This window comes from Streptomyces sp. NPDC088197 (assembly GCF_044741185.1).
Classification (GTDB): domain Bacteria; phylum Actinomycetota; class Actinomycetes; order Streptomycetales; family Streptomycetaceae; genus Actinacidiphila.
In genome coordinates, this window is record NZ_JBIUSD010000001.1 from 547413 (window position 1) to 605083 (window position 57671).

Consider the following 57671-nt stretch of genomic DNA (forward strand, 5'->3'; position numbering starts at 1 on the left):
GAGGGGACCGGCGGCCGGTCGCGTCAGTCCCCCGCCGCGACCAGTTCCTGCACGAGGTCGTGCCGTATCCGGTGCGACGGCATCCCGATCCGCACCAGCGTGTCCACACTGCTGCGGATCATCCCCGGCGGCCCCGACAGATACGCGTCGTACGCCTCCCACGGCCCGTGCGCGCGTACGGCGTCCGGCAGCGGCCCGGACAGCGCGTCGCTGGGGGTGTCGGCGACGACGGTGCGGACCGACAGCCAGGAGTGCTCGCGCTGCATGCGCAGCATCGTGTCGAGGTCGTAGAGGTCGCTGGTGCGGCGGGCGCCGTAGAACACCTCGACCGGGCGCCGCCGCCCGTGCCGGGCGACGTCCTCCACCAGCGCCTTGATCGGCGCTATGCCGGTGCCGCCGCCCAGGCAGAGCATGCCGTCGTCCGAGGCGTGGTCGGCCACCATCGAACCGGAGGGCGGCCCGAGCCGCACGACGTCACCGGGGCGGGCCCTGCCGACCAGCGCGTTGCTGACCCAGCCCGCCGGGACCGCGCGGATGTGGAAGGTCAGCAGGCCGTCGTCGCGGGGCGCGGCGGCGAAGGAGTAGTTCCGCCAGATCCGCGGCCACCACGGGGTCTCCACCATCGTGTACTGCCCGGCGAGGAAGGCGTACGGCTGGTCGGGCCGTACGGTGACCACCGCGACGTCGGGGGTCCGCAGCTCGTGGCTGACGATCTCGGCCTGCCACCAGGGCGGCGCGTGCCGTTCGTCCTCGGCCGCCGCGTCGATCATCGTCTGCGAGATCGCGGCGTACGCGCGGACCCACGCCGCCTCGGTCTCCGGGCCCCACACCGCCGACGCGTACCGGGCGAGCGCGCCGAGCAGCGCCTCGCCGACCGCCGGGTAGTGCTCGGCGCGGGTGCCGTACTTGCGGTGCCCACGGCCCAGGTGCGACAGGTAGTCGCCGAGCGCCGCCGGGTCGTCGATGTGCTCGGCCGCCGTCAGCAGCGCCTTGACCAGCCGGTCGCGCTGCGCGTCCATTGCGGCGGGGAACAGGTCGCGCAGCTCGGGGTGGTGGATGAAGAGCAGCGCGTAGAAGTACGAGACCGTCCGGTCCGCGACCGGCCCGATCTCCTCCATGGTGCGGCGGATGAGGAGCGCGTCGGGCGACGGGGACCCGGCCGGGGAGGCCGCCGGGGAGGCCGCCGGGGAGGCCGCCGGGGAGGCGGGCGTCTCGGGTCCGGGCATCCGCGGTACGGGAGGCGGTACGAACGCGGGTGCCGGTGCGGGTGTTGGTGCCGGTGCCGGTGCCGGTGCCGGTGCCGGTGCCGGTGCGGGTGCGGCCGTGAACGCCGACGCCGGTATCGACGCCGGCGTGTACGCGGACGGCTCGGTCGGCGCCGAAGCCCGCGGCTCCGGCTCGGGTTCCGGCGCTGGTCCCGGCTCCTGCCGCTGCGCGGCGGCGGGCCGCGTCATGGGTGCGGCGGGCTCCTGCCGGGGCTGCGCGATCTTGCGGCGCCGCCCCCTGGGCTGCGGAGACGCCGGTGAGGCCGGGTCGGTGGTCTTGGCATCCATGATCACGTGGCCCCGAACTCCCGGTGGTCGATCCTTCGCTCAGCTCGCCTGCGGTGCCGTGTGAGCGTGCCACGCTGCGTGAGGGCACCGGACGAATAGCGCGAAGCGTCACCACTGGAGAAACGGTTTCGCGTACTATCCGCCGCGCCGTCCCCGGAGTCCGCGTCTCCAGGTCTCCAGGTCTCCACGGGGTCCCGTCCCGCCGTCCCCGATAGGTCTGCTACGGGATCGTCCCGTAGCGGACCTATTTTGCTAGTCTCGACGCATGACCGCAGAGACAGCAGCGACCGCAGAGGCCGTGACCACCGCAGGACACGTCCCCCTGTCGGCGCGGACCGCCGACATGTCGTACCTGCTCCAGCACACCGCCCACGTACTGGCCACCCAGATGTCGGCGGCGCTCGCGGAGATCGGCATGTCGCCGCGCGCCCACTGCGTGCTGGCGCACGCGCTGGAGGCCGAGCGGACCCAGGCGCAACTCGCCGAGCTGTCCGACCTGGACAAGACCACGATGGTCGTCACCGTCGACCAGTTGGAGCGGGCGGGGCTGGCCGAGCGGGTGCCGTCGGCGACCGACCGGCGCGCGCGGATCATCAAGGTGACCCCGGCGGGCGAGAAGGTCGTGGCCGAGGGCCAGGAGATCGTCGACCACGTGCACGAGGACGTGCTCGGCGCGCTGCCGGAGAGCGAGCGCACCGCCTTTGTCTCCGCGCTGAACCGGCTGGTCAACGGCCATCTCGCGACCCCCGCGGGCGCACCGGACGGCGGCCAGGGAGTGCGCCGCCCGCGCCAGTCCCGCAAGTAGCCCGCTCCGCCGCGGTCCGCCCCCGACCCCGCACCGCAGCGCACCGCACCGCACCGCGCCGGTCCGCTCCACCGCCGGGCACGCACCCGCAAGGTAAGCCCGTAAGAGATAGTCTCCAACAAAACCATCTGCTACGGTCACTCCTGGTATCCCTTTCGCCAGGAGGCGACCTCATGCCACTCCGTCCCCATGCCGCCGGATCGTCGCGCGGCGCGGCTCTCGCGGTGCTCAGCGCGGGCACCCTGATGATCATCCTCGACGGCACGATCGTGAATGTGGCGCTGCCGTCCATCCGCCGTGACCTGGGCTTTTCGCAGTCGAGCCTCGCCTGGGTGGTCAACGCCTACCTCATCGCCTTCGCCGGGCTGCTGCTGCTCGCCGGCCGCCTCGGCGACCTGTTCGGCCGCCGCAGAATCCTGGTCACCGGCCTGGCGGCGTTCACCGTCGCCTCGCTGCTGTGCGGGTTCGCGGACTCCGCGGGGCTGCTGATCGCGGCCCGCTTCGTCCAGGGCGCGGCCGGTGCGATGGTCTCGGCCGTCAGCCTCGGCATGGTCATCGCGCTCTACCCCGACGCCCGCGGCCGGGCTCGCGCCATGGGCGTCTACAGCTTCGTGCAGTCCGCGGGCGGCGTCCTCGGCCTGCTCGTGGGCGGCATCCTCACCCAGGCCATCAACTGGCACTGGATCTTCTTCGTCAACCTCCCCATCGGCTCGGCCGCCGCCCTGCTCAGCCTGCGCCTGCTGCCCGACGACCGCCCGGCCGCCGTACGCGAGCCCCGCGAGTCCCGTGGTGAGCCCCGTGAGCCCCGCGCCGGGAGCGCGCGTCCCGGGGTCGACGCGCCGGGTGCCGTCCTGGTCACCGCCGCCCTGATGCTGGGCGTCTACACCATCGTCGGGACCACCGGCCGGGGCTGGACGTCCCCCGCCACCGCAGGACTCGCGGCGCTGTCCGCCCTGTTGCTGGCCGGGTTCCTGATCCGTCAGACCAAGGCGGCCGAGCCGTTGATGCCGTTGCGGATCTTCCGCTCCCGGATCGTCTCGGGCGCGAACGTCGTGCTGGCACTGATGGTCGCGGGCGGCTTCGGCTTCCAGTTCATGACCAGCCTCTATCTCCAGCAGGTGCTCGGCTACGGCCCGGTGCGGATCGGGCTCGCGCTGGCGCCGACCGGCGCGATGATCGGCGTGATGTCCCTGCTGCTGTCCGCCCGGCTCGGCGCCCGCTTCGGCCAGCGCGCCGTCCTGCTGCCCAGCCTGCTGCTCTTCGCGGGCGGCTTCCTCATCCTGGCGAGGGCCCCCTCCGCGCACGCCTCGTACCCCGCCGACATCCTCCCGGCGATCCTGGTCTTCGGCGTCGGCTTCGGCCTGGCCATGCCCTCCCTGATGACGCTGGGCATGTCGGAGGCGACCCCCGCAGACTCCGGGCTGCTGTCCGGCGTCTTCAACACCGCCCAGCAGATCGGCGGCGCGCTCGGCCTCTCCGTACTCGCCGCCCTGGCCGCCGCCCGCACCGACCGGAAGCTCGCCGCGGGCCACTCCGTACCGGCCGCCCTGACCAGCGGCTACCACCTGGCCTTCGTGGTCGCCGCCGGACTGCTGGCCCTCGGCGCCGCGGTCGCCGCCGTCCTGCTCAGGCCCCCGTCCTCGGACGGCTCGAAGGACAGCACGCAGGACAGCACGCGGAACGGCACTCAGGACAGCGCTCAGGACAGCGCCGACCGCGCTCCCGAGGCCAACGGCCTCAGCGCACCGGCCAGTTCCCCTGCCCGGAACCGGAGCCAGGACCGGGACCAGGACCAGGGCCAGGTCCGCCCGGCAGCGGCGCCGAAGGGTCGTACGGCACGCGTGTGAACACGAAGGACCCCAGGTCGAGATGGCCGACCGAGCCGTCGGCGCGCCGCACCGGCCGCAGCGTCTCGCCCGCGTAGTACCCCTCCAGGCCGGTCCAGGTGCCGTCGGATTCCGCGCGGAAGCGCGCGCCGCGGCCCTGGCCGGTCAGCGGCGCGAGCGCGAGGTCGCCGGAGGCGTGGACGCGCAGGCTGTAGCCGGACGTGCCCCAGTACCAGGGGCCCGCCAGGTCGAGCAGCGCCGGGTCGAGCGCGTCGGCGGGCCGCCAGGGCGCGGGCAGGCCGGGCTCGGCGTCGGCGGTGATCGCCAGCAGGTCGGCGGCGATGGTGCCGATCGCGGGCCCCGAGGTGGAGTTGGCCATCGCGAGCGCGCCCACGCCGTCCGCGACGCTCACCCACACGGTGGCCAGGAAGCCCGGCATCGAGCCCGTATGGCCGGCGAGCGGGCGGTCGCCGTGCCGGGTGAGCTGGAGCCCGAGGCCGTAACCCGAGTCGGGGTCGGCCGCGGCCGGCGGCGCGGCGGGCGCGCGCATCTCGGCCAGTGTCGCCGCGGCCAGCACGTCCGGGTGCCCGGCCGCGAGGAAGCCCGCCCAACGCGCCAGGTCCTGGGCCGTCGACCACAGTTGGCCCGCGGGCGCCATCAGTCCGGTGTCCTGTACGACCTCGGGCCGCATCACGTCCGCCCACGGGTGGACGGCGAAGCCCCCGGCGGCCGGGGCCTGCGGCAGCGCCGTCGTACGCGGCATGCCCAGCGGGTCGAGCACTTCGGCCTTCAGGGCCTCGGCCCACGGCACGCCGCGTTTGGCCTCCACCAGGGCGCCGAGCAGCGCGAATCCGGGGTTGGAGTAGTGGTAGCGCCGTCCGGCCGGGTGTTTGACGGGGGCCGGGCCGAGGATGTCGGCCAGTTCCGGCCGCAGGTCGCCGGGGGTCCGCTCCCACCAGGGGCCCGGCGTCTCGGAGGCCAGGCCGGAGGTGTGGGTGACGAGTTGGCCGATCGTCAGACCGGCCACGTCCTCCGCGTCGTCCGGCAGGTCCGGCAGGTGCCGCGCCAGCGGATCGGTCAGCTCCAGCAGCCCCTCGTCACGCAGCCGCATCACCAGCACCGCCGTGAACGTCTTCGTGATCGAGCCGATCCGGTACTGCGTGTCGGCGTCCGGCGCGTGCCCCTCGATCATGCTGCGCGCGCCGAACCAGACCATCCGCCCGTCCCGTACGACCGCGCCGACGATCGACGGCGTACGGCCCTCGGCCTGGCCGACCGCGATCCGGCGCAGCAGGGCGCGGCGGGTGGCGGGCAGCAGTTCGCCGTCCGGCGCGGCGGGCGCGGGGCCGGGCATCGGCAGCGCGTACGGGGCGGGGGCCGCGGGCCGGGGCCGGTCGAGGGACTGCGGTGGGTGCTGGGAATCGGTCGTCACTCGGCGCGCGCCTCTTGTCTCGGTACGGGGGTCCGGGGCGGCCCTGGTGGCCGGATCCGTGCCCCGGCCGACCTGGACTCCCCCCTACGGACGGTCGCCGTTACGGTAATCGGCGGTGCCGAAGCGGAGCGACACAATTGACATCCGCATCCCGCGCAGCAGCGGGATCAGATGCGAGACGGGCGCGATGGCGTACGGGCCGCGACCGCGCGGCAGGCGCAGGCTGCGGACCTCGGCGATGCGCGGCGAGGCGGTCGCGACCTTGCGGTACTCCTTGCCGTCCATGCCCCACAGCCAGCGCGGCGCGCGATAGCCGGGGCGCGCCGCGCTCCCGGCCGCCTCCGTCCCCACGTCCGTCCCCGCCTCCGGCCCCGTCCCGCCCGCGTCCGCGTCCCTGCGCGCCTCGGCCCGCGCCTGGGCGTCCGCCCGGGCCCGGTCGTCGGCCTGGGCCTGGCTGCGGGCGACCATCCCCCGGGGGAGGGCGTCGAAGAGCATCCAGCCGCCGGGGAAACGTTCCGCGCAGGCGGCGATCAGGCGTTTCACGTCGGACGGCGGCAGATACATCAACAGGCCCTGGGCGGTGACCAGTACGCCCTCGGAGTCGTCGACCTCGTCCATCCAGCCCAGGTCCAGCGCCGAGCGGGCCAGCGAACGGCGCCGTGGCGGATCGTCCGGAAGCAGAGCGTCTCGGACCTCGACCGTCTCCGGCAGATCCACCGTCAGCCAGCGCACCCGGCCGTTGTCCACCCGCCAGAACTGCGTTTCGAGGCCCTCGCCGAGCGCCACCACCGTGCCGTCGGGGTGTTCGGCGACGAACCGCCGTACCTCGTCGTCCAGGCACCGCACCCGCAGCGCGTGCCACTGCGCCATGCCCGAGCCGCCGAACCGCTCGAAGGGGTAGTCGATACGGTCGACCAGCTCCACCGCGAGCGGGTCGTCCAGCAGCCGCGCCCCCGGCCGCCGGGCCTCGGCGGCCCGGTGGTACAGATTCCACAGCAGCGTTTCCGGTACGCCCTCCAGCTCGACCTTGAACCGGCCGACGCCGCCGGTCCCGCCCTCGTCGCCGCCGGCCGCCCCGCCCTCGTCGCCGCCGGCCGCCCCGCCCTCGTCGCCGCCGGCCGCCCCGCTCCCGTCGCCGTCCCGGCCGTCTCCGCTCACGCCACCACCGACGTCGTCGTTGTCGTCCATCCCCTTACGATCCCACTCGCCGCCGCGCCCGGCCGTGCCCGCCACGGCGGTACTTCGCAACCCCCTTGCCCCCGGCCCGCGTTGGGCCCGCTTGAAGAAAGCGGCGCCGTCCGGTCACGGCTGCGCGGAACCTTGACAGCGGTTTTCGCCAGGCGTAGACATCACGTCGGCCAGAGAGCGCTCTCACAGCCGTCCGGCGAGGCGGCGGGACAGCGCCCTCAGGCCGCCGCACAGCCGCACCGCCGCACGCGCACGACCGCACCGCCGTACGACCGCACCTCCGTACCAACCGCACGCGCACGACCGCACCTCCGCACAGCCGCACCGCGCACGAACGCCGATCGTGGCCGCGAGACCGGGGTCGGTGCCGCACACCGCAGCAGGGCACCACCGACGTCCACCCCCCAACCGGAGGCTCGCGCGTACGCGGCGCACCTCGCCGCACGCCGGCCGCGTGCTTGTCACGTGCTTGTCACGTGCGTGGCCGCGCGCTCGCCGCGCGCGGATCTCCGCAAGGACGGCGCTACGTGCCCTCGTTGTCGGTTTCTCACCCTCTCGCGCCCGTGCTCGCGGGCTTCCGCGAGCCGTCATCCGACACGTAGACACGTAGGAGCACACATGAGGGTCACCCCACGAGGGCTCTCCGCGCACCGTAAACGTTTCCGGTTCCCTCTCGCACGGTCACCGCAGGGCGTCCTGCTGATGGCGCTGGTGCTGATCGCCTCGGCGTATCTGTCCCTGGCGCCCACCTCCTCGCACGCGGCGACGCCGACCCTGCTCTCCCAGGGCAAGCCGGCGACCGCGTCATCCGTCCAGGACGCGTTCGCCGCGAGCGCCGCCGTGGACGGTGACACCGGTACCCGCTGGTCCAGCGCCGCGTCCGATCCGCAGTGGCTCCAGGTCGACCTGGGCTCGTCGCAGCCGATCACGCAGGTCGTCCTCAACTGGGAGACGGCGTACGGCAAAGCCTTCAAGATCCAGGTCTCGGACAACGCGACCGCCTGGACCGACGTCTACTCCACCACCACCGGCACCGGCGGCATCCAGACGCTCAGCGTCACCGGCACCGGCCGCTACGTGCGGATGTACGGCACCCAGCGCGCCACCCAATGGGGTTACTCGCTCTGGGAGTTCCAGGTCTACGGCGGTTCCGGCGGCGGTACGCCCCCGGCGACCTGCGGCACCACGACCGCCGCGCTCGGCAGGCCCGCCACCGCGTCCTCGACCGAGAACGCCGGGACCCCCGCCTCCGCCGCCTTCGACGGCAACGCGGGCACCCGCTGGTCCAGCGCGGCCTCCGACCCGCAGTGGGTCCAGGTCGACCTCGGCTCGTCGCAGACGCTGTGCGGCGCGCAGTTGACGTGGGAGACGGCGTACGCGAAGGCGTATCAGATCCAGGTCTCGACCGATGGTTCCACGTGGAACAACGCGTATTCCACGACGACCGGGGCCGGTGGCACCGAGAATCTGTCGTTCAACGCGACCGGCCGCTATGTGCGGATGTACGGCACGCAGCGGGCGACGCAGTACGGCTACTCGCTGTGGGAGTTCACGATCCTGACGCCCGGTGGCAGTACGACCTCCCCGCCGCCGAGCGGGGGCAACGGCAACTGCCCGTGGGTCGGTTCCACGGCTCCGGTGGCCACCCGCGTCCAGCAGGTCATGGCGCAGATGACCACCGCGCAGAAGGTCTCGATCCTGCACGGCAACAACAACGCGACGCCGTACATCGGCAACATCACCGGCGTACCGTCGCTGTGCATCCCGAACATCGGCCTCCAGGACGGGCCGCACGGTGTCGGTGACGGCCTCGGCGGCGTCACGCAGATGCCGTCGGCGAACGCGTCCGCGGCGACGTGGGACGACGCGCTGGAGCAGCAGTACGGCGCGGCGATCGGCGCGGAGTTCGCGGGCAAGGGTGTGCAGGTGGCGCTCGGCCCGACGCTGAACATCGTGCGCGACCCGCGCTGGGGCCGGGCCTTCGAGACGTTCAGCGAGGACCCGTACCTCAACGGGCGGCTGGCGGCGGCCGACATCCGGGGCATCCAGAGCCAGGGTGTGATGGCCGAGATGAAGCACGTGGCCGTCTACAACATCGAGAATCCGGCGGGGACGGTCGTCGTCGACAACCGGACCATGCAGGAGCTGTATCTGCCCGCGTTCCAGGCGGCGGTGCAGCAGGGCTCGCCGGCGGCGGCGATGTGCGCGTACAGCGTCGTCAACTCCGTACCGGCCTGCCAGAATCCGGCGCTGATGAACGTCGGGCTCTACCAGCAGGCGGGCTTCGGCGGCTTCATCACCAGCGACTGGGGCGGCGCGCACTCCACCGTCGAGTCCGCCAACGCCGGTCTGACGGTGGAGATGCCGAACGGCTACTTCTACGCGGACTTCCTCGCGCAGGCGGTCGCCAACGGGACGGTCAGCCAGGCCACGCTGGACACGATGGTGAGCAGGCTGCTGACGCAGTTCTTCGCCTTCGGTCTCTTCGACAAGGCGCCCAGCGGTTCGCGGGACGCCGTCGTCACCACCCCGGCGCATGTGGCGACCGCGCTCCAGGGCGCGGAAGAGGGCACCGTACTGCTCAAGAACAACGGCATCCTGCCGCTGTCCACCGCCACCACCCACTCGATCGCGGTGATCGGCTGGGACGGCGGCGCGGGCGTGCAGTCCATCGGCGGCGGCAGCGCGACGGTGACCAGTTCCGGCACGGTCTGGCCGATCACCGGCATCCAGAACCGGGTCGCGGGCACCGGCACCACCGTGCAGTACAACGACGCGTCGAATCTCGCGTCGGCCGTCACGCTGGCCCGCTCCTCCGATGTCGCGATCGTCTTCGCCAGCGACAACTACGGCAACGAGGAGCACGACACCACCACGCTCGACCTGCCGCCGGTCGGCAACGCCCAGACCAACCAGAACGACATGATCGCCCAGGTGGCGGCGGCCAATCCGCACACCATCGTGGTGCTCAACAACAGCTCGGCGATCAACATGCCGTGGCTGAACCAGGTCGCGGGCGTCTTCGAGGGCTTCTATCCGGGCCAGCAGATCGGCACGGCGATGGCGGCGCTGATCTTCGGTGACGTCAACCCGTCGGGCAAGCTGCCCGTCACCTTCCCGAAGTCGCTCGCGGACGTGCCCGCGCACACCCCGGCGCAGTGGCCGGGGACCAACGGCACGGTGCAGTACAGCGAGGGGCTGAAGGTCGGCTACAAGTGGTACGACGCGCAGAACATCGAGCCGCTGTATCCGTTCGGCTTCGGCCTGTCGTACACCACCTTCTCCTTCTCCGGGCTCCAGGTCGGCGCGCTGTCCGGCGGGAACGCCACCGTGCGCGCGACGGTGACCAACACCGGGACGCGGGCGGGTACCGAGGTCGCGCAGCTCTACGTGGGCGACCCGGCCTCCACCGGCGAGCCGGTCCACCAGCTCCGCGGCTATCAGCGGGTCACGCTCAATCCGGGCCAGTCGCAGACGCTGACCTTCACGGTGTCCACGCACGACCTGGCGTACTGGAACACCGGCACCAACGGGTGGACGACGGCGGCGGGCAGCTACCAGATCCTGGTGGGGGACTCGTCGCGGAATCTCCCGCTGAGCGGCACGCTCAGCGTGCCGACGCAGGTGAACGCGGCCGCGGCGCGGGTGGGGGGCGGCGACGCCTCGTACGCCGTGCCCAATCCGCACGGCATGAGCAGCCCGCTGCACACGGCGGTGGACTGGGCGCTGGACCGGAAGGCCCCGAGCGGCACGGCCTTCTCGGCGACCGGTCTCCCGCCGGGGATCTCGCTCAGCTCGGCGGGGCGGTTCACGGGCGCGGCCACTGAGCGGGGTACGTACACGGTGACGGTCACCGCCCGTACGTCCTCGGCTGCGGCGTCCGCACCGGTGACGTTCGTCTGGACGACCACCTAGCCGGTTCCGTTCCGGCTCCGGTGCCCTCCCGCGGGGCGCCGGGGCCGGGACCTCCCCGGTGAGCAGCGCGGTCGAGGGCGACCACGCCTGCGTCCGCAGCTTCGAGACCGCGCTCAAGACGCGGCGCCCGCGCCGGCCCTACCGCGAGATGTGGGCCTCGATGCCGTCGAGGAGGAAGTCGAGGCCGAGGCGGAAGGTGTGGTCGGCGTCGAGGTGGGCGGCGTCGTGGATCACGGTGGACAGGGCGGGGAAGCGGCCGGTGGCGAAGGTGCGTTCCAGGTAGGGGCCCAGTGCGGCCTGCCAGCGCTTCTCGTCCAGGCCGGTGGTCCGCTCCGCGCGGCGGGCGGCGATCTCGCGGCGGACGGCGCCGGTCACGTAGGCGTCGACCGCGGTGACCACGGGCATGACGGCGTCCACGTGGACCCCGTCCAGCGCGGCGACGACGGCCTCGCCCCTGGCCAGCGCATGCGGGCCGAGCTGCGGCCGGCCGCCGAGCAGGTCGGCGAGCCATTCGTGGTCGTGGGCGGCCTGCCGGGTGGTCTCGGCGAGCGAACGCAGGACCTCCCGCCAGGTGTCCCCGACCGGCCGGATCTCGGCGTGGATCGCGTCGACCATCAGGTCGAGCAGTTCGTCCTTGCTCTCGATGTAGCCGTACAGCCGCATCGGTCCGACGCCCAGCGCGGTGGCGACCTTGCGCAGCGACACCGCGTCCAGGCCGTCCGCGTCGGCCAGCTCGATCGCGGCGCGGACGATCCGCTCCCGGTCCAGGGGGGCCGGTACGGGTCGATTCGGCGGCTCCGGCCGCTCCCACACCAACATGCCGCATACGGTACATCGCATTGTCGCGATACAGTGTATCGACTCGTACGGTGTATCGAACCGAAGGGGACACCCATGCCAACGACCACCACCCCGAGCCCGACCCCGACTGCGACCCCGGCCGCGGCCGTCGCCATCGTGGGGGCCGGCCTCGGCGGCCTGGCCCTCGCCCGCGTGCTGCACGTCAACGGCATCGACGCCGTCGTGTACGAACGCGAGGCGTCACGCGCCGCGCGCGGTCAGGGCGGCATGCTCGACATCCACTCCGGGCAGCGGGCGCTGCGCGAGGCCGGGCTCATCGACCGATTCCACGCGATAGCCCGCGGCGAAGGCCAGGACATGCGCCTGCTCGAACCGGACGGCACCCTGCTACTCCAGGAGGACACCCCCGAGGACGCCCCGCTCGACCGCCCCGAGGTCGACCGCGCCGACCTGCGCGACCTGCTGCTGGACTCCCTCCCCGAGGACACGGTGCGCTGGGGGCACGCGTTCACCTCCGCCGCCGACGGCCTGCTGCGCTTCGCCGACGGCGGCAGTTCGACGTACGACCTGCTGGTCGGCGCGGACGGCGCGCAGTCCCGGGTCCGCCCCCTGCTCACCGACGCCCGCCCGGCGCACATCGGCCAGAACATCGTCGAGCTCGGCATCCCCGACATCGACCGCACGCACCCCGACCTCGCGGCCATGGTCGGGCGCGGAAACTACTGGGTGCTCGGCGGCGGACTGTCGCTGGCCGCACAGCGCAACGGCGACGGCCGCGTCCGTATCGGCCTGAGCTTCTACAACACCGACGAGGACTGGTTCGCCACCAGCAAGATCCCCTTCGACGACCCCGCCGCCGCCCGGGCGCGCCTGATCGACCTGCTCCCCGGCTGGCACCCACGGTTCACCGCCCTGATCGCGGCCTGCGACGACACCGTCGTGCCACGGGCGATCACCACCCTCCCGGTTGGCCTGACCTGGCCGTCGACACCGGACGTCACGCTCATCGGCGACGCCGCCCACCTGATGCCACCGGTCGGCGAGGGCGCCAACATGGCCCTCCTGGACGGCGCCCTCCTCGGCCTCGCCCTGGCCGCGCACCCGGAGGACATCCCCCGCGCCGTCGCGGAGTACGAACGCGAGATGTTCGCCCGTACCGGCGCCGCCGCCCGCGAGTCGGCCCGCGTCCACGACATCCTGACGTCGCCCGACGCCGGCCGGAGAATGCTCGCGTTCTTCCAACCGGCCTGACCGCCCGGCAGGGCTCAGCCCGCCAGTCGCGCGAGGGCCAGCGCGTGCGCGCGGTCCAGGGCGTCGGCGGCGGCGCAGGAGACGTCCGGCCGCACACCGGTGCCTTCCCAATTCGTGCCGGAGACGGGGTTGACCGCGCGGCCCACGGGGATGGTGGCCTCCAGGTGCGGGTGTACGGTCCAGCCGTTGCACGGGTGCGCGCCGCCGCGGGTGCGCTCGCCGACGACGACGGCGCGGCCGAGCTGTTGCAGGTCGTAGGCCAGCTCCTCGGCGGCGGAGAAGGTGCTCTCGCTGGACAGCACGTACACCGGCCCGCTGCCGCCGAAGCGGGCGCCGGGGACGTGGGGCAGGCTCCAGGACTGCTCGCCGCGCTCGCCGTTGCGCTCGCCGCCCCGCTCATCGCCGCGCCAGTACATGGTGTTGAGGTGGGTGCGCTCGTCCAGCAGGTAGCTGCACACGAAGGCGACCGTGTCCGGGTCGCCGCCCCGGTTGGCGCGAAGGTCCACGATCAGCGCCTGGGCGCGGGAGGCCAGGGTGAGCGCGGCGCCCAGCGGCTCCGCGGCCCACTCCAGCGGGAACAGCATCGGCCCAAGGGCCAGTACGGCGACGCCGCCGTCGAGCAGCTCCAGCCAGGGCACACCGCCCAGCGAGGTGTCGAAGTCCCGGCGCATGGCGGCCAGGCCGGCCGCCCCCTGCTCCGGGGAGACCGGGGCGGCGTGGTGCTTCAGCCTCAAGTGCCGGTCGCCGTTGACGGACTGGAGGTCCGCGGTGACCAGCCGGGCCAGCTCCTCGGCGTCGTCGACGCCGTACGCGCCCTCGGCGAGACGCCGTCGCAGCAGGGCGGCGAGCTGCTCGGCCGTCTCGGGGAAGACGTAGTGCTCGGTGAGCAGCCGGACCGTCTCGTCGATGACAGGGGCCGGGTGAAGGTTCGTCGGAATCGTCATGGCTGGGAGTAGAGCACCGTCCTTGCGAAAGCGTCAAAGACTTTAGACACTTTCGGTATGTCCGATCAGCCGACCTACCCGCCGCCTCCCGAGGACGTCCTGGAGATCAGCGCGCCCGAGCAGTTCGCGGCGCTCTCCCACCCCTTGCGCCAGCGGCTGCTCTTCGCCCTGGGCCAGCGGCCCGCCACCGTCAGCGGGCTCGCGGCCCAACTCGACGCGAAGAAGGGCAACGTGGCCCACCACCTCAAAGTGCTCCGCGAGGCCGGGCTCGTCCACATCGCCGAGACCCGCCAGGTCCGCGGCGGCACCGAGCACTCCTACCAGCGCACGGCCCGCCGCATGCTCGTCGCCGAACCCCAAGCGGCAGGCACCGCCGCGATGTTCGCCGCCGTCGCCCACGAACTGGACCGCTCACCCGTCGCCCCCCACCTGACCCTCCGCCACCTCCGCCTCAGCCCCGCCCAGGCGAAACACCTCGGCGACACCCTCACCCAACTCGTCGACGAGACCCCCGAAAACACCGAATCCCAGCCCGTCCACGGCGTCCTGGTAGCCCTCTACCACCACACCCCGCCCACCCCATAATCAACCCCGCCCCCGCCACCCGCCGGCGGTGCGTCTGCCCCAGGGCAGTGGGTCCGTTGGCAGGTGAACCATCGGTTCAGTAACGCCGCCGGAATACGGGACTGGTCGTACTGGCCCGGCACGTTCAACATCGCCTATGGGCCGGTCGATCCGAAGGTGTTCCTGTCGGAGCCGACCGTCCCCGATCAGGTCTGGGCCATGTCCACGAAGCGGGAGTAGTGGCCCTGGAAGGCGACCGTGATGGTGGCGGTGGGGCCGTTGCGGTGCTTGGCGACGATCAGGTCGGCCTCGCCCGCGCGGGGGGACTCCTTTTCGTAGGCGTCTTCGCGGTGGAGGAGGATCACCATGTCGGCGTCCTGCTCGATGGAGCCGGATTCGCGCAGGTCGGAGACCATGGGCTTCTTGTCGGTGCGCTGTTCGGGGCCACGGTTGAGCTGGGAGAGCGCGATGACCGGGACTTCGAGCTCCTTGGCGAGGAGCTTGAGGTTACGGGACATGTCCGAGACCTCCTGCTGACGGCTCTCGGGGCGGCGCGAGCCGCCCGACTGCATGAGCTGGAGGTAGTCGATGACGACTAGGCGCAGGTCGTTGCGCTGCTTGAGGCGACGGCACTTGGCGCGGATCTCCATCATCGACAGGTTCGGCGAGTCGTCGATGTAGAGCGGCGCCTCGGTGACGTCCGACATCCGCCGGGCCACCTTCGTCCAGTCGTCGTCCGTCATGGTCCCCGACCGCATGTGATGCAGCGCCACCCGCGCCTCGGCGGACAGCAGCCGCATCGCGATCTCGTTGCGCCCCATTTCGAGCGAGAAGATGACGCTGGGCATCTTGTTGGCGATGGAACACGTCCGCGCGAAGTCCAGCGCGAGCGTGCTGTTGTGGGTGGGCACCATGGAGCGGGTGGCCAGGTACAGGTGGTCCGGGTTGTCCACCTGCACGCAGCGGACCGGGACGCTCGTGACCGGGGTGACGGAAGTGATGTACCGCGTGACCTGCTCGCGTTTCCACTGCCCTCGAGCGGAACTCGCCTTACGCGGAATCCGGGCAAGAGGAAGATTCGTCGGAACGATGACGTCCCAGGAGTCCGCGCCGATCACGCCGGCCCTGGTACGCCCGGTGCGGTGGTGAACCCGCGGGACGCAACCGAGGGAGACGACAAGCTCACAGAATCCGTCGACCAGTTCGCGATGGGTGTTCGTGAACCGATAGGCCCCGTCGCCATCGACGGTCCCGTCCGCATCCACCATGCCCTGCGCCAGCGCCAGACGCTGGTCGAAGGACGCGCGCAGGTACCCGGCCGGGATGTGCTTGCCAGCGGACACACCGAGCTGGCTCCACGCGTCCCTCAGCCCACGCACACCGAAGTGGCCGGTGCTGCTGTGCCGACGAGCGTCATACCCGGCCGCGTCGAACTCCTTGATCAGCCAGTCGCGGTCCTGTGGATCGCAGGCGACACGCCCGCTTCCGGCGGTATCGCCGTCCCCGAGGAGGTAGCCGAGCACGTACGGATCGACGGGCAGATCGACTTCAGGGCCGACGAGAGCCCTCGTGGCCGGGATCGCGTGATTGTTCTCGTGCCGCGCACGGACCGTGGCGGCGATCTCCCTGGTGCTGCGCGGCCTGACTGCCTTGCTCTCGGGTTCTGGACGATTCCACTGCTGCTGGACGGCTCCCGCGGTCCTGCCGGGTTCGGTGCCGGCGGATGACCGTGAGGGAGACCAGGACGGCCAGTTGTCCGGGTAGGAGGGGGCCTCTGGCCTCGCGTGGTCGAATGCCTCGCGAGTGTTCCGGTCCCAGGTGAGCCACTGATGGTCCGCGTCAGCCAGGACCTTCGTACCGTCGGAGAACGTGACCTCGTAGCAAGGACGCCCGACCATGACGTCGGTGGCGGCGACCACTCGGGTCGGTGTGCCGTCGGCGGCGAGGAGGTGGTCGCCGACCTGGACCGCGCCCATCGTCGTCCAGCCGGTCGGGGTGGGCAGGGGGGTGTCGAGCGCCAGGGCCTTGCCCATCGCCGGGCGGGCGGCGATGACGATCATCTGGCCGGGGTGGAGGCCGTTGGTGAGGGAGTCGAGGTCGGTGAAGCCGGTGGGGACGCCGGACATCTGGCCGCTGCGGGAGCCGATGGCCTCGATCTCGTCGAGGGCGCCCTCCATGATGTCGCCGAGGGGGAGGTAGTCCTCGGAGGTGCGCTGTTCGGTGACGGCGTAGATCTCGGCCTGGGCGTTGTTGACGATCTCGTCGACGTCGCCGTCGGCGGCGTATCCCATCTGGGTGATGCGGGTGCCGGCTTCGACGAGGCGGCGCAGGACGGCGCGTTCGTGGACGATCTCGGCGTAGTACTCGGCGTTGGCCGCGGTGGGGACGGCGTTGACGAGGGTGTGGAGGTAGGGGGCGCCGCCGACGCGGGCGATCTCGCCGCGCTTGGTGAGTTCGGCTGCGGTGGTGATGGGGTCGGCGGGCTCGCCGCGGGCGTAGAGGTCGAGGATCGCCGCGTAGATCGTCTCGTGGGCGGGGCGGTAGAAGTCGGCGCCCTTGAGGACTTCGACGACGTCGGCGATGGCGTCCTTGGAGAGCAGCATGCCGCCGAGGACGGACTGTTCGGCGTCGAGGTCCTGCGGGGGGACGCGCTCGAAGCCGCCGCCGCCCTCGGACCAGCGGTTGCTGTCGCTGTCGTCGTTGCCGTTCTTCTTGCGGAAGCGGGTGACGGGGGGCCGGTCGCTCGGACCTGCTTCCGGGGGTGCTTCCCCCCAGTGCTCGTCCGCGGGTTCGGGCTGGCTCATCCGCGCCACCTCCTCCCGTCCCTGCGGACCGTTCGACCGCGTTCGACCGCACCCCGTTACGTGCCACGCGTTCGTGGAGCACGGCTCTTTCTTACGGCACGGCGCCGACATTTGAGTCACCCGGGGCCGCTCGCGGCGCGTCGGGGGACGGTCCACGGTAGGGCTCTCGGCGGCCCTGACCAACCCGGTTATCCACAGGGGGTGTGGACGGCGGCGGCATACCTGTGGAGAAGTGGCCCCAACCTGTGTACAGCCCTTGGGACGACGCTGTGGACAAGCTGACAATCTACTCAAGGGAACGGCTCTGACCTGGCCTTTCTCCATCCATAGCCTGTGCAGGAGAAAAAAATTCACGGTCGGCCCAAGATCGCCACAAACAACGCGGAGGAGATCACTCTACGCAGTCACCCGTAATAGTCGAGGGCGGCCTTTACCTCTTACTTGTGGACGATTACCCTGTGCATGTGAATCCGCTCGCCAAGCCCGCAGTGGAGAAGGATCCGGCCTCGTCCCCCCGCACGCCCGCCCGGGGCCGCCACGACCGGGAGATCCTCGCCCTCGCGGTCCCCGCCTTCGGCGCGCTGGTCGCCGAACCCCTCTTCGTCATGGCCGACAGCGCGGTTGTCGGCCATCTCGGCACCGCCCAGCTCGCGGGCCTCGGCGTCGCCGCCGCGCTCCTCACCACCGCCGTCAACATCTTCGTCTTCCTGGCGTACGCGACCACCGCCGCCGTCGCCCGCCGGGTCGGCGCGGGCGACCTGCCCGCCGCGATCCGCCAGGGCGTGGACGGCATCTGGCTCGCGCTGCTGCTGGGCGCGCTGGTGATCGCCGTCGTCCTCCCGTCCGCCCCGGCCGTGGTCGACCTGTTCGGCGCGTCGCCGACCGCCGCACCGTACGCGACCACGTATCTGCGGATCAGCTCGCTCGGCATCCCCGCGATGCTGATGGTGCTGGCGGCGACCGGCGTCCTGCGCGGCCTCCAGGACACCCGCACCCCGCTGTACGTGGCGGTCGGCGGATTCGCCGCCAACGCGGGGCTCAACGCGGGCCTGGTGTACGGCGCGGGACTCGGCATCGCGGGCTCCGCGTGGGGCACGGTCATCGCCCAGAACGGCATGGCGGCCGTCTATGTGTGGGTGGTGATCCGCGGCGCCAAGCGGCACCTCGCCAAGCCGCACCTCCCGACGCGGGACGACCCCGCGCCACACGACCCCGCGACGGACGCCCGTACGGGTGCACGCTCCGCCCTGTGGACCCTGTTGCGCCCCGACCCCGCCGGCATACGCGCCTGCGCCCGAGCCGGCGTCCCCCTCCTCGTCCGCACCCTCAGCCTGCGGGCCGTCCTGCTCATCGCCACCGCCGTCGCCGCGGGGCTCGGCGATGCCGCGATCGCCGCCCACCAGATCACCCTCACCGTCTGGTCCCTGCTCGCCTTCGCCCTGGACGCCATCGCCATCGCGGGACAGGCGATCATCGGCCGCTACCTGGGCGCGGACGACCCCGAGGGCGCCCGCGCCGCCTGCCGCCGCATGATCGAGTGGGGAGTGGCCTGCGGGGTCGTCCTGGGGCTGCTGGTGACGCTGGCCCGGCCGCTGATCGGGCCGATGTTCACCTCGGACCCGGCCGTACGGGACGCGCTGGCGTCCGCGCTGCTGGTGGTCGCGGTGGCGCAGCCGGTCTGCGGCATCGTCTTCGTCCTGGACGGCGTGCTGATGGGCGCGGGCGACGGGCCGTATCTCGCCTGGTCGATGCTGGGGACGCTGGCCGTCTTCGCGCCCGCCGCGCTGGCCGTGCCCGCCCTGGGCTGGGGGCTGACCGCGCTCTGGTGGGCGATGACCCTGATGATGCTGACCCGGCTCGCCGCCCTGTGGCTCCGGGCCCGCTCCGGCCGCTGGATCGTCACGGGCGCCGCCCGCTGAGAGCCCGAGCCGCCCGCCGAGGAGCCCGACGCACTCGCCGAGAGCCCGAGCCGCCCGCCGAGGAGCCCAAGGCACTCGCCGAGAGCCCGAGCCGCCCGCCGACACACCTCACCGCGAGCGGCCAGACCTCACAGCGCCCGCCGCCCCCGGAACCCCGGAACGACGAAGGGCCGGGCACCCCCGTAATCGGGGTGCCCGGCCCTCCCTGTTCCACGTGGAACACAGCGGTCGCGATTACGCGGCCACGACCTCCAGGTCGAGGACGGCCTCGACCTCGGGGTGCAGCCGCACCGTCACCTTGTGCGCGCCCAGCGTCTTGATCGGCGAACCGACCTCGAGACGACGCTTGTCGACGGCCGGACCACCGGCGGTCTTGATCGCCGCGGCGATGTCGGCCGGGGTGATCGAGCCGAACAGCCGGCCGGTGTCACCGGCGCGGGTGCTGAGCTGGACCTTGACGCCCTGGAGCTGCGCCTTGACCGCGTTCGCGTCGTCCAGCGAGTGGATCTCGCGGATGCGGCGGGCGCGGCGGATCTGCTCGACGTCCTTCTCGCCACCCTTGGTCCACGCGATGGCGAAGCCACGCGGGATCAGGTAGTTGCGGGCGTAGCCCGGCTTGACATCGACGATGTCGCCCGCGGCACCCAGGCCGCTGACCTCGTTGGTAAGGATGATCTTCGACATGCTTCAGGTCACCCTTTCCTTATCGAGCGGTCGACGTGTAGGGCAGCAGCGCCATCTCACGGCTGTTCTTCACGGCCGTGGCGACGTCACGCTGGTGCTGCGTGCAGTTGCCGGTGACGCGGCGGGCACGGATCTTGCCGCGGTCGGAAATGAACTTCCGCAGCATGTTCGTGTCCTTGTAGTCCACGTACACGGTCTTGTCCTTGCAGAACGCGCAGACCTTCTTCTTCGGCTTGCGCGGGGGCGGCTTCGCCATGGTGATTCTCCTAATGCGATCTTGCGATCAAGAAGTGAGGATGCCCGCCCTAGAAGGGCGGCTCGTCCGAGTAGCCGCCGCCGGAAGAAGCGGCACCGGAGCCGCCGCCCCAGTTACCGCCACCGCCGCCCTGGCCGCCGCCGGCCGGCGCGCTGGTCGCCCACGGGTCGTCGGCGGGAGCACCGCCGCCGCCCTGGGGCTGGCCGCCACCGGAGCTTCCGCCCCAGTTGCCGCCGCCGCCCTGGCCGCCGCCTCCGCCGAACCCGCCGCCCTGCTGACCGCCACGACCGCCACCGCTGGTCTTGGTGACCTTGGCCGTCGCGCTCTTCAGGCTGGCGCCGACTTCTTCGACGTCCAGTTCGTAGACCGTCCGCTTGACGCCCTCACGGTCCTCGTACGACCGCTGCTTCAGCCGGCCCTGCACGATGACGCGCATGCCTCGCTGGAGCGACTCGGCGACGTTCTCGGCCGCCTGCCGCCAGACCGAGCAGGTGAGGAACAGGCTCTCGCCGTCCTTCCACTCGTTGGTCTGCCGGTCGAAGGTGCGCGGAGTGGACGCGACTCGGAACTTCGCGACCGCCGCACCCGACGGGGTGAAGCGCAGCTCGGGGTCGTCGACAAGATTGCCGACAACCGTGATGACGGTCTCGCCTGCCATGGGATGACCTCTCGGCGGTGTGCTGACTGCTTCTGGCTGCTGCTACTGACTACTGCTGGCTACTACTCGGTTACTGCCCCGGTGCGCTGAGCGGAGAGCTCAGTGCAGTTCGGGGCGGAGGACCTTGGTCCGCAGAACCGACTCGTTCAGGTTGAGCTGACGGTCGAGCTCCTTGACGACCTCAGGCGTGGCCTTGAGGTCGACGACCGAGTAGATGCCCTCGGGCTTCTTGTTGATCTCGTAGGAGAGGCGACGACGGCCCCAGGTGTCGACCTTCTCCACGCTGCCGCCACCATTGCGGACGACGGCGAGGAAGGACTCGATCAGCGGGGAGACAGCGCGCTCCTCAAGATCGGGGTCGAGAATGAGCATGAGCTCGTAGTGACGCATAGGGGAACCCACCTCCTTTGGACTCAGGCGGCCACGGCGTTTCCGTGGCAGGAGGGTTTGTATCTGCGTCGCAACGGTAGCGCGGGGCACTGACAGTCGAGTGACAGACAGTCGAGCGGCGGATCGGTCCGAGGACCGTTCCGCCGAGTCGGGCGAGGCCCGGCCCACGCACAGACACCGGTGCAGACCGTACAGACTACCCGCACAGGTCCCCCGGGTTGAAATCCGCCCCCTTTTGCCCCCAATCTGGACACATCTACTCCGTCACGGAGGTGCCCCATGGCACAGCACGCGGAACGGACCCACCACCTCACCTTCAACACCGACGGCCGGCCGCACCCGCTGGAGAACACGCTGGTCGCGGTGACCGTCGTCCTCGGCGCGATCGCGATCATCTCCTCGGCCTTTAACAGCCTGCATCTGCTCAGTTCCTGGACCGGTCTGGTCGGCATCCTCACCGGCGGCTACGGCCAGTTCATCTCGGCGACCACGGCGGAGCGGTTCGCTCTCGTCATCGGCCTCGGCATGGCGGCGGTCGGCTTCTACATCGGTGTCGCGCACGGCGGGCTGTTCGGCGGGCTCTGGTAGCGGCGGCCGGCAGTCGCCGACAGCACCGGCGAGCAGTAGCGAGGGCGCTTCCCCCGCGCAGTAGGCTTCGGGCCAGAAAACAGCACCGGAAACCCACCACAAGCAAGTAGTGAGCATTCCAGCCCGCAGTCGTGAGTTCGTCGTGAGTTTGGGGAGCGCCCCGCATGAGCCTGACCCTGAGGACCATCAGCCGCGAGCAGCATCTGGCGTACATCCAGAGCCTGCCCTCGGCAAGCCACTGCCAGGTCCCGGCATGGGCTGATGTGAAGTCGGAGTGGCGGTCGGAGAATCTCGGCTGGATCGACGACAGGACCGGCCAGATCGTCGGCGCCGGTCTGGTGCTCTACCGGCAGATCCCGAAGGTCAAGCGGTACCTGGCGTATCTGCCCGAGGGCCCGGTCATCAACTGGTACGCGCCCAACCTGGACGAGTGGCTGAAGCCGATGCTCGCCCACCTCAAGCAGCAGGGCGCCTTCACCGTGAAGATGGGCCCGCCGGTGATCATCCGCCGGTGGGAGGCGAACACCATCAAGACCGGCATCGCCGACCAGGACGTCAAGCGGCTGCGCGACGTGGAGGCCGACTTCATCGAACCGCGCGCCTTCGAGGTCGCGGACAAGCTGCGCCGGATGGGCTGGCAGCAGGGCGAGGACGGCGGCGCGGGCTTCGGCGACGTACAGCCGCGGTACGTGTACCAGGTCCCGCTGGAGAACCGTTCGCTGGACGACATCCTCAAGGGCTTCAACCAGCTCTGGCGGCGCAACATCAAGAAGGCCGAGAAGGCCGGTGTCGAGGTGGTCCAGGCCGGCTACGACGACCTGCCGACCTGGCAGAAGCTCTACGAGGTGACGGCCGAGCGCGACCACTTCAGGCCGCGCCCGCTGTCGTACTTCCAGCGGATGTGGACCTCGCTGAACGCAGAGGACCCCAACCGCATGCGGCTCTACCTGGCGGTGCACGAGGGCGAGGCGGTCGCCGCGGCGACGATGCTGACCGTCGGCCGGCACGTCTGGTACTCCTACGGCGCCTCGGCGAACCACAAGCGTGAGGTGCGGCCGTCCAACGCGATGCAGTGGCGGATGCTGCGGGACGCGTACGCGATGGGCGCCAGCGTCTACGATCTGCGCGGAATCAGCGATTCCCTGGACGAGAACGACCATTTGTTCGGTCTGATTCAGTTCAAGGTGGGCACGGGCGGGCAGGCTGCCGAATACTTGGGCGAGTGGGATTTCCCGCTCAACAAGCTGCTCCACAAGGCGCTCGACATCTACATGTCGCGTCGCTGACCCCGGGCCCGCGCATGGGCCACGACAAGGCCCGCGCGCGGCCCGCCGAAGGCTCGCTCAAGGAAAGGTCCCGACCAGGCCATGGCCCTCACCCTGTACGTCGACACCGCACGCTGGCGTGCACACCACCAGTCCGTGGTGGACCAGTTCCCCGGCATCGTGCCGGTATGCAAGGGGAACGGGTACGGCTTCGGCCATGAGCGCCTCGCCGACGAGGCGACCCGGCTGCGCGCCGACATGCTCGCCGTCGGCACGACGTACGAGGCCGCCCGGATCAAGGACTACTTCAGCGGCGACCTGCTGGTGCTGACCCCGTACCGGCTGGGCGAGGAGCCGGTGCCGCTGCCGGACCGGGCGATCCGCTCGGTGTCCTCGGTGGAGGGTGTGCGCGGTCTGGTCGGCGCGCGGGTGGTCATCGAGGTGATGAGCAGCATGCGCCGGCACGGCGTGGCCGAGGACGACCTGGTCAAGCTGCACACGGCGATAGACGACGTACGCCTGGAGGGTTTCGCGATCCACCTGCCGCTGGACCGCACCGACGGTACGGACGCGGTCGAGGAGGTCTTCGCCTGGATGGAGCGGCTGCGGGCGGCCCGGCTGCCGCTGCACACGATGTTCGTCAGCCACCTCAAGGCGGCCGAACTGGCGCAGCTCAGGCAGCAGTTCCCGCAGACCAGGTTCCGGGCGCGGATCGGCACCCTGATGTGGCTCGGCGACCACGACGCGACGGAGTACCGCGGCGCGGTGCTCGACGTCACGCGGATCGTCAAGGGCGACCGGTACGGCTACCGGCAGGAGAAGTCGGCCGCCGACGGCCATCTGGTGGTCGTGGCGGGCGGCACCTCGCACGGTGTGGGCCTGGAGGCGCCGAAGGCGCTGCACGGTCTGATGCCGCGGGCCAAGGGGGTCGCGCGGGCGGGCCTGGCGACCGTCAACCGCAATCTGTCGCCGTTCGTGTGGGCGGGCAAGCAGCGCTGGTTCGCGGAGCCGCCGCACATGCAGGTGTCGATCCTGTTCCTGCCGGGTGACGTGGCGCCGCCCGCGGTGGGCGACGAGCTGGTGGCGCACCTGCGGCACACCACGACCCAGTTCGACCGGGTCGTGGACCGCCACCCGTCGTAGGACGCCTGTCGCTCCCTCCTCGGCTTCTTCTCCAGCCGTCTAGTCCTTCTCGTCCACCGCGGGCGAAGTCGTCGCGGGCGAAGGCGTCGTGGGCGCGGAGTCCGTCGGCATCGTGGTGCCCCACTCGACCCGCTGTCCGGCGAAGGGCGCCGCGTGCCGCGGCTCGTGGTGGACGGCGCCGAGCACGAACACGTCCTCCGCGCCGTCCAGGATTCCGCCCGAGGGGTCGTCGTCGCCGTCCTGCCGCAGTACGTCGTGCTGCGGCAGGAGGATGTCGCGGATGACCATGCCGCACAGGTAGAGCGTGCCGAGCAGGTGCACGGCGATGGCGAGGTGGTAGCCGTCGGCGGACAGACCGTGGTGCTTGGTGCCGCCGGTGACGTACGCGAGCTGCATCCAGATGCCGATGAAGTACAGCACCTCGGCGCCCTGCCAGATCAGCAGGTCGCGCCAGCGCGGGCGGGCGAGCACGGCGAGCGGGAGCAGCCACAGCACGTACTGCGGCGAGTAGACCTTGTTGCTGATCACCAGCGCGGCCACCAGCAGGAAGGCGAGCTGTGCGAAGCGCGGGCGGCGCGGGGCGTACAGCGCGAGGGCGGCGATCCCGGCGCACAGCAGCAGCATCAGGGCGGCCACGTACGCGCTCACGCCGGTCAGCGGGTTGCCGGTGCGCTGCATGACGATCAGCCACAGCGAGCCGTAGTCGACGCCGCGGGTGCGGCTGAAGCTGTAGAACTCCGACCAGCCGTGCCGGGCGAGCAGGATCACCGGGCCGTTGACCACCAGCCAGGACAGGACGGCGCCGCCGAGCGCCGTGCCGAAGGCCCGTAGCCGCCCGGCGCGCAGGCACAGCAGGAACAGCGCGAGCAGCAGCAGGACGGGGTAGAGCTTGGCCGCGGTGGCCAGGCCGATCAGGATGCCCGCGGCCAGCGGTCGGCTGCGGGCCCACAGCAGCATGCCGACGGCGGTCAGGGCGACGGCGAACAGGTCCCAGTTGATGGTCGCGGTGAGCGCGAGCGCGGGGGACAGGGCGATGAGCAGGCCGTCCCAGGGGCGCCGCCGCTGGGTGCGCGCCACGCACGTGACGAGGACGACCGCGCAGATCATCAGCATCGCGGAGTTCACGATCCAGTAGATCTGCGCGCGGTGCTGGAGGTCGCCGCCGTGCGGGGTCAGCCAGGAGGCGACCTCCATGAACAGGCCGGTGAGCACCGGGTACTCGAGGTAGTGGAAGCCGCTGCCGGAGACCGAGTCCGGGATGCGGTCGAAGTACGGGACCAGGTCGGTGGCGAAGCCGCGCTGCGAGTACAGGTGCGGGATGTCGGAGTAGCAGGCGTGGATGTACTGCGGGGAGCCGCCCTGGAACCAGCCGCCGGAGTAGCAGGACGCTTTCTGCGCCATGCCGAGGGCGAACATCCCGATGACGACGAGCACCATCACGCGGACCGGGTTCCACCAGCGGTAACCGCCGGAGCGGGCCCACCGCCCGGTGGGCCCGCCCAGGAACTCACTGCCGGCCGCGGCGACCGGGTCCTCGTCGGAGGGTCGCACGGGGAGCTCTCGCCGGTCGGCCTCTTCGCGGTCGCGCACGCTCGTCATGGCGAACATCCTGCCGTACCGGTCTGTGTGAGCGAGAGTCCCCGGGGACACCAACCGTCGCTGTCTGCTGTCAGCGACGGTTGGTGTCCCCCGTCAGCCGCCGTCCGTCATCCTCCGTCGCCGGGTTTGCGGGTGGATGTTCCGCCGCTGTTGCCTCCGCCGCCGCCCGGTCCTCCGGTGCTGCCCGACGTGGTCGGGGTGTCGCTCGGCGTCGGCGTGTTGCAGGTCTGGTCCCACGGCAGGCACGGGCCGCTCGGCGTGGTCGGCGGCGTGGTGGGCGGCGTCGTCGGCGGGGTGGTCGGCGGCGTCGTCGTGGTGGGCGGCGGGGTGGTCGCGGTGTCGGTCGGGCTCGGCGGCGGCGTCGTCATGGACGGCGTCGGCGACGGGGCGCCGGGCTCGTTCTGCGGTTCGCCGATCTTGCTGGCGTCCGGGAAGCCGGGGTCCTCGGAGTTGCCGAGGGCGGCCTTCATGTAGTCGGTCCAGATGGTGGCCGGGAGGTCACCACCGTGGATGGAGGAGTTGCCGCCGGTGCCGGACATCGGCAGCAGCTTCTTGGCCTTGGTGTCCTGGCGGAACATCACCACGGACGTGGAGAGCTGCTGGGTGTAGCCGACGAACCACGCGGACCGGGTGCCGCCGGGGCTGTCGGTGGTACCGGTCTTGCCCGCCGCGGTACGGCCCAGGGCCTTGGCCTTGGTGCCGGTGCCGTTCTCGACCACGTTCTGCAGGACCTTGGTGACGTTGTTGGCGATGTTGTCCGGCAGCGCCTGCTTGGGCTTGGGCCGCGAGAAGCCGTTGATCTGGTCACCGTTGTGGATCACCTTGGTGACCGAGTACGGGTCCACCTGCACGCCGGATTTGGCGAAGGTGGCGTACGCGTCGGCCATCCGGATCGCGCTGGGCGTGGACGTACCGATCGAGAACGACGGCACCATGGTGGCCATGCTCTCGTCGAGCAGGCCCACGCTCTCCGCCGTCGCCTTGACCTTGGGCAGGCCGACGTCCTCGCCGAGCTGGACGAACGGGGTGTTGATCGAGTTCTGCATGGCCTTGGTCAGCGTGACGTAGCCGTGCTTGATCGAGTCCTCGTTCTTCTGCCGGAACGGCTTGTTCTCCTTGTCGAGGACCACATTGCCGTCGTGGTCCTTGATCACCAGCAGGTCGTTGGCGTTGTACTTGCTGTCCGGCGTGATGGGCTTGCCGTCGCTGTGGTTGGTGCCGTACATCATGGCCGCCGAGAGCACGAACGGCTTGAAGGTCGAGCCGACCGGCACACCGGCGGTGTTGGCGTTGTTGTTGAACTCGTTGTGCTCGTAGCCCTCGCCGCCATAGATGGCCACGATCTTGCCGTCGCCCGGCACCACGGAGGCGGCGCCGAACTGCACGTTGCTGTCCGCGTCCGTGCCCTTGTAGTCGGGGTCGTCGCCCAGGTACTTGTGCGAGCCGCCGGGCTTGATGTTCGCCTTGCGGACCGCCTCGACGGACTTCTTCAGGGCGTTGACCTTGGCCTTGTCGAAGGTCGTGTAGATCTGGTATCCGCCCAGGTCAAGGTCCTTCTGGGTGATCTTCGGCGAGGAGTGCGTGGTGACGTAGTTGTTCACCGTGTCGACCAGGTAGCTGATCTGACCGCTCATGCCCGCCTGCACCTTCAGCCCCTGGGGCATCGGGTACTTGGTGTACTTGGCGCGCTCGGTCGCCGTCATGTGGCCGTACTTGACCTCCTGGTCGAGGATCCAGGCCCAGCGCTGCGTGGAGCGCTTGGTGTTGGCCTCGGCGGTGGCCGACGTGTCGATGTTGGTGGCGCCTATCGGGTCGTAGTACGTCGGGCCCTTGAGCAACGCCGCCAGGAAGGCGCACTGGCTGGGGTCGAGCTTGACCGCGTCCACGCCGTAGTACGTCTGCGCGGCGGCCTGGAGACCGTAGGCGCCGCGGCCGAAGTACGAGGTGTTCAGGTAGCCGGTGATGATGTCGTTCTTGCCGACCTTCGCGCCGACCTTTATGGAGATGAACAGCTCTTTGAACTTCCGGCTGACCGTCTGCGACTGGTCGAGCATCGAGTTCTTCACGTACTGCTGGGTGATGGTCGAGCCGCCCTGCGTCTCGCCGCCCTTGGCCATGTTGAACAGCGCGCGGGTGATGCCCATCGGGTCGACACCGGAGTCGGTCTCGAAGGTCTTGTTCTCGGCCGAGATCACCGCGTAGCGCATGGCCTTGGGGATCTGGTCGTACGTGATGTTCTGCCGGTTGAAGTCACCGCCGGTGGCGACCATGCGGGTGCCGTCGGCCCAGTAGTAGACATTGTTCTGGGCGACGGCCGCCTTGTTCTCGTCGGGGATGTCGACCATGGCGTACGCGATGCCCGCGATGCCGACCAGGGTGCCGACGAAGCCGATGCACAGCGCGGTGACCTGGCGCCAGGAGGGCACCCAGTGCCGCCAGCCCTGCTTGCCGAAGCGCGGGTAGTCGATGAAGCGCTTCTTGGCGGGCCTGCGGCCTCCCCGGCCCGCGGGGCCGCCGGGTTCACCGGGGCCGCCGGTGCCTCTGCGGCGACCGCCGCCGTTGCCGTTGCCGCCACCGCCGCGTCCCTGGGCGGCGCGGCGGGCCGCGGCGCGTCCTTCATAGGGGACACCGGGGCCGCCGGTGCCGGAAGGGGAACCGCTGGGCACGCCGCCGGGAGGGCCGGGGGGACGGCCGGGTACGGCGCCCGGGGTACCGCCGGGCGGCGTACCGCCACTGGGCATACCGCTAGGGGACCCGGCGGGGGGGCCGCCGGCCGCGCGTCGGCCGCCTGACGCAGGGGGCGTCGGCTGCTGTCCCCCGCGCCTGGCGGCAGCACGGCCGCCGGAGGGCGACTGCGGCGGCTTGCGACGGTGCTCGCTCATGAACAGCTACTCCTCGACAGGCGGGATCGCCTGCAGGCATCGATGACATTCCGGTCTGTCCCCCTGAGTGCGGCTGTGTCAGGCCGCACTGCACCCAGGACCAAGACGCACGCCGACGTCCCAGGGTTCCCGGTGCTCTGCATGGCGAACAGAGTACGCACGGTCAAAAGACGCACGATGCGAGCGTTCATCACATAACGGACGGTTGACGCCTCACAGGTTTCATGTTGTGACACCCGCTGTGACGGCGGTCACCGCGGACCGCCTTGCATGATGTGTCGAACCGTTCTATCGTCCCGATGTATCGACTCGATACATCGCACCGACACATCGCTCCGATGCATCGTGCGGAGGCATCGGGTCGGCACACAGTACGGGACAGCGGCGACCGGCCGGAACGAGGGGACGAGGGATTGAGCAAGCGCTCCGGAATCCTCGAATTCGCGGTTCTCGGTCTGCTGCGCGAGTCCCCTATGCACGGCTACGAGCTGCGCAAGCGGCTCAACACCTCGCTCGGGGTGTTCCGCGCCTTCAGCTACGGCAGTCTTTATCCCTGCCTGAAGACGCTGGTCACTCAGGGGTGGCTGATCGAGGAGTCGGTGGTGGACAGCGATCCGCCCGCGACACCCCTCGCCGGCCGCCGGGCGAAGATCGTCTACCGGCTGACGGCCGCGGGCAAGGAGCACTTCGAGGAGCTGCTCGCCCACTCCGGCCCGGACGCCTGGGAGGACGAGCACTTCGCCGCTCGCTTCGCCTTCTTCGGGCAGACGTCGAAGGACGTCAGGATGCGGGTCCTCGAGGGGCGGCGCAGCCGCCTCGAGGAACGGCTGGAGAAGATGCGCGCCTCACTCGTGCGCACCCGCGAACGGCTCGACGACTACACGCTCGAGCTGCAGCGGCACGGCATGGAATCGGTGGAGCGCGAGGTCCGCTGGCTCAATGAGCTGATCGAGACCGAGCGGGCCGGACGCAGCACCACGCGCCCGGACTCCGAGCAGGACACACACGACAACAACCAAGAGAACGGCGGCCGACCCGAAAACCGGGGAACCGCGTGACGATTACACAGGGAGCAACCGGTATGGGTTCGGTTCGCGTAGCCATCGTTGGCGTAGGCAACTGCGCCGCGTCGCTGGTGCAGGGTGTCGAGTACTACAAGGACGCCGACCCGGACAGCAAGGTGCCTGGTCTCATGCACGTGCAGTTCGGCGACTACCACGTACGTGACGTCGAGTTCGTGGCCGCCTTCGATGTCGACGCGAAGAAGGTCGGCCTCGACCTCGCGGACGCCATCGGGGCCAGCGAGAACAACACGATCAAGATCTGCGACGTCCCGCAGAGCGGTGTGACCGTCCAGCGCGGCCACACCAACGACGGTCTCGGCAAGTACTACCGGGAGACGATCGAGGAGTCCACCGAGGCCCCGGTCGACATCGTCCAGATCCTCAAGGACCGCCAGGTCGACGTCCTCGTCTGCTACCTGCCCGTCGGCTCCGAGGTCGCGGCCAAGTACTACGCGCAGTGCGCCATCGACGCGAAGGTCGCCTTCGTCAACGCCCTCCCGGTCTTCATCGCCGGCACCAAGGAGTGGGCGGACAAGTTCACCGAGGCCGGTGTGCCGATCGTCGGTGACGACATCAAGTCCCAGGTGGGCGCCACCATCACGCACCGCGTGATGGCGAAGCTCTTCGAGGACCGCGGTGTCCTGCTGGAGCGCACCATGCAGCTCAACGTGGGCGGCAACATGGACTTCAAGAACATGCTCGAGCGCGAGCGCCTGGAGTCCAAGAAGATCTCCAAGACGCAGGCCGTCACCTCGCAGATCGTGGACCGTGAGCTGGGCGCCAAGAACGTCCACATCGGCCCGTCGGACTACGTGCAGTGGCTGGACGACCGCAAGTGGGCGTACGTCCGCCTCGAGGGCCGCGCCTTCGGCGACGTCCCGCTGAACCTGGAGTACAAGCTGGAGGTCTGGGACTCCCCGAACTCCGCCGGTGTCATCATCGACGCGCTGCGCGCGGCGAAGATCGCCAAGGACCGCGGTATCGGCGGCCCGATCCTCTCGGCGTCCTCGTACTTCATGAAGTCCCCGCCGGTGCAGTACTTCGACGACGAGGCCCGCGACAACGTGGAGAAGTTCATCCGCGGCGAGGTCGAGCGCTGACCGGCTGAGCCGGACAACGCCGCGTCCGGCGGCACGGCGCCACAGCGTCACCGCGGGACCGCACCGCCGCAGGACGGCACCACCGCAGTACCAAGGAAAGGCCCCGGGTCGCGTGCCCGGGGCCTTCCGCGTCATGTGAGGCTGTGACCATGGCTGTTGTGCGCGATCTTCGCGTGCTGCTGCGGCTGTCGGGCTTCCGGCGGCTGCTCGCGGTGCGCCTGCTGTCCCAATTCTCCGACGGCGTCTTCCAGGTCGCGCTGGCCGCCTATGTCGTCTTCTCGCCCGAGAAACAGACCTCGCCCGGCGCCATCGCCTCCGCCATGGCCGTACTGCTGCTGCCGTACTCGCTGCTCGGCCCGTTCACCGGCGTGCTGCTCGACCGCTGGCGGCGCAGGCAGGTGCTGCTCTCCTGCAATCTGCTGCGGGCGGTGCTGTCCTGCGGGACGGCCGCGCTGATCCTGCTGCACGTGCCGGACTGGCTGTTCTATCTCTCCGCCCTGTCGGTCACCGCCGTCAACCGCTTCGTGCTCGCGGGGCTGTCCGCCGCGCTGCCGCGGGTCGTGGACGCCGAGCGGCTGGTGATCGCCAACTCCCTGTCCCCGACGGCCGGGACGCTCGCGGCGACCGCGGGCGGCGGCGTCGCCTTCGTCGTGCACCTTTTCCTGCCCGAGGGCGCCGGGGCCAACGCGGCGACCGTGCTGCTCGGCGCGGGCGTCTATCTGGTGGCGGGGCTGTCCGCGCTGACGCTGGGCCGCGACCGGCTCGGGCCCGATCCCTCCGAGGTGCGGCAGCGGCTGCGCACGGCGCTCGCGGGCACCGCGCAGGGCCTGGCCGCCGGGTGGCGGCATCTGCGCCAACGGCCCGCGGCGCGACGGGCGATGGGCGCGGTGACGGCGATGCGCTTCTGCTACGGCGCCCTGACCGTCACCTTGCTGATGCTCAGCCGCTACACCTGGTCCGACCCCTCGGACACCGACGCCGGTCTCGCCCTGCTCGGCCTGGCGGTCGGCCTGTCCGCGGCCGGATTCTTCACCGCGGCGGTCTTCACCCCGTGGGCCACCGGCCGCTTCGGCACCAGCGGCTGGATCACCGTGTGCGCCGCCGCGTCCGCCGTGCTGCTGCTCCCGCTGGCGCTCCCGTTCGCCGTCGGGCCGATGATGGTCGCGGCCTTCGTGCTGGGCTTCACCATGCAGGGCGCGAAGATCGCCACCGACACCGTGGTGCAGACCGACGTCCAGGACTCCTACCGCGGGCGCGTCTTCTCCCTCTACGATGTCGCCTTCAACGTCGCCTTCGTAGGCGCCGCGGCGGTCTCCGCCCTGATGCTGCCGCCCGACGGCCGTTCCCCAGCGCTGATCACCGTCCTCGCCCTGCTCTACGCCGGGGTGGCCGCCACGATGACCCGACTCCGCTCCTGACCCCGGCGTCGCGCCGGGACGCACACCACACATGGGGGAAACCGTGGCTACTCCGCCACCTCCTGGCCGCAATCCCTACGGCCAGCCGTACGCACAGCAGACAGCACCGCCTCCGCCCGCGCCTCCGCAGCAGGGACAGAACCCGTACGGCCAGAACACCTACGGCCAGAATCCGTACGGGCAGAATCCGTACGGGCAGGGCCAGCCGGGCCAGAACCCGTACGGGCCGCCGCAGGGCCAGGGGCAGCAGCCGTTCGGCTACCCGCAGACCGGGCCGCAGACGGCGCCGGACGGCGGCCCGGCGTGCACCTTCTGCGGGGGCTTCCCGGCCGTGCAGGCCACCGTCCGCGGCCACCAGGGCTTCCTGATCATCATGCGCTTCCTGAAGCGACGGGCGAACTACTGCCGCACCTGCGGGATAGCCACGCACCGGGAGATGACCACCAAGACGCTGTGGCAGGGCTGGTGGAGCATCGCCTCGTTCGTCATCACGCCGATCACGGTGCTCATCAACCTCGGGCCGCGCGGCAAGTTCAACAAGCTGCCCGCGCCCAGCGGCGGCTTCGGACCGCCCATGAACCCGGGCAAGCCGATCTTCCTGCGCGGCGGCGCGTACGTCATGCTGGCGCCGCTGCTGGTGCTCGCCCTCATCGTCGCGGGAGTCGCGATGGGCGGCAACGACGCGAATTCGGCGTCCGCCGGTGACTGCGTCAGCAAGAGCGGCTCCGACTCCGACCCGACCCTGAAGGTCGTCGACTGCACGTCGGGCTCGGCCGCGTACCGCGTCGTGGAGCGGCACGGCGGCAAGCACTACAGAGACGCCTGCTCCAACGGCGACGCCGAGTACGACCACTCGGGGCGCGGCGGCGACTACGCGCTCTGCCTGACGCGCGTGGGCTGACGTCCTTGAGCTGACGTCCTTGAGCTGATGGCGCCATGCCGATGCCTTTGAGCTGACGCCGATGTTCCACGTGGAACATCGCGTTCGGCGAGACGGCGGAGGGGCGATGTTCCACGTGGAACATCGCCCCTCCGCCGTTTCACGCCGCCGTTCTCACTGCTGCTCGGACCACCACGTCTTGAGCGCGGCGATCGCCTCGTCCTCGGTCATCGGGCCGTTCTCCAGCCTGAGCTCCAGCATGTGCTGGTACGCCTTGCCGACCAGGGGGCCGGGGGGGACGCCCAGGATCGACATGATCTGGTTGCCGTCGAGGTCGGGCCGGATCGCGTCCAGCTCCTCGCGCTCCTGGAGTTCGGCGATGCGCGCTTCCAGGGCGTCGTAGGTGCGGGACAGGGCGGCTGCCTTGCGCTTGTTGCGGGTCGTGCAGTCCGAACGGGTCAGCTTGTGCAGCCGGGAGAGCTGCGGGCCCGCGTCGCGGACGTAGCGGCGTACGGCCGAGTCGGTCCACTCGCCGCTGCCGTATCCGTGGAAGCGCAGGTGCAGCTCGACCAGCCGGGAGACGTCCTTCACCAGATCGTTGGGGTACTTGAGCTGGGTCAGCCGGGCCTTGGTCAGCTTCGCGCCCACCATCTCGTGGTGGTGGAAGGAGACCCGGCCGTCGGTCTCGAAGCGGCGCGTCTTCGGCTTGCCGATGTCGTGGAGCAGCGCGGCCAGCCGCAGGACGAGGTCCGGCCCGTCGGTCTCCAGGTCGATCGCCTGCTCCAGCACGGTCAGCGAGTGCTCGTAGACATCCTTGTGCCGGAAGTGCTCGTCGCGCTCCAGACGCAGCGCGGACAGCTCGGGCAGCACGAGATCGGCCAGCCCGGTGTCGACCAGCAGCCGCAGCCCCTTGCGCGGGTGGTCGGACAGGATCAGCTTGTTCAGCTCGTCCCTGATCCGCTCGGCGGAGACGATGCCGATCCGGTCGGCCATCGCCGACATCGCGGCGACCACCTCGGGCGCGACCTCGAAGTCGAGCTGCGCGGCGAAGCGGGCGGCCCGCAGCATCCGCAGCGGGTCGTCGGAGAACGACGACTCCGGGGTGCCGGGCGTACGCAGCCGCCGCGCCGCCAGATCGTCCAGGCCGCCGTACGGATCGACGAAGTCGCCCTCGGGGAGCGCGACCGCCATCGCGTTCACCGTGAAGTCCCGGCGGACCAGGTCGTCCTCGATGGTGTCGCCGTAGGACACCTCAGGCTTGCGCGAGGTCCGGTCGTACGCCTCGGAGCGGTACGTCGTCACCTCGATCTGGAAGCTGTCCTTCATCGCGCCGACCGTGCCGAAGGCGATGCCGACCTCCCACACCGAGTCCGCCCACGACCGCAGGATCTTCAGCACCTGCTCGGGGCGGGCGTCGGTGGTGAAGTCGAGGTCGTTGCCGAGCCTGCCCAGCAGGGTGTCCCGGACGGAGCCGCCGACGAGGGCGAGCCGGAATCCGGCGTCGCGGAATCGGTGGCCGAGTTCCTCGGCGACGGGCGCGACCTGGTGGCGGGCCCGCGGGGTCTGAGCGGCATTGTTGGCATTCGGCACAACGTAAAAGGGTACGGGTCCGCGGAGCCCACGGCTGCCGGGTTTCCCCGCGGGACCGCGTCGCGGGCGCATATGGCGCGCGTCCCGAGGGCATACCGCCCGGTTCCGGACCTCGGCGGACCCCGGCGGGGCATCGGCCGGACCCCGGCCAGATCTCGACTGGGCCGCATCGGGCCTCTTCCCCGGACTCCGCAGCACTTTGGCACAGCGCCGATCGTTAACATGCCAGCACGCACATCAGATGGGCGCGGACCGACGACCACCGTCGCCCGCCCGTCGACATCCGACACGAGGGACGGGCGAACGCGTGGGCGAGGCGGCACAGGCACCCGGAAGACCCCCGTCGGCGCGCTCGCCGCGTCTGCTGCGGGCGGTCGCCCTGATCGCCGCGGGCACGCTGCTCACCGGGCTGCTCCAGGTCGTCCAGACGCTCCAGGCGCCGGGCGCGCAGGCCGCCGTCGGCAGCGGCTCGCGCACCGCCGCGGTGGCGCTGAACAAGGTCGACCCCCGCGTCCCCGCCAAGGACGGCTCCGTCACCGTGTCCGGCACGGTGACCAACAACGGCAAGACGACGATCACCGGCGCCCGGATGGGCGTCAGGGTCGCCCCGGACGGCCCCCTGACGTCCCTCAGCGCGATGAAGAGCGCCCAGGACCGTACCGGTTACACCAGCTACCTGGACGGCTCGGAGATCGACGGCCACACGGTCGACCTCCCGAAGATCCCGGCCGGGCAGAGCCAGCCCTTCTCCCTCAAGGTCCCGGTGAAGTCCCTGGGCTTCGACGCCTCGGGCGTCTACCAGCTCGGCGTGGCGCTGGACGGCGAGACGTCCGCGGAGCCCGGCGAGCACGTCCTGGGCATCAAGCGCACCTTCCTGCCCTGGTACGACACCAACACCACCACCGCGAAGGCCACGCAGATCACCTACCTGTGGCCGCTCACCGACCGGCCGCACGTGGCCGCCCGCGGCGACACCGACTCCCAGCAGAGCCCGATCTTCCTCGACGACGACCTCGCCAAGGAGCTGTCCCCCGGCGGGCGGCTCCAGGTGATGGTCGACCTGGCCAAGTCGCTGCCGGTGACCTGGATCATCGACCCCGACCTGCTCGCCTCGATCGACTTCATGACCAAGCCGTACCGGGTCGCCGGCCCCGGCGGCGACGTCACCCACACCACCGAGGGCACCGGCGGCGCGGTCGCCAAGGCGTGGCTGAACTCGCTCAAGAGCTCTGTCGCGGGCGACCAGGTGATCGCGCTGCCGTTCGCCGACACCGACCTGGCCTCCGTCGCGCACAACGGCCTGCGCGTGCCCGGCACCCTCAACCACCTCAAGACCGCGTCCGAACTGGGCGTGAGCACCCTCGACACCGTCCTCGGCGTCCAGGCCACCTCCGACGTAGCCTGGCCGGTGGACGGGGCCGTCGACCCCGCCATCGTCTCGGTGGCCCGTACCGGCGGCGCGAAGCGGATCGTGGCCCGCAGCGACAGCGTCGGCGAGAGCGATGCGCTCAGCTACACGCCCAACGCGGCCCGACCGATCGGCCACGGGGTGACCGCGGTGGTCGCCGACGCCTCGCTGTCCACCGCGTTCGCGGGCGACATGCTGCGCGCGGAGCCCGCCGATCTCGCCGTGCAGGACTTCGTCGCGCAGACCCTGATGATCACCATGCAGGCGCCGGAGAGGCAGCGCACCATCCTGGTCGCCCCGCAGCGCATGCCCACGGTCTCGCAGGCACAGGCGATGGCCGAGGCGATCGGCACGGTCGGCACGAGCCCGTGGGCCGCCACGGTCGGCTTCGACACCGCCGCCAAGGCCAAGGCCGACCCGGACGCGAACCGCAAGGTGCCGTCGGCGAAGAAGTACCCCAAGGCGCTGCGCGGGCACGAGCTGTCCGTGGGCGCCTTCCAGCAGCTCAGCGAGACGCAGACCCATCTCAACGACTTCGTCACCATCCTCACCCGCAAGGACAAGGTGACGGTGCCCTTCGGCAACTCGGTGCTGCGCGCCATGTCGGCCGGCTGGCGCGGCGACCCCGCCGACGCGACCGAGTTCCGCAGTTCGATCGGCGGCTACCTCCAGGACCTGATCAACGCGGTCCGCATCCTGCCCAAGACCACCCTCACCCTCTCCGGCCGCAGCGGGACCATTCCGGTGACGGTGAAGAACGAGCTGAACCAGCCGATCACCAACCTTGTGCTGCGTCTCACGTCGAACACCGACATCCGGCTGGAGATCAAGGACCCGCAGCAGCCGATCGCGATCGACGGCGGCCACACCCGTACCCTGAAGTTCCAGACGTCGGCGAGCGCGAACGGCAAGGTCAGGGTCACCGCGGCGCTCTTCACCGCGCAGGGCGTGCTCTACCGCAACAGCAACGCCGTCGAGTTCGACGTCAAGATCACCAAGGTCACCGATCTGGTGATGCTGATCATCGCCGCCGGTCTGCTCCTTCTGGTGCTCGCGGGCGTTCGCATCTACCGTCAGCGGAAGCGGCAGGCAGCCGCGGACAGCGGCGGAGACGGCGGGGACGGTGAGGACGGGGACAACGGCGGCGGGCAGGAGGACGGTGATCCGGGGCAGCCGGGTGACCCTGGCACTGACACCGAGGACACCGGTCGGGAAAGCGTTGAGCTGTCCCCGACGGGTGAGAAGGTGGAGGGATAGCCGGCGGACAATAAGGTGGGGCACTGATGAACGCGCCGTATGACGGTGATCGCGACTCTGCGGGCCAGATGCCTCCATCGCCCGAGCAGCGTCCCTCACCCCCTGACCCGTATCTGCAGAACACCTACGCCTACGACCCGTACCAGCAGCAGGACCCCACCGCGCAGGACCCGGTGGGCGAGGCGCTGTACGACCGCGCCGCGCACCCGCCGCCGCCGTACGGGCAGGAGTATCCGCAGCAGCAGCCTTCGGCGTACCCCCAGATGCCGTACGGCGACAACTCCGCGACCCAGTACGTCGGCGTGGACGACCTGGTCGGCGGGTCGCCCCAGGGGCAGCAGGGCGATCAGGGCCAGCAGGACCCGGGGTACGACGCGTTCGATCACCTCTTCCGCGACCAGCGCGGCGGCGGCGCGCCTCCGCAACAGCCACAGGCCCCGCAGGCACCCCAGGCCCAGCACCCCCAGCAGCAGGCCCCGCAGCCGCAGCAGGGGTACGCGCCGCCGCAGGACCCCAGGCAACAGCAGCAGCCGTACCAGCAGCCGGGTCCCGCCCCGTACCAGCAGCCGCAGCACCCCCAGCAGGGGTACGCGTACCCGCAGCAGCCGCCGCAGCAGGGCTACGGCTATCCGCCGCAGCACCAGCAGCAGCCGCCCGGCTACCCGGCGGCGTACGGGCAGGCGCCCGCGCCCGCGGACAACGCCGAGACGGGGTACGCCGAGCCCGCGTACGAGAATCCGGCGTACGGGCAGGCCGCCTACCAGGACCAGCGGTACGCCGACCCGCGGTACGGCTACGCGAATCTGCCGTACCCGAACCAGCAACAGCAGCCCGTGCAGTACGCGTACACGCCCTCGTACATCGGCGAGCCGGTGTCCGCGCTGGACGCCACCGGACAGATCCCGATCATCCCGGCCGCGCCGCCGATGGCCGCCAGGCCGCCGCGCGCGGCGGAGGCCACCTCCAACACGCGCGCGGGCAACATCCTCAAGTCCAGCGCGCTGATGGCCGCGGGCACCCTGGTGTCCCGCCTCACCGGCTTCGTCCGCACCCTGGTGATCGCCGCCGCGATCGGCGTGGCGACCCTCGGCGACTCGTACGCCGTCGCCAACACGCTGCCGACGATGATCTACATCCTCACCATCGGCGGCGGTCTGAACTCCGTCTTCGTCCCGCAGCTCGTCCGCGCGATGAAGGACGACGACGACGGCGGTACGGCGTACGCGAACCGGCTGCTGACGGTCGTGATGGTGGTGCTCGGCGGCATCGTGGCCGTCACCGTGATCGCGGCCCCGCTGCTGATCCGGCTGATGTCCGCGAAGATCGCCGACAACCCCGACACCTACGACATCGCCATCACCTTCGCCCGCTACTGCCTGCCGACCATCTTCTTCATGGGCGTGCACGTGGTGATGGGCCAGGTGCTCAACGCACGCGGCAAATTCGGCGCGATGATGTGGACGCCGGTCCTCAACAACATCGTGGTGATCTTCAGCTTCGGCATGTTCATCTGGGTGTACGGCGCCTACAGCACCACCCGGATGGACGCGACGACCATCACTCCCGAGGGCGCGCGGCTGCTCGGCATCGGCACGCTGCTCGGTCTGACCGTGCAGTCGCTGGCGATGCTGCCGTACCTGCGGGACGCGGGCTTCAAGTTCCGGCCGCGCTTCGACTGGCGCGGCCACGGCCTCGGCAAGGCCGCCAAGCTCGCCAAGTGGACGTTCTTCTTCGTGCTGGCGAACCAGGCGGGCCTGATCGTCGTCACCCAGCTCGCCACCTGGGCGGGCGCCAACGCCGACAAGAGCGGCAACCAGGGCACCGGCATCACGGCGTACAACAACGCGCTGCTGATCTGGCAGATGCCCCAGGCGATCATCACCGTCTCGGTGATGGCCGCGGTGCTGCCGCGGATCTCGCGGGCCGCGGCGGACAACGACGTCTCCGCGGTGCGCGACGACATCTCCTACGGTCTGCGCACCTCGGCGGTGGCCATCGTGCCCGCCGCCTTCGCCTTCCTGGCCCTGGGCGTCCCGATGTGCAGCCTGCTCTACGCGAGCACCGGCACCGGTTCCGCGCGCAACATCGGATTCATCCTGATGGCCTTCGGCGCCGGACTGATCCCCTTCTCCGTGCAGTACGTGATCCTCCGCGGGTTCTACGCCTTCGAGGACACGCGCACGCCCTTCTACAACACGGTCATCGTGGCCGCGGTCAACGCGGCGGCGGCGGCCATCTGCTTCGTGGTGCTGCCCGCCCGCTGGGCCGTGGTCGGCATGGCCGCCGCGTACGGCCTCGCGTACGCCGTGGGCGTCGGGGTGGCCGCCAAGCGGCTGCGCTCGCGGCTCGACGGCGACCTGGACGGCAAGCGGGTGGTACGCACCTACGCCCGTCTGACCGGCGCCTGCGTGCCCGCCGCGCTGATCGCGGGGCTGGCCGTCTACGCCGTGCTCGGGGCGCTGGGCAGCGGCGCCGTGGGCTCGCTCGCCGCACTCGTGGTGGGCGGCGGCCTGCTGCTCGGAATCTTCCTCTTCGCGGCCAAGCGGATGAGGATCGAGGAGATGACCGCCATGATCGGCATGGTGCGAGGACGGCTCGGGCGCTGAACGAACCCGTCGCGAAGCGGCGGGCAACCATCACGGTTCGCTGTGTGTCGTGCATAGAGCCGGACTGTGGGCACAATTGTCATCGGCTCGATGTGGGATCGCGCAATGGATGGGGAGGCAGGAACGACGGTGGCGGATCGGAGCACGGCCGCCGTCGGAGTGGCCAATGAGGGTGGCGAGCCCCCGCTCGCCGCCCAGCAGGACGGCGCCACATCCGACGGGACGACGACGGACGACCAGACCAGCAGCAGCGCCGACTCCGGCACACGATCCCAGGACGGGTCGGACGGCACGCAGACCACCGCCGAAACCTCGATGTCGGCCGCGGTCGACGGCGACAGCGCGACCAGCGAGACCGTGGTGGTCGACACCGCGGTGGCCGCGACCGCCGAACTGACCGCGCCCGTGCCCGTGACGGCCCCCGCGTCCTCGCCCACGGCGACGACGAAACTGACGACCGCCGTGCTGCCCGCGGTGCCCCCGTCACCGGAGGAGACCCCCACCGCCGCCCGAGCCTCCACCACGACCTCCCCCGCGCCCTCGGGCGCGTCCTCCGCCACCGCCGCCGCACCGACCGCGGCCAAGCCCGCGACGGCGTCGGCGACGACGGCCAAGGCCCCGGCCAAGAGGGCCGCCAAGCAGACCGTCAAGGACGGCCGGAGCCCCAAGGCGTCCGCTTCGACGAACGGCGCCAAGGCGGCCTCCGCGACCGCGCCCGTCGGGACGGGCACTCCCGCCAAGGGCACCCCGGCGAAGGGGACACCGGCCAAGGGCACCCCGGCGAAGGGCACCCCGGCCAAGGGGACGCCCGCCAAGGGCACGCCGGTCGCCTCTGTGAAGGCCCCGTCCGCACCGGCCCCCGCGCCCTCGACGTCCGGCTCCGGGGGCACCGCCACGCTCGCCCCCGACGAGAAGACCGGGGACGGGGACCGCCCGGCGACCGAGGCCGCCCCAGGAAGCCCCACAGCCGCCTCCACAGCGCCCGCCGACGGCCGGCGGCCCGCCGGCCCCGCCAAGGGCGGCGGCAGCGCCACCACGGCGCCCAGGCCCGTCCGCAGCGCGCAGCCCGAGCTGCACAGCGGTCACAAGCTCGCCCGGCGCTACCAGCTCGCCGAGTGCGTGACCCGGATCGACGGCTTCAGCAGTTGGCGCGCGGTCGACGAGAAGCTGCGCAGGGCGGTCGGCATCCACATCCTGCCCGCCGACCACCGGCGGGCCCGCCAGGTGCTGGCCGCCGCCCGGTCGGCCGCGCTCCTCGGCGACCCGCGCTTCGTCCAGGTCCTCGACGCCGTCGAGGAGAACGACCTGGTGTACGTCATCCACGAGTGGCTGCCCGACGCCTCCTCGCTGGCCGACCTGCTCGCCGCGGGCGCGATGGAGCCGCACGAGGCGTACCAGATGGTCAGCCAGGTCTCCCAGGGCATGGCCGCCGCCCACCGCGAGGGCCTGGCGCACCTGCGTCTCGACCCCGGCGCCGTGCTGCGTACGGTCTCCGGGCAGTACCGCATCCGCGGCCTCGCGGTCGCCGCCGCACTGCGCGGGCTCAACTCCGAGCGTCCGCAGCGGCAGGACACCGAGGCGATCGGCGCGCTGCTCTACGCCTCGCTCACACAGCGCTGGCCGTATGAGGAGGACGCGCACGGTCTGGCGGGGCTGCCCAAGGGCGTCGGCCTGGTCGCACCCGACCAGGTCCGCGCGGGCGTCCACCGCGGGCTGTCCGAGCTGGCCATGCGCGCGCTCGTCAACGACGGCGCGACCGCCTCCCGGCAGGACCCGCCCTGCACCACTCCCGAGGAGCTGGCCAAGGCCGTCGCGGGCATCCCGCGCATCCGGCCGCCGGAGCAGGCACCGCCGGTCTACCCGGTCGCCGCCTTCCGCCAGCCGCCCGCGCCACCGGGTACGCCGCAGCCGCCCGCGGTCGCGGCCCCCGCTCCGCCGCCCGCTCTGCCCGGCCGTACCGGCCGGGCACTGAAATGGGCGGTCTCGGCGCTGGTGATCGTGGCGATCGGCCTGGGGAGCTGGCAGCTCGCGGACACCCTCAAGTCGCGTGAGGACCGGCCGACCAGTCACCCGACGACCGGCCAGAAGGCGAGCCAGGACCCGACGCGCAAGGCCCCGGTCCCGATCAAGATCGCCGGGCTGAAGGACTTCGACCCGCTCGGCGACGGCAGCGAGAATCCGAAGGATCTCCCCAAGGCGTTCGACGGCGACCCCTCCACGTACTGGGAGACGAACTACTACCTGGGTGCCGATCTGGGCAATCTCAAGCCGGGTGTGGGCGTCATCGTCGACCTGGGCAGCGCCAAGCACGTGAGCACGGTGAAGGTCGACTTCGTGGGCGACGTCACCGCGCAGCTCCTGGCCGCGCCCAAGGGCACCTCCGCGATGCCGACCACCTTCGACGCCTTCACCAAGGTGGCCCAGGGCTCGGGCAGTTCGGTGACGTTCAAGCCGAGCGCCGATCTCACCTCGCGCTACGTGCTGGTGTGGATGACGCGTCTGGCGCCTGCCGAGACCGGTCACTTCCGTGGCAGGATCTCCGAGATCAGCGTGACGGGCTGATCCCGGAGACGGGCTGACCCCGCGGCGACGGCCGCGGGGACACCCACGGCGAGACCCACAGGGGCAGGGGACGGGGGAGAACGGCCTTGGAGGCAAACCCGCTCGGCGATGTCGCCGACGCCGATCTCCTGGCCCGTCATGTCGCGGGCGATCCCGACACCTTCGGCGAGCTGGTGCGCCGCCACCGGGACCGGCTGTGGGCGGTGGCCCTGCGCACCCTGGGGGACCGCGAGGAAGCCGCTGACGCCGTCCAGGACGCGCTGGTGTCCGCCTTCCGGGCCGCCCATACCTTCCGCGGCCAGTCGGCCGTCACCACCTGGCTGCACCGCATCACGGTCAACGCCTGCCTCGACCGGGCCCGTAAGGCCGCCTCCCGCAGGACGGCCCCGGTGGCCGACGAGGAGAACTTCGAGGCGTTGCTCGAACCCCACGAGTCGGCCGAGGTCCCGGCCGAGCGCGGGGAACTCCACCGCGAGCTGATAGCCGCCCTCACCACGCTGCCGCCCGACCAGCGCGCCGCACTGGTCCTGGTCGACATGCAGGGCTACTCGGTCGCCGAAGCCGCCGCGGTGCTCGATGTGCCCACCGGTACGGTCAAGAGCCGGTGCGCCAGAGGCCGGGCGAAACTGCTTCCCCTCGTCACCCATCTGCGCGCGCAGGGCGTGGATAGCGCCGATCGCGGCGGGGGAAGGAACCGGGCGGAGGGGACATCCGTCCCAGAGACGGGACCGGAACAGGGCGGAGGTGAACAGCGGTGACATCCACAGCGGACCACGACGCGCATCCCGAGGTCGCCGAGATCTCCGACCTGGCCGAGGGGCTGCTCCGCCCCGAGCGCGCCACGGAGGTCACCGAGCACATCGCGGGCTGTTCGCTGTGCGCCGACGTCCGGGACTCCCTGGAGGAGATCAGGGGACTGCTCGGCACCCTGCCGGGACCGCAGCGGATGCCCGCCGACATCGCCGGACGGATCGACGCGGCGCTCGCCGCCGAAGCGCTCCTCGACGCCACCACGCCCGATGTTCCACGTGGAACATCGCGGCCGTCACCGAAACCGACACCGACACCGACACATGTTCCACGTGGAACATCGACCGGTCCCGACGGACATGCCTCCGGGTCCGCCGGTCCCGGCCGCACCGGTCGGCGGTGGCGGCGCGGACTGCTCGTCGCCGCCTCCGCCGTGGTCGTCGTCGGCCTGGGCGTCACGATCTATCACGTCGGCGACGACACCACCTCGCAGAGCGACGCGACCGCCAGCAGCAAGAAGGCGGACACCGCCGCCGACCCGATCGCGGTCCAGGTGCGGGAGCTGCTCGATGAGGCGGCGCCGAACCACGCGGCCGGGGAGTCCGACTCCCCGATGCTCAGCGGTCCCGGCGTCAGCAGCGAGGGAGCCACCATGAGCCCGGACAAGGCGGTGCCCACCGTCCCCCCGTGTGTGCTCAAGGCCACCCAGCGCACCGGCCCGGCGCTGGCCGCCGAGCGCGAGTCCTTCCACGGGACGGACTCCTACCTTGTGGTGCTGCCGCACCCGAGTGACGCCTCGGCGGTCGACGCGTTCGTGGTCAGCGCCGCCTGTACGGCGACCAGTCCCGGCGCGGTTCTCTTCCGGAGCACCTACCCGCGCTGAGCCGTTCGTCCGGGGGGCGTGGCGTACGGCGTGCGCCGCGCCGTCCGGGGAATGCTGGACCCGTAGGATCCGTTAGGCAGGACGAGAGTCCAGCCAGGGCCCCCGCAGTTGTCCGCAGAGACGAGGAAGACACCCGTGAGCGACGTCCGTAACGTGATCATCATCGGCTCGGGGCCCGCGGGGTACACCGCGGCGCTCTACACGGCGCGCGCATCCCTCAACCCGCTGGTCTTCGAGGGGTCGGTCACCGCCGGCGGCGCGTTGATGAACACCACCGAGGTGGAGAACTTCCCCGGCTTCCGCGACGGCATCGTGGGCCCGGACCTCATGGACAACATGCGCGCCCAGGCCGAGCGCTTCGGCGCCGAGCTGGTCCCGGACGACGTGGTCGCGGTCGACCTCGGCGGCGACATCAAGACCGTCACGGACTCGGCGGGCACCGTCCACCGCGCCAAGACCGTCATCGCCACCACCGGCTCGCAGCACCGGAAGCTGAACCTCCCCAACGAGGACCAGCTCTCCGGCCGCGGCGTCTCCTGGTGTGCCACCTGTGACGGCTTCTTCTTCCGCGAGCAGGACATCGCCGTGATCGGCGGCGGCGACACCGCGATGGAGGAGGCGACCTTCCTCTCCCGCTTCGCCAAGTCCGTGAAGATCGTGCACCGCCGGGACAGCCTGCGGGCGTCCAAGGCGATGCAGGACCGTGCCTTCGCCGACCCGAAGATCTCCTTCGTGTGGGACAGCGAGGTCGCCGAGATCCACGGCGACGGCAAGCTCTCCGGTCTGACCCTGCGCAACACGAAGACCGGCGAGACCTCGGAGCTGCCCGTCACCGGGCTGTTCATCGCGATCGGCCACGACCCGCGCAGCGAGCTGTTCAAGGGCGTCCTCGACGTCGACGGCGAGGGCTACCTCACCGTCCAGGCGCCGAGCACCCGGACCAACGTCCCCGGTGTCTTCGCCGCGGGAGACGTCGTGGACCACACCTACCGTCAGGCGATCACCGCGGCTGGCACCGGCTGTTCCGCCGCGCTGGACGCCGAGCGCTACCTGGCCGCCCTCGCCGACGCCGAGAAGGCCGAGACGGCCGACGCGTCGGCCGACAAGGCCGCCGTCTGACCCGCTTCCATCCCTCACCCCCGACACGCACACATCACGACCTGAGGAGACCGCCGTGGCCGGCAACACCAAGCACGTGACCGACGAGACGTTCGCCGAGGAGGTGCTCGCCAGCGACAAGCCCGTGCTGGTGGACTTCTGGGCGGAGTGGTGCGGCCCGTGCCGCCAGATCGCCCCCTCGCTGGAGGCCATCGCGGAGGAGCACGCGGAGAACATCACCATCGTCAAGCTGAACATCGACGAGAACCCGGTCACCGCGGCGAAGTACGGCGTGATGTCCATCCCGACGCTCAACGTCTACAAGGGCGGCGAGGTCGTGAAGACCATCGTCGGCGCCAAGCCGAAGGCCGCCATCGTGCGCGACCTGTCCGACTTCATCGGCTGACGCTCACCGGCTGACGCTTTCACCGGCGGACGTCTTCACCGGCGGACGCTGTTCCACGTGGAACACGAGAGGGCCGACCCCCGATCCGGGGTCGGCCCTCTCGCATGTCCGGTCCGGGTGCCCGGCGCGGCCGTGAGGAGTGACAGCGGCTCACAGGGGCCGGAGGGCAGGCTCCTTCTGGACGGCGCCCAGGAGGCGGTCGATGGCCATCTCGACGTCCTCCTTCCAGGAGATCGTGGAACGCAGCTCCAGCCGCAGCCGGGGATAGCGCGGGTGGGGGCGGACCGTCTTGAAGCCGACCGCGAGCAGATGGTCCGCGGGCAGGACGCACGAGGGGGCGGTCCACTTCGCGTCGCCGAACGCCTCGATCGCCTTGAAGCCCCGCCGGATGACGTCCTTGGCGACGGTCTGCACCAGAACCCGGCCGAGGCCCTGCCCCTGGAAGCCGGGCAGGATGCGCGCGGTCATGAGCTGGACGGCGTCCGCCGACACCGGGCTGGTCGGGAAGGCCAGGGAGCGCGGCACATACGCGGCGGGCGCGTAGAGCACGAAGCCCGCGGGCACCTCGTCGACGTAGACGACCCGTCCGCAGGAACCCCACTCCAGCAGAACGGCGGAGATCCACGCCTCCTTCTCCAGCTCGGGCTTGCCCGCCTGGACGGCCGCTTCGCCGCTGACCGGGTCCAGTTCCCAGAAGACGCAACTGCGGCAGGGCTTGGGGAGGTCCGGGAGATTGTCGAGTGTCAGTGGTGCCAGCCGACGTCCCATGTGGCCTGAACCCCATCTCTGCCGTGAACCGAACTGCCCACGTACACCCCGGCGCGAACGCCGGGGTGCGCCCGCGTCACTCGCCGTCTTCGTCCTCGGTTTCCTCTTCGAGCCGGTTCTCCAGCACATTGCCCTCGCCCGGGGCCATCGCCCCGAGGATGCGCTCCAGATCCTCTATCGACGCGAATTCCACGACGATCTTTCCGCGCTTCTGCCCCAGGTCGACCTTCACCCGGGTGTCGAAGCGGTCGGAGAGCCGGGAGGCGAGGTGGGTGAGCGCCGGGGAGACCCGACGCCCGGCCCGGGGCGCCGCACTCTTCCTGGTGGGCTTCGGGTCGCTGTTCATCAGCGTCACGATCTCTTCGATCGCGCGCACCGACAGCCCTTCGGCGACGATCCGGTGGGCCAGCTTGTCCTGCTCCTCGGGGTCGTCCAGCGAGAGCAGCGCCCGCGCATGGCCGAAGGAGATCACCCCGGCCGCGACCCGGCGCTGCACCGGGGCGGACAGCTTCAGCAGCCGGAGCGTGTTGGAGACCTGCGAGCGGGAGCGCCCGATCCGGTCCGCCAACTGCTCGTGGGTGCAGGAGAAGTCGCGGAGCAACTGGTCGTACGCCGCCGCCTCCTCCAGGGGGTTGAGCTGGGCCCGGTGCAGGTTCTCCAGGAGGGCGTCCAGGAGGAGCTTCTCGTCGTCGGTCGCCCGGACGATCGCCGGAATCCGCTCCAGGCCGGCCTCGCGGCACGCCCGCCAGCGGCGCTCGCCCATGATCAGCTCGAAGCGGTCCTTGCCGATCTCACGCACGACGACCGGCTGGAGCAGACCGACCTCCTTGATGGAGGTGATCAGTTCGTTGAGGGCGTCCTCGTCGAAGACCTCACGCGGCTGGCGCGGGTTCGGCGTGATGAAGTCCAGGTCCAGCTCCGCGAAGTAGGCACCCGGTACGGGGTTCTTCGCGTCGGAGAGGTCCGGCTCTGTTTCACGTGAAACAGGGATGTCCACCACGGGCGGCGGCGCGGCCTCGGGGACTCTGCGGTCCACCAGTCCGGCCACCTTGGCCGCGGCGACGCCGCGTTCCTGCGTCAGTACCGGTGCGGCGCCCTGGGCGCCGCCCGTCGACTGCGGCGCGGCCGGGATCAGCGCGCCGAGACCACGGCCGAGCCCTCTGCGTCGATCACTCACTGGATCCCCTCCGACATGCTGTGCGGGTTCTGCTCATCGTGCTGGGTGTAGTCACCCTGCGGGTCGTACTCGACGGCGACGGACGCCTCGACTCCGCGCAGGGCCATCTCCCGGGCGGCTTCCAGATACGACAGCGCGCCGCTGGAGCCCGGGTCATAGGTCAGTACGGTCTGCCCGTAGCTGGGCGCCTCGGAGATCCGGACGGACCGCGGGATGCTGGTCCGCAGCACCTCCTTGCCGAAGTGCGTGCGCACCTCCTCCGCGACCTGGGAGGCGAGGCGGGTCCGTCCGTCGTACATGGTCAGCAGGATCGTCGACACATGCAGCTTCGGGTTGAGGTGCGCGCGGACCAGTTCCACGTTCTTCAGGAGCTGGCCCAGCCCTTCCAGCGCGTAGTACTCGCACTGGATCGGGATGACGACCTCGGCCCCGGCCACCAACGCGTTGACGGTCAGCAGGCCGAGCGAGGGCGGGCAGTCGATCAGGACGTAGTCCAGCGGCTGCTCATACGCCTCGATCGCCCGCTGGAGCCGGCTCTCGCGGGCGACCAGGGAGACCAGTTCGATCTCGGCGCCCGCCAGGTCGATGGTGGCGGGCGCGCAGAACAGGCCCTCCACATCGGGGACCGGCATCACGACGTCGGACAGGGGCTTGCTCTCCACCAGGACGTCGTAGATCGAGGGGACCTCGGCGTGGTGGTCGATGCCCAGCGCCGTGGAGGCGTTGCCCTGCGGGTCCAGGTCGACCACGAGCACCCGGGCGCCGTGCAGCGCCAGGGACGCCGCCAGATTCACCGTGGTCGTGGTCTTGCCGACCCCGCCCTTCTGATTGGCGACCACCATCACGCGGGTCTGGGCCGGCCGGGGAAGTCCTTCCCCGGCGCGTCCCAGTGCCTCGACGGCCAACTGCGCGGCGCGGCCGATCGGGGTGTCATCCATGGGAGGCAATGTTTCACGTGAAACACCGTCTCCGAACCCCGGGGGCACGGCAATCGGGCCCCCGGCAAACTCTGCTGTGCGGGGACCGGGGACCGGATCGGCCATCGGTCCCGCGATGTTGGCGTCGGACCGCAAGGACTCACACTCCTCGACTTCAGGCTCGCTATGAGAAGAGCCTGCCATGCCGGAGGGGTGATGAACCAGCGAGACTTGGCTGCCTGTGGATGAAGCCGTAGATCTATCCACCGACTGGGGCGTCTTGGAGGGCTTGTTGGCGTGTGCCTCGGCCGCGGCTCGGCCGCGGCTGAGGACTCCTGGTAGCAGCGAGCGACGTTTCACGTGGAACACGATGCACAGCGCCGGACCGCTAACTCCGCAGACACTCCGGGTTATGTCTGTTTGGCCGTTTGTATGGCGTAGAGGGAGGGTTCGGCGCGGGACCGTTCGAGGAACGGCGGTTCAGCGGCGACGGCGGGGAGCTCCGCCCCGCGGGTTACGGCTCGCGCGCGCGGCCTTCGCCCGCCGGGTCGCGGCGCGTACCCCGCCGGGGCTCTCGCCGACCAGGACGCGTACGACGGTGGAGAGCGGGTCCACGATGCCCTCGCCGACCTGGACCACGGAGGTGTCGACCGCGCCCAGCCGGTCGAGCGCGGCCCTGGCCGCCTTCAGCTCGTCCAGCGCGGTGTCGCCCTTGAGGACCGCCATCTCACCGTGCGGGCGCAGCAGCGGCAGGCCCCAGCCCGCGAGCCGTTCCAGCGGCGCCACGGCGCGCGCGGTCACCACGTCCACCGGGGGCAGCTTGCCCATCATCTCCTCGGCCCGGCCACGCACCACGGTGACATTGCTCAGCCCCAGCACCTTGACGACCTCTTCGAGGAAGGTGGTCCTGCGCAGCAGCGGCTCCAGCAGCGTGATCCGCAGATCGGGCCGGGTCAGCGCCAGCGGGATACCCGGCAGGCCGGCGCCCGAGCCGACGTCGCACACGGACACGTCCTCGTCGATGACCTCGGAGAGCACCGCGCAGTTCAGCAGGTGCCGCTCCCACAGGCGGGGCACCTCGCGCGGGCCGATCAGGCCGCGGCGCACCCCGGCGTCCGCGAGCAGCTCGGCATAGCGCAGGGCGTCGGCGAACCGGTCACCGAAGACCGTCCTGGCCTGCTCGGGCGGCGCGGGAAGCTCCGCTGCTGCCTCCGTCACGGGGGCTGTCCTTTCCTAGGTCACTCACAAGGTTCGGCCCCGCCTGCGAACAGACGGGGCCGACAGAGCAGTACCACACAGCGTCCGGTCAGACCGGGAGTACGACCACCCGGCGCTGGGGCTCCTCGCCCTCGGACTCGCTGCGCAGGCCCGCGGCGGCCACGGCGTCGTGCACGACCTTGCGCTCGAACGGCGTCATCGGGTCCAGCTTCACCGGCTCACCGCTGGCCTTGGCCTCCGCCGCCGCCTTCGCACCGAGCTGCGCCAGCTCGGCCCGCTTGCGCGCCCGGAACCCGGCGATGTCCAGCATCAGCCTGCTGCGCTCACCGGTCTCCCGGTGCACCGCGAGCCGGGTCAGCTCCTGGAGGGCTTCCAGCACCTCGCCGTCCCGGCCGACCAGCTTGTTCAGATCACGGGTGCCGGTGTCACCGATGATCGACACCGACGCGCGCTCGCCCTCGACATCCATGTCGATGTCACCGTCGAGGTCCGCGATGTCCAGCAGACCTTCCAGGTAGTCGGCGGCGATATCACCCTCCTGCTCCAGCCGGTTCAGGGTCGCGGCCGAGCCGTTGTCGGGTGCGGTGGTGGTGTTGACGTCGCTCACGCCTGGGCTCCTCTTACTTCTTCTTCGACAGGTTGGTCGGCTTGGACTTGCCACCGGACTGCTTGCCGGGCGAACCGCCCTGCTTGCCCGGAGCGCCGCCCTGCTTCGTACCGCCGCCTGTCCTGCCTGTGCCTGCCGAGCCGCCGCTCGCCTTCGGGGCACCGGCCTTGGGAGCGCCCGCCCGCGGGGCTCCACCGCCCGCCCTGGGAGCGCCGCCGCCACCGGTGCCGCCCGCCGCGCCGCCGCCGGCGCCCGTGCCCGTGGGGGTCGTCTGGCGCTTGGACTTCGGCTGCCGCTTGGGCTGGGTGCGGTTGGCGCGCGCGACCTCCACGGCCTCCTTGGCGGCCACTTCCTCCGGGGGCTCGACGAGCTTGCCCTTGGCGCGCAGCCGCTCCTGGCGCTGCTGGAACGCGAGGCTGCCGGGGGTGGGGTTACGCCGGATCACGAACATCTGCTGGCCCATGGTCCACACGTTGGTGGTCAGCCAGTAGACGAGGACACCGACGGGGAAGTTGATACCCATGACGGCGAAGATGACCGGGAAGACGTACATCAGCATCTTCTGCTGCTGCATGAACGGGGTCTTCACCGTCATGTCGACGTTCTTCGTCATGAGCTGGCGCTGCGTGTAGAACTGCGACGCCGACATCATGAGGATCATGATCACCGTGACGATGCGCACATTGGTCTGCGTGGCGCCCAGCGACTCGACCTTGGCCGCGCTGTCCAGGAACTTCGCCGCCAGCGGGGCACCGAAGATGTGCGCGTTCTTGGCGCTGTCGACCAGGTTGGCGTGGATCACGCCGACCTCGTGGCCCTTCGCGATGTTGCTCAGCACGTGGTACAGCGCGAAGAAGAACGGGGACTGCGCCAGGATCGGCAGGCACGAGGAGAGCGGGTTGGTGCCCGTCTCCTTGTACAGCTTCATCATCTCTTCGGACTGGCGCTGCTTGTCGTTCTTGTAGCGCTCCTGGATCGCCTTCATCTTGGGCTGGAGCGCCTGCATGTTCCGGGTCGACTTGATCTGCTTGACGAACAGCGGGATCAGGCAGATCCGGATCAGGACCACCAGCGAGACGATGGACAGACCCCACGCCCAGCCGCTGTCCTTGTCGAAGATCAGGCTGTAGAACGAGTGGAACTGGACGATGATCCACGAGACAGCGTCGTAGAGGGGGTTCAGAATCCCCACGATCAGGCTCCTTGGGCGTGAGAGGGTCCGGTGGGCTCGGGCGTGACGGGCCCGTCGGAGCCGCCCCGCAGTGCGCGGCGCAGCCGATCGTGCCATGGCGGCCGCTTGCGCGGCGGGACATGGTCCACGCCGCCCGGCGACCAGGGATTGCAGCGCAGGATGCGCCACGCGGTCAGGGCGGTGCCCTTGATCGCGCCGTGCCGGTCGATGGCCGTGAACCCGTAGTGGGAGCACGAGGGGTAGTACCGGCAGACCGGGCCGAGCAGCGGACTGATCGTCCACTGGTACAGCTTGATCAGTGCCAGCAGCGGGTACTTCATCGAGACACCCTCCCCTCGGCTTCGCCTCGGGTGTCGCGACCCAGCAGCCGCTTGAGGGCGGCGTCCAGGTCGTGGGCCAGCTCCGCATGGTCAGCGCCACCGGCTCCGGGTAGCGCTCGTACGACTACCAGGCTACCGGGGGGCAGCTGCGACAGGCGTTCGCGGACCAGATGACGCAGTCGGCGCTTGACCAGATTGCGCTGCACCGAGCCACCCACCGCCTTGCTCACGACGAAACCCGCACGCACCGGGGGAGTGCTCCCCCCCGGCACATGCGGGTCCGTGATGTCGCTGCGCAGATGGACCACCAGCAGCGGTCGACCCGCTCGGCGTCCTCGGCGAACCGCTTCTCCGAAGTCCTGGCGCCGCCTCAGCCGATTCTCGGTGGGCAGCACGGCATGAGACCTGTGACGATCAGGCGGACAGTCGGGCGCGGCCCTTGCTGCGGCGGGTCGCGAGAATCGCGCGGCCGGCGCGGGTGCGCATACGCAGACGGAAGCCGTGGGTCTTCGCACGACGGCGGTTGTTCGGCTGGAAGGTGCGCTTGCTCACTCGGGGGCTCCAGGGAAAATCGTGTCCGGCGGGGCGTCGCCTGGCTGTCACCGTGCGCCCACGAAGAATCTCGCGGAACAGATCAGGTGCACCGCTTGACGATCATCCGGGGACTTCCGGAAGACCCTCGCCCATCGGTAGGCAGGCGGCAGCAGCCATCGACAACTCGACCTCGATACGGTACGCGCGGCTAGGCCATCCGGTCAAACCCGGCGGTCGCGGGCCCGGCATTTGTACACACCCTGTGGACAACGACTTGAACCGCGCCTACCCCCTGACTACCGTGGCTGAACTCCCAACTCTTCCCGCCTGTCTTCAGGACCACACTTTCGCGGGAGTTGCCCGCACTTGCACCATTAAGCGACGAGAGAGCGTGCCCTGTGGCTGACGTAACCGCCGATCTTGCCGCAGTGTGGCCGCGCGTACTCCAGAAACTGCTGGTGGACAGCGAGGACCTGAAGCCCAAGGACGCGGAGTGGCTCAAGCGCACCCAGCCGCTGGCCCTGGTCGCGGGCACCGCCGTCCTCTCCGCGCCCAACGAATTCGCCAAGAGCGTCCTGGAGGGGCGGCTGCTGCCGCTGATCACCGAGGTGCTGAGCCGTGAGTTCGGTCACCCTGTCGGGATCGCCATCGCCGTCGCGTCCGGCGGCGACCAGGAGCCGGCCCCGGCCGACCACGACCAGGACCCGTACGAGCAGCAGCACGAGCGGCACGACCGCCGCGACGGGCACCGCGCGGACCACAGGGACGAGCTGCGCGACGACCACCGCGACGGCATGCGGGACGACCGGCACGGCGGCGACCTCGGGGACGACGGCATGCGGATGCGCCGCGCCTACCCCGAGCAGCAGAGCCAGGGCAGGCACGCGGGCCCCGACGAGTGGCCGCCGCGGCAGAGCGACGACGGCTGGCGGCAGCCGCGTACCGACAGTTGGACCCTGCCCGCGCAGAACAGCGGCGGCTTCCAGGACCGCGAGCCGTACCCGGAGCAGCAGAGCCACCGGTACCGACAGGACACGCACGACGGCTACCCGGTCGTACCGCACCAGGCGTACCCGCAGTCCCCGCAGGGCGGTTACGCGCCGCAGTCCGGCGGCTACCAGCAGCAGGACCGGCAGCAGGGCCAGGGCCGGCCGGACCAGCAGCCGCAGTCCACCGGGCGGCACGCGTCGCCGAATCTGTCGGGCGGCCGGCTCGACGGGCCCTCGGGGCCTTCCGGGCACTCCGACCCCTCGGGCCGCCAGAACCACTCGGGCCATTCGGGCTCCTCCTCCGGCGGCGCCGTCGAGCCGACCGCCCGGCTGAATCCCAAGTACCTCTTCGACACCTTCGTGATCGGCGCGTCCAACCGCTTCGCGCACGCGGCCGCGGTCGCCGTCGCCGAGGCCCCGGCCAAGGCGTACAACCCGCTCTTCATCTACGGGGAGTCGGGGCTCGGCAAGACGCACCTGCTGCACGCGATCGGGCACTACGCGCGGAGCCTGTACCCGGGGACGCGGGTGCGGTACGTCAGCTCCGAGGAGTTCACCAACGAGTTCATCAACTCGATCCGGGACGGCAAGGCGGACGCGTTCCGCAAGCGGTACCGGGACATGGACATCCTGCTCGTCGACGACATCCAGTTCCTGGCGAGCAAGGAGTCGACGCAGGAGGAGTTCTTCCACACCTTCAACACCCTGCACAACGCCAACAAGCAGATCGTGCTCTCCTCCGACCGGCCGCCCAAGCAGCTCGTCACCCTGGAGGACCGGCTCCGCAACCGCTTCGAGTGGGGCCTGATCACCGACGTCCAGCCGCCCGAGCTGGAGACCCGGATCGCGATCCTGCGCAAGAAGGCGGTGCAGGAGCAGCTCAACGCCCCGCCCGAGGTGCTGGAGTTCATCGCGTCCCGGATCTCGCGGAACATCCGCGAGCTGGAGGGCGCGCTCATCCGGGTCACCGCCTTCGCCAGCCTCAACCGGCAGCCGGTCGACCTCCAGCTCACCGAGATCGTGCTGAAGGACCTGATCCCCGGCGGCGAGGACTCGGTGCCCGAGATCAGCGGGACGGCCATCATGGCCGAGACCGCCGCGTACTTCGGGCTGGCCGTGGACGACCTGTCGGGCTCCTCGCGCAGCCGCGTCCTGGTCACCGCCCGGCAGATCGCCATGTACCTGTGCCGCGAGCTGACGGACCTGTCGCTGCCGAAGATCGGCGCGCTCTTCGGCGGCCGCGACCACACCACGGTCATGCACGCCGACCGGAAGATCCGCTCCCTGATGGCCGAGCGGCGCTCCATCTACAACCAGGTGACGGAGCTGACCAACCGCATCAAGAGCTGAGCCGCGCGCGGAGAAGCGCCGCGCACAGCCCCTCCGAGCGCCCCGGGAGACCTCTCCCGGGGCGCTTCGCGTTGTCCGCCGCGCCGCGCCCTGTTCGATTCCCGTGCGCCGAGGGGCAGTTCTCCACAGGACTGTGGCAAATGGACCGTCCACACCCTGGGGACACCGGAGTTGTCCAGAAAGTCTCCACAGGCCGGGCGCCGCAACGGCGGTACGCCCAGCTCAGCCGGGTGTGGATATGTGGGCAACTCGAATCCACAGACTGTGGACAGAAAGGACACCTCTTGGGGGTCACTTCGCGTTGTCCACCGCTCGCCCACAGGTTGGGGCTCGTTGTGCACAGCATGGGATCGTTTCTCCACATCTCTGTCCACTGTTCGGCAACGAAACGCGCCTGGTCCCACGGAAGAGTGAAAGGCGTCACACCAAGGTGGTGGGTTGGCCTGGGGAGAACCTGGGTATTTCTGGGGACAGCGCTGGGGAGAACCCGGGGTCACCTGTGAATCGGGTGTGCACAACTTCCGGCCGTCCACAGGACCCCCTGGTTGTCCCCATGCCCCACCCACAGGCCCGGTGGATAAAAAACAGGGTCTGACCTGCACCGGAACCACTTATCCACGGTATCCACAACCCCTATTACTACGACTACGTAGAGATAGATGGGAACCTGCTTCGAAGCGGGGGGTGTGCACAACTCGGCCCGGACCCGCCCTGCGGCTCGTGTCGCGGCTTGACGCCAACCCGCACCGACTGTCGGTGCTGTGCGTCAGACTGTTCCCCGACAGCCAGCAACAAGCAGGAGGCGGTTCCGGTGAAGATCCGGGTGGAGCGCGACGTACTCGCCGAGGCAGTGGCTTGGGCAGCCCGTAGCCTCCCGGCCCGTCCCCCGGTGCCCGTCCTCGCCGGGCTCCTGCTGAAGGCGGAGGAGGGCAAGCTCAGCCTCTCCGGCTTCGACTACGAGGTCTCGGCACGGGTGTCGGTGGAGGCCGAGGTCGAGGAGGAGGGCACGGTCCTGGTCTCGGGGCGGCTGCTCGCCGACATCTCGCGGGCCCTGCCCAACCGCCCGGTGGAGATCTCCACCGACGGAATCCGCGTGACCGTGGTCTGCGGCAGCTCGCGGTTCACACTCCACACCCTGCCTGTGGAGGAGTACCCGGCGCTGCCCGCGATGCCCGACGCCTCGGGGACGGTGCCCGGCGAGATCTTCGCCGCCGCCGCCTCCCAGGTCGCCATCGCCGCGGGCCGCGACGACACGCTCCCGGTGCTCACCGGTGTGCGGATCGAGATCGAGGGCGACACCGTCACGCTCGCCGCCACCGACCGCTACCGCTTCGCGGTCCGCGAGTTCCTGTGGAAGCCCGAGCAGGCCGACATCTCCGCCGTCGCCCTGGTGCCCGCCAAGACGCTGCTGGACACCGCCAAGTCGCTCACCAGCGGAGACACCGTCTCCATCGCGCTCGCCGGATCCGGCGCCGGTGAGGGCCTGATCGGCTTCGAGGGCGCCGGCCGCCGTACGACGACCCGGCTGCTCGAAGGCGACCTGCCGAAGTACCGCACGCTCTTCCCGACCGAGTTCGCCTCGGTCGCGGTGATCGAGACCGCGCCGTTCGTCGAGGCCGTCAAGCGCGTGGCCCTGGTCGCCGAGCGCAACACCCCGGTGCGGCTCAGCTTCGAGCAGGGCGTGCTCACCCTGGAGGCCGGTTCCAGCGACGACGCACAGGCTGTGGAGCGCGTCGACGCCAAGCTGGAGGGCGACGACATCTCGATCGCCTTCAACCCGACCTTCCTGCTCGACGGCCTCAGCGCGATCGACTCCGCCGTCGCCCAGCTCTCCTTCACGACCTCGACCAAGCCCGCGCTGCTCAGCGGCCGTCCCGCGCTCGACGCCGAGGCGGACGACGCGTACAAGTACCTGATCATGCCGGTCCGGCTGTCCGGCTGACGGCTGTCGGCGGCCGGCTGACGGCCGCCGGGGCCGCCCCCGCCCGCCGGACACACCGTCCGGCTGAGCCGGTCACAGCGGGCCGTCGTAGGCTCGGCTCAGGTCAGACACGCTTCGAACGAAGGATCTGCGATGGAGCTCGGTCTCATCGGTCTCGGCAAGATGGGCGGCAACATGCGCGAGCGCATCCGCCGCGGCGGGCACACCGTCATCGGGTACGACCGGAACCCGGATCTCGCCGACGTCCACAGCCTCCAGGAGCTTGTGGACTCCCTCAAGGGACCGCGCGTGGTGTGGGTCATGGTCCCCGCGGGCGCGGCCACCCAGTCGACCATCGACGAGCTGGGCGAACTGCTCTCCCCCGGCGACCTCGTCGTGGACGGCGGCAACTCCCGCTGGACGGACGACGAGCGGCACGCCGACGAGCTGGCGGCCAAGGGCATCGGCTTCGTCGACTGCGGCGTTTCCGGCGGTGTCTGGGGCCTGGCCAACGGCTACGCGCTGATGTACGGCGGCAAGGACGAGGACGTCGCCAAGGCGCAGCCCATCTTCGACGCGCTCAAGCCCGAGGGCGACGCCGGCGCCGTGCACGCGGGCAAGGTCGGCGCGGGCCACTTCGCCAAGATGGTCCACAACGGCATCGAGTACGCGATGATGCAGGCCTACGCCGAAGGCTGGGAGCTGCTGGAGGCGGTGGACTCGGTCACCGACGTCCGCGAGGTCTTCCGCTCCTGGAAGTCCGGTACGGTCATCCGCTCCTGGCTGCTCGACCTGGCCGTGGACGCGCTCGACAAGGACGAGCACCTGGGCGCCCTGCGCGGCCACGCGGACGACTCCGGCGAGGGCCGGTGGACGGTCGAGGCCGCCATCGACAACGCCGTGCCGCTGCCCGCCATCACCGCGTCGCTGTTCGCCCGGTTCTCGTCCCGCCAGGACGACTCGCCGCAGATGAAGATGATCGCCGCGCTCCGCAACGAATTCGGCGGGCACGCGGTCACCGCCGCCGAGTAGTACGAAAGCCAGACAGCAGGGAGGTCGGCGCGGTCCCGCGCCACAGCACGCGATGCACGTAGCGCACCTTTCGCTCGCCGACTTCCGTTCCTACGCCCGGGCCGAGGTCCCCCTCGACCCGGGCGTCACCGCTTTCGTGGGGCCCAACGGGCAGGGC

Annotated in this window: 46 protein-coding genes and 1 pseudogene (1 of these 47 only partly in view); 25 read left to right on the plus strand and 22 right to left on the minus strand. The window is 70.8% G+C overall.

Features of this window, described 5'->3' with window-relative positions; translation table 11 throughout:
- Positions 1 to 23: 23 nt before the first annotated feature.
- A complete protein-coding gene (locus tag ACIOC1_RS02475) occupies positions 24 to 1226 on the minus strand; it encodes a globin domain-containing protein (protein ID WP_401851293.1) in 1203 nt (400 codons plus the stop codon).
- A 670-nt stretch (positions 1227 to 1896) separates the two neighbouring features.
- On the opposite strand from ACIOC1_RS02475, the gene ACIOC1_RS02480 reads away from it, so the two are divergent.
- Together ACIOC1_RS02480 and ACIOC1_RS02485 are read left to right on the plus strand one after the other, a co-directional pair.
- Positions 1897 to 2358: a MarR family winged helix-turn-helix transcriptional regulator gene (locus tag ACIOC1_RS02480; RefSeq protein ID WP_355336767.1), complete on the plus strand. Its 462-nt coding sequence runs from the start codon at positions 1897 to 1899 to the stop codon at positions 2356 to 2358.
- Positions 2359 to 2531: 173 nt separating this feature from the next.
- Positions 2532 to 4205: an MFS transporter gene (locus tag ACIOC1_RS02485; protein ID WP_401851295.1), complete on the plus strand. Its 1674-nt coding sequence runs from the start codon at positions 2532 to 2534 to the stop codon at positions 4203 to 4205.
- Here the strand turns inward: ACIOC1_RS02485 and ACIOC1_RS02490 are convergent.
- Together ACIOC1_RS02490 and ACIOC1_RS02495 are read right to left on the minus strand one after the other, a co-directional pair.
- Positions 4096 to 5538 carry a serine hydrolase domain-containing protein gene (locus tag ACIOC1_RS02490; RefSeq protein ID WP_401851998.1) on the minus strand — a complete coding sequence of 481 codons (1443 nt, stop codon included), beginning with the start codon at positions 5536 to 5538 and terminating at the stop codon, positions 4096 to 4098. The genes ACIOC1_RS02485 and ACIOC1_RS02490 overlap by 110 nt on opposite strands.
- Before the next feature lie 162 nt (positions 5539 to 5700).
- Entirely contained in the window at positions 5701 to 6804 is a 1104-nt protein-coding gene (locus tag ACIOC1_RS02495; protein WP_401851298.1) for a class I SAM-dependent methyltransferase, read from the minus strand.
- A 702-nt stretch (positions 6805 to 7506) separates the two neighbouring features.
- Here ACIOC1_RS02495 and ACIOC1_RS02500 point away from each other — a divergent pair.
- Positions 7507 to 10719: a discoidin domain-containing protein gene (locus ACIOC1_RS02500; protein WP_401851300.1), complete on the plus strand. Its 3213-nt coding sequence runs from the start codon at positions 7507 to 7509 to the stop codon at positions 10717 to 10719.
- Positions 10720 to 10857: 138 nt separating this feature from the next.
- Here ACIOC1_RS02500 and ACIOC1_RS02505 read toward each other — a convergent pair whose 3' ends face one another.
- On the minus strand, positions 10858 to 11538 hold the full coding sequence (locus ACIOC1_RS02505) for a TetR/AcrR family transcriptional regulator C-terminal domain-containing protein (protein WP_391042063.1): 681 nt from the start codon (positions 11536 to 11538) through the stop codon (positions 10858 to 10860).
- A gap of 75 nt (positions 11539 to 11613) precedes the next feature.
- On the opposite strand from ACIOC1_RS02505, the gene ACIOC1_RS02510 reads away from it, so the two are divergent.
- Positions 11614 to 12771, plus strand: coding sequence for an FAD-dependent oxidoreductase (locus ACIOC1_RS02510; protein WP_401851302.1), 1158 nt, complete (start codon positions 11614 to 11616; stop codon positions 12769 to 12771).
- Between the two features lie 14 nt (positions 12772 to 12785).
- Here the strand turns inward: ACIOC1_RS02510 and ACIOC1_RS02515 are convergent, their stop codons facing one another.
- Positions 12786 to 13715 carry a S41 family peptidase gene (locus tag ACIOC1_RS02515; RefSeq protein WP_401851305.1) on the minus strand — a complete coding sequence of 310 codons (930 nt, stop codon included), beginning with the start codon at positions 13713 to 13715 and terminating at the stop codon, positions 12786 to 12788.
- A gap of 57 nt (positions 13716 to 13772) precedes the next feature.
- Here ACIOC1_RS02515 and ACIOC1_RS02520 point away from each other — a divergent pair, with 57 nt between their 5' ends.
- Positions 13773 to 14300 (plus strand): ArsR family transcriptional regulator, encoded by a 528-nt coding sequence (locus tag ACIOC1_RS02520; protein ID WP_391042058.1) that lies wholly within the window; start codon positions 13773 to 13775, stop codon positions 14298 to 14300.
- A gap of 4 nt (positions 14301 to 14304) precedes the next feature.
- A pseudogene (locus ACIOC1_RS02525) lies at positions 14305 to 14519 on the plus strand (hypothetical protein); the annotation flags it as partial.
- Here the strand turns inward: ACIOC1_RS02525 and dnaB are convergent.
- Positions 14486 to 17407 carry a replicative DNA helicase gene (gene dnaB / locus ACIOC1_RS02530; RefSeq protein WP_401851308.1) on the minus strand — a complete coding sequence of 974 codons (2922 nt, stop codon included), beginning with the start codon at positions 17405 to 17407 and terminating at the stop codon, positions 14486 to 14488. The pseudogene ACIOC1_RS02525 and the gene dnaB overlap by 34 nt on opposite strands.
- Positions 17408 to 17571: 164 nt before the next feature.
- On the opposite strand from dnaB, the gene ACIOC1_RS02535 reads away from it, so the two are divergent.
- Entirely contained in the window at positions 17572 to 19002 is a 1431-nt protein-coding gene (locus ACIOC1_RS02535) for an MATE family efflux transporter (RefSeq protein ID WP_401852000.1), read from the plus strand.
- A gap of 234 nt (positions 19003 to 19236) precedes the next feature.
- Here ACIOC1_RS02535 and rplI read toward each other — a convergent pair whose 3' ends face one another.
- The 4 genes from rplI to rpsF all read right to left on the minus strand — a co-directional run bounded on the left by rplI (position 19237) and on the right by rpsF (position 20990).
- Positions 19237 to 19686, minus strand: a complete 450-nt coding sequence (gene rplI / locus ACIOC1_RS02540) for a 50S ribosomal protein L9 (protein WP_355336647.1) — start codon at positions 19684 to 19686, stop codon at positions 19237 to 19239.
- Positions 19687 to 19705: 19 nt separating this feature from the next.
- Positions 19706 to 19942 carry a 30S ribosomal protein S18 gene (rpsR, locus tag ACIOC1_RS02545; protein ID WP_031512678.1) on the minus strand — a complete coding sequence of 79 codons (237 nt, stop codon included), beginning with the start codon at positions 19940 to 19942 and terminating at the stop codon, positions 19706 to 19708.
- 49 nt (positions 19943 to 19991) lie between these two features.
- A complete protein-coding gene (locus tag ACIOC1_RS02550) occupies positions 19992 to 20600 on the minus strand; it encodes a single-stranded DNA-binding protein (RefSeq protein ID WP_355336648.1) in 609 nt (202 codons plus the stop codon).
- A 99-nt stretch (positions 20601 to 20699) separates the two neighbouring features.
- Complete coding sequence (rpsF, locus tag ACIOC1_RS02555) at positions 20700 to 20990, minus strand: 30S ribosomal protein S6 (RefSeq protein ID WP_093711983.1); 291 nt, start codon at positions 20988 to 20990, stop codon at positions 20700 to 20702.
- A gap of 279 nt (positions 20991 to 21269) precedes the next feature.
- Between rpsF and ACIOC1_RS02560 the strand changes: the two genes are divergently transcribed.
- The 3 genes from ACIOC1_RS02560 to ACIOC1_RS02570 all read left to right on the plus strand — a co-directional run bounded on the left by ACIOC1_RS02560 (position 21270) and on the right by ACIOC1_RS02570 (position 23986).
- The gene (locus tag ACIOC1_RS02560; protein WP_355336649.1) at positions 21270 to 21578 is read left to right on the plus strand and encodes a hypothetical protein; all 309 of its coding nucleotides are present in this window, start codon (positions 21270 to 21272) and stop codon (positions 21576 to 21578) included.
- Between the two features lie 164 nt (positions 21579 to 21742).
- A complete protein-coding gene (locus ACIOC1_RS02565) occupies positions 21743 to 22864 on the plus strand; it encodes a peptidoglycan bridge formation glycyltransferase FemA/FemB family protein (protein ID WP_355336650.1) in 1122 nt (373 codons plus the stop codon).
- 81 nt (positions 22865 to 22945) lie between these two features.
- Positions 22946 to 23986 carry an alanine racemase gene (locus ACIOC1_RS02570; RefSeq protein WP_401851313.1) on the plus strand — a complete coding sequence of 347 codons (1041 nt, stop codon included), beginning with the start codon at positions 22946 to 22948 and terminating at the stop codon, positions 23984 to 23986.
- A gap of 39 nt (positions 23987 to 24025) precedes the next feature.
- Here ACIOC1_RS02570 and ACIOC1_RS02575 read toward each other — a convergent pair whose 3' ends face one another.
- Positions 24026 to 25585 carry a glycosyltransferase family 87 protein gene (locus ACIOC1_RS02575; protein WP_401851316.1) on the minus strand — a complete coding sequence of 520 codons (1560 nt, stop codon included), beginning with the start codon at positions 25583 to 25585 and terminating at the stop codon, positions 24026 to 24028.
- A gap of 107 nt (positions 25586 to 25692) precedes the next feature.
- Positions 25693 to 28467: a transglycosylase domain-containing protein gene (locus tag ACIOC1_RS02580; protein WP_391042033.1), complete on the minus strand. Its 2775-nt coding sequence runs from the start codon at positions 28465 to 28467 to the stop codon at positions 25693 to 25695.
- 413 nt (positions 28468 to 28880) lie between these two features.
- On the opposite strand from ACIOC1_RS02580, the gene ACIOC1_RS02585 reads away from it, so the two are divergent.
- The 4 genes from ACIOC1_RS02585 to ACIOC1_RS02600 all read left to right on the plus strand — a co-directional run bounded on the left by ACIOC1_RS02585 (position 28881) and on the right by ACIOC1_RS02600 (position 32950).
- Positions 28881 to 29525, plus strand: coding sequence for a PadR family transcriptional regulator (locus ACIOC1_RS02585; RefSeq protein ID WP_355336653.1), 645 nt, complete (start codon positions 28881 to 28883; stop codon positions 29523 to 29525).
- Positions 29526 to 29548: 23 nt separating this feature from the next.
- Positions 29549 to 30631, plus strand: a complete 1083-nt coding sequence (locus ACIOC1_RS02590; protein WP_355336654.1) for an inositol-3-phosphate synthase — start codon at positions 29549 to 29551, stop codon at positions 30629 to 30631.
- 149 nt (positions 30632 to 30780) lie between these two features.
- Complete coding sequence (locus tag ACIOC1_RS02595) at positions 30781 to 32049, plus strand: MFS transporter (protein WP_401851319.1); 1269 nt, start codon at positions 30781 to 30783, stop codon at positions 32047 to 32049.
- A gap of 43 nt (positions 32050 to 32092) precedes the next feature.
- Positions 32093 to 32950: a hypothetical protein gene (locus ACIOC1_RS02600; protein ID WP_401851321.1), complete on the plus strand. Its 858-nt coding sequence runs from the start codon at positions 32093 to 32095 to the stop codon at positions 32948 to 32950.
- A 153-nt stretch (positions 32951 to 33103) separates the two neighbouring features.
- On the opposite strand, the gene ACIOC1_RS02605 is transcribed toward ACIOC1_RS02600, so the two are convergent.
- Positions 33104 to 34519 carry a CCA tRNA nucleotidyltransferase gene (locus ACIOC1_RS02605; RefSeq protein ID WP_391158848.1) on the minus strand — a complete coding sequence of 472 codons (1416 nt, stop codon included), beginning with the start codon at positions 34517 to 34519 and terminating at the stop codon, positions 33104 to 33106.
- Positions 34520 to 34826: 307 nt separating this feature from the next.
- Here ACIOC1_RS02605 and ACIOC1_RS02610 point away from each other — a divergent pair, with 307 nt between their 5' ends.
- The 7 genes from ACIOC1_RS02610 (at position 34827) to trxA (ending at position 45489) form a co-directional block, all read left to right on the plus strand.
- On the plus strand, positions 34827 to 37184 hold the full coding sequence (locus ACIOC1_RS02610) for a DUF6049 family protein (protein WP_401851323.1): 2358 nt from the start codon (positions 34827 to 34829) through the stop codon (positions 37182 to 37184).
- A 26-nt stretch (positions 37185 to 37210) separates the two neighbouring features.
- A complete protein-coding gene (gene murJ, locus ACIOC1_RS02615; protein ID WP_401851325.1) occupies positions 37211 to 39790 on the plus strand; it encodes a murein biosynthesis integral membrane protein MurJ in 2580 nt (859 codons plus the stop codon).
- 834 nt (positions 39791 to 40624) lie between these two features.
- Positions 40625 to 42352 carry a protein kinase family protein gene (locus tag ACIOC1_RS02620; protein ID WP_401852003.1) on the plus strand — a complete coding sequence of 576 codons (1728 nt, stop codon included), beginning with the start codon at positions 40625 to 40627 and terminating at the stop codon, positions 42350 to 42352.
- An 86-nt stretch (positions 42353 to 42438) separates the two neighbouring features.
- On the plus strand, positions 42439 to 43110 hold the full coding sequence (gene sigM / locus ACIOC1_RS02625) for an RNA polymerase sigma factor SigM (RefSeq protein WP_355336660.1): 672 nt from the start codon (positions 42439 to 42441) through the stop codon (positions 43108 to 43110).
- On the plus strand, positions 43107 to 43985 hold the full coding sequence (locus ACIOC1_RS02630) for a hypothetical protein (RefSeq protein ID WP_355336661.1): 879 nt from the start codon (positions 43107 to 43109) through the stop codon (positions 43983 to 43985). Before sigM ends, ACIOC1_RS02630 begins: the two co-directional genes overlap by 4 nt.
- Before the next feature lie 135 nt (positions 43986 to 44120).
- Positions 44121 to 45104: a thioredoxin-disulfide reductase gene (gene trxB, locus ACIOC1_RS02635; protein WP_401851329.1), complete on the plus strand. Its 984-nt coding sequence runs from the start codon at positions 44121 to 44123 to the stop codon at positions 45102 to 45104.
- 55 nt (positions 45105 to 45159) lie between these two features.
- Entirely contained in the window at positions 45160 to 45489 is a 330-nt protein-coding gene (trxA, locus tag ACIOC1_RS02640) for a thioredoxin (RefSeq protein WP_355336663.1), read from the plus strand.
- A 150-nt stretch (positions 45490 to 45639) separates the two neighbouring features.
- On the opposite strand, the gene ACIOC1_RS02645 is transcribed toward trxA, so the two are convergent.
- The 9 genes from ACIOC1_RS02645 to rpmH all read right to left on the minus strand — a co-directional run bounded on the left by ACIOC1_RS02645 (position 45640) and on the right by rpmH (position 52240).
- Positions 45640 to 46257 carry a GNAT family N-acetyltransferase gene (locus ACIOC1_RS02645; protein WP_355336664.1) on the minus strand — a complete coding sequence of 206 codons (618 nt, stop codon included), beginning with the start codon at positions 46255 to 46257 and terminating at the stop codon, positions 45640 to 45642.
- Positions 46258 to 46333: 76 nt separating this feature from the next.
- Positions 46334 to 47434, minus strand: coding sequence for a ParB/RepB/Spo0J family partition protein (locus ACIOC1_RS02650; protein ID WP_355336665.1), 1101 nt, complete (start codon positions 47432 to 47434; stop codon positions 46334 to 46336).
- Entirely contained in the window at positions 47431 to 48555 is a 1125-nt protein-coding gene (locus ACIOC1_RS02655; RefSeq protein ID WP_355336666.1) for a ParA family protein, read from the minus strand. The genes ACIOC1_RS02650 and ACIOC1_RS02655 overlap by 4 nt, the downstream gene beginning before the upstream one ends.
- A gap of 276 nt (positions 48556 to 48831) precedes the next feature.
- Positions 48832 to 49569: a 16S rRNA (guanine(527)-N(7))-methyltransferase RsmG gene (gene rsmG / locus ACIOC1_RS02660; protein ID WP_355336667.1), complete on the minus strand. Its 738-nt coding sequence runs from the start codon at positions 49567 to 49569 to the stop codon at positions 48832 to 48834.
- 88 nt (positions 49570 to 49657) lie between these two features.
- Positions 49658 to 50176, minus strand: a complete 519-nt coding sequence (locus tag ACIOC1_RS02665; RefSeq protein WP_355336668.1) for a R3H domain-containing nucleic acid-binding protein — start codon at positions 50174 to 50176, stop codon at positions 49658 to 49660.
- 13 nt (positions 50177 to 50189) lie between these two features.
- A complete protein-coding gene (gene yidC, locus ACIOC1_RS02670; RefSeq protein WP_355336772.1) occupies positions 50190 to 51371 on the minus strand; it encodes a membrane protein insertase YidC in 1182 nt (393 codons plus the stop codon).
- Positions 51371 to 51688 carry a membrane protein insertion efficiency factor YidD gene (gene yidD, locus ACIOC1_RS02675; RefSeq protein ID WP_188282916.1) on the minus strand — a complete coding sequence of 106 codons (318 nt, stop codon included), beginning with the start codon at positions 51686 to 51688 and terminating at the stop codon, positions 51371 to 51373. The genes yidC and yidD overlap by 1 nt, the downstream gene beginning before the upstream one ends.
- On the minus strand, positions 51685 to 52083 hold the full coding sequence (gene rnpA, locus ACIOC1_RS02680; protein WP_355336669.1) for a ribonuclease P protein component: 399 nt from the start codon (positions 52081 to 52083) through the stop codon (positions 51685 to 51687). Before rnpA ends, yidD begins: the two co-directional genes overlap by 4 nt.
- A 19-nt stretch (positions 52084 to 52102) precedes the next feature.
- Complete coding sequence (rpmH, locus tag ACIOC1_RS02685) at positions 52103 to 52240, minus strand: 50S ribosomal protein L34 (RefSeq protein ID WP_003975051.1); 138 nt, start codon at positions 52238 to 52240, stop codon at positions 52103 to 52105.
- 380 nt (positions 52241 to 52620) lie between these two features.
- Between rpmH and dnaA the strand changes: the two genes are divergently transcribed.
- From dnaA to recF, 4 genes are all read left to right on the plus strand, one after another.
- Entirely contained in the window at positions 52621 to 54561 is a 1941-nt protein-coding gene (gene dnaA / locus ACIOC1_RS02690; protein WP_401851336.1) for a chromosomal replication initiator protein DnaA, read from the plus strand.
- An 811-nt stretch (positions 54562 to 55372) separates the two neighbouring features.
- Entirely contained in the window at positions 55373 to 56503 is a 1131-nt protein-coding gene (gene dnaN, locus ACIOC1_RS02695) for a DNA polymerase III subunit beta (RefSeq protein WP_355336671.1), read from the plus strand.
- A gap of 63 nt (positions 56504 to 56566) precedes the next feature.
- Entirely contained in the window at positions 56567 to 57514 is a 948-nt protein-coding gene (gnd, locus tag ACIOC1_RS02700) for a phosphogluconate dehydrogenase (NAD(+)-dependent, decarboxylating) (protein WP_355336773.1), read from the plus strand.
- 52 nt (positions 57515 to 57566) lie between these two features.
- Positions 57567 to 57671 carry the start of a DNA replication/repair protein RecF gene (recF, locus tag ACIOC1_RS02705; RefSeq protein WP_355336672.1) on the plus strand. It continues 1026 nt past the right edge of the window, so 105 of the gene's 1131 nt are visible here — the first part of the coding sequence; its start codon is at positions 57567 to 57569; its stop codon lies off the right edge, out of view.

Coding starts and splice junctions, on each gene's coding strand:
- dnaB (WP_401851308.1), bottom strand. CDS start 17,407: ATGGAGAAAGGCCAGGTCAGAGCCGTTCCCTTGAGTAGATTGTCAGCT.
- ACIOC1_RS02595 (WP_401851319.1), top strand. CDS start 30,781: ATGGCTGTTGTGCGCGATCTTCGCGTGCTGCTGCGGCTGTCGGGCTTC.
- murJ (WP_401851325.1), top strand. CDS start 37,211: ATGAACGCGCCGTATGACGGTGATCGCGACTCTGCGGGCCAGATGCCT.
- ACIOC1_RS02575 (WP_401851316.1), bottom strand. CDS start 25,585: ATGACGAGCGTGCGCGACCGCGAAGAGGCCGACCGGCGAGAGCTCCCC.
- ACIOC1_RS02485 (WP_401851295.1), top strand. CDS start 2,532: ATGCCACTCCGTCCCCATGCCGCCGGATCGTCGCGCGGCGCGGCTCTC.
- ACIOC1_RS02515 (WP_401851305.1), bottom strand. CDS start 13,715: ATGACGATTCCGACGAACCTTCACCCGGCCCCTGTCATCGACGAGACG.
- ACIOC1_RS02480 (WP_355336767.1), top strand. CDS start 1,897: ATGTCGTACCTGCTCCAGCACACCGCCCACGTACTGGCCACCCAGATG.
- ACIOC1_RS02570 (WP_401851313.1), top strand. CDS start 22,946: ATGGCCCTCACCCTGTACGTCGACACCGCACGCTGGCGTGCACACCAC.
- ACIOC1_RS02490 (WP_401851998.1), bottom strand. CDS start 5,538: ATGCCCGGCCCCGCGCCCGCCGCGCCGGACGGCGAACTGCTGCCCGCC.
- rpsF (WP_093711983.1), bottom strand. CDS start 20,990: ATGCGTCACTACGAGCTCATGCTCATTCTCGACCCCGATCTTGAGGAG.
- ACIOC1_RS02645 (WP_355336664.1), bottom strand. CDS start 46,257: ATGGGACGTCGGCTGGCACCACTGACACTCGACAATCTCCCGGACCTC.
- ACIOC1_RS02550 (WP_355336648.1), bottom strand. CDS start 20,600: ATGGCAGGCGAGACCGTCATCACGGTTGTCGGCAATCTTGTCGACGAC.
- ACIOC1_RS02520 (WP_391042058.1), top strand. CDS start 13,773: ATGTCCGATCAGCCGACCTACCCGCCGCCTCCCGAGGACGTCCTGGAG.
- ACIOC1_RS02590 (WP_355336654.1), top strand. CDS start 29,549: ATGGGTTCGGTTCGCGTAGCCATCGTTGGCGTAGGCAACTGCGCCGCG.
- yidD (WP_188282916.1), bottom strand. CDS start 51,688: ATGAAGTACCCGCTGCTGGCACTGATCAAGCTGTACCAGTGGACGATC.
- ACIOC1_RS02655 (WP_355336666.1), bottom strand. CDS start 48,555: ATGGCAGGCTCTTCTCATAGCGAGCCTGAAGTCGAGGAGTGTGAGTCC.
- rplI (WP_355336647.1), bottom strand. CDS start 19,686: ATGTCGAAGATCATCCTTACCAACGAGGTCAGCGGCCTGGGTGCCGCG.
- ACIOC1_RS02510 (WP_401851302.1), top strand. CDS start 11,614: ATGCCAACGACCACCACCCCGAGCCCGACCCCGACTGCGACCCCGGCC.
- ACIOC1_RS02580 (WP_391042033.1), bottom strand. CDS start 28,467: ATGAGCGAGCACCGTCGCAAGCCGCCGCAGTCGCCCTCCGGCGGCCGT.
- rpsR (WP_031512678.1), bottom strand. CDS start 19,942: ATGGCGAAGCCGCCCCCGCGCAAGCCGAAGAAGAAGGTCTGCGCGTTC.
- ACIOC1_RS02565 (WP_355336650.1), top strand. CDS start 21,743: ATGAGCCTGACCCTGAGGACCATCAGCCGCGAGCAGCATCTGGCGTAC.
- ACIOC1_RS02475 (WP_401851293.1), bottom strand. CDS start 1,226: ATGCCCGGACCCGAGACGCCCGCCTCCCCGGCGGCCTCCCCGGCGGCC.
- ACIOC1_RS02505 (WP_391042063.1), bottom strand. CDS start 11,538: ATGTTGGTGTGGGAGCGGCCGGAGCCGCCGAATCGACCCGTACCGGCC.
- ACIOC1_RS02560 (WP_355336649.1), top strand. CDS start 21,270: ATGGCACAGCACGCGGAACGGACCCACCACCTCACCTTCAACACCGAC.
- ACIOC1_RS02500 (WP_401851300.1), top strand. CDS start 7,507: ATGGCGCTGGTGCTGATCGCCTCGGCGTATCTGTCCCTGGCGCCCACC.
- ACIOC1_RS02495 (WP_401851298.1), bottom strand. CDS start 6,804: ATGGACGACAACGACGACGTCGGTGGTGGCGTGAGCGGAGACGGCCGG.